At 55.5% G+C, this 57,671-nt stretch carries 43 protein-coding genes and 3 pseudogenes (1 of these 46 running past the window's edge); 23 read left to right on the top strand and 23 right to left on the bottom strand.

Going from position 1 to position 57,671, the window contains the following annotated elements:
* Positions 1-477 carry the 5' portion of an FABP family protein gene (locus tag ACEYDX_RS11640; RefSeq protein WP_373742179.1) on the bottom strand. Its footprint begins 165 nt before the window's first position, so 477 of the gene's 642 nt are visible here — the first part of the coding sequence; it begins with the start codon at positions 475-477; its stop codon lies off the left edge, out of view.
* Positions 478-643: 166 nt separating this feature from the next.
* Here ACEYDX_RS11640 and ACEYDX_RS11635 point away from each other — a divergent pair, with 166 nt between their 5' ends.
* From ACEYDX_RS11635 to ACEYDX_RS11625, 3 genes are all read left to right on the top strand, one after another.
* Positions 644-1,252 (top strand): phospholipid-binding protein MlaC, encoded by a 609-nt coding sequence (locus ACEYDX_RS11635; RefSeq protein WP_373742178.1) that lies wholly within the window; start codon positions 644-646, stop codon positions 1,250-1,252.
* 164 nt (positions 1,253-1,416) lie between these two features.
* Positions 1,417-2,712: an adenosylmethionine--8-amino-7-oxononanoate transaminase gene (gene bioA / locus ACEYDX_RS11630; RefSeq protein WP_373742191.1), complete on the top strand. Its 1,296-nt coding sequence runs from the start codon at positions 1,417-1,419 to the stop codon at positions 2,710-2,712.
* Between the two features lie 224 nt (positions 2,713-2,936).
* Positions 2,937-4,085 carry an 8-amino-7-oxononanoate synthase gene (locus ACEYDX_RS11625; RefSeq protein WP_373742177.1) on the top strand — a complete coding sequence of 383 codons (1,149 nt, stop codon included), beginning with the start codon at positions 2,937-2,939 and terminating at the stop codon, positions 4,083-4,085.
* Positions 4,086-4,131: 46 nt separating this feature from the next.
* Here ACEYDX_RS11625 and ACEYDX_RS11620 read toward each other — a convergent pair.
* The 13 genes and pseudogenes from ACEYDX_RS11620 to gatC all read right to left on the bottom strand — a co-directional run.
* A pseudogene (locus ACEYDX_RS11620) lies at positions 4,132-4,326 on the bottom strand (IS110 family transposase); the annotation flags it as partial.
* A 721-nt stretch (positions 4,327-5,047) separates the two neighbouring features.
* A complete protein-coding gene (gene clpP, locus ACEYDX_RS11615) occupies positions 5,048-5,668 on the bottom strand; it encodes an ATP-dependent Clp endopeptidase proteolytic subunit ClpP (RefSeq protein ID WP_373742176.1) in 621 nt (206 codons plus the stop codon).
* 112 nt (positions 5,669-5,780) lie between these two features.
* A complete protein-coding gene (gene tig / locus ACEYDX_RS11610) occupies positions 5,781-7,088 on the bottom strand; it encodes a trigger factor (protein WP_373742175.1) in 1,308 nt (435 codons plus the stop codon).
* A 220-nt stretch (positions 7,089-7,308) separates the two neighbouring features.
* Positions 7,309-8,442: a class Ia ribonucleoside-diphosphate reductase subunit beta gene (gene nrdB, locus ACEYDX_RS11605; protein ID WP_373742190.1), complete on the bottom strand. Its 1,134-nt coding sequence runs from the start codon at positions 8,440-8,442 to the stop codon at positions 7,309-7,311.
* 165 nt (positions 8,443-8,607) lie between these two features.
* Positions 8,608-9,216 (bottom strand): hypothetical protein, encoded by a 609-nt coding sequence (locus tag ACEYDX_RS11600; protein WP_373742174.1) that lies wholly within the window; start codon positions 9,214-9,216, stop codon positions 8,608-8,610.
* Between the two features lie 179 nt (positions 9,217-9,395).
* On the bottom strand, positions 9,396-11,675 hold the full coding sequence (nrdA, locus tag ACEYDX_RS11595) for a class 1a ribonucleoside-diphosphate reductase subunit alpha (protein WP_373742173.1): 2,280 nt from the start codon (positions 11,673-11,675) through the stop codon (positions 9,396-9,398).
* Positions 11,676-12,198: 523 nt separating this feature from the next.
* The gene (locus ACEYDX_RS11590; protein WP_373742172.1) at positions 12,199-12,834 is read right to left on the bottom strand and encodes a DUF1294 domain-containing protein; all 636 of its coding nucleotides are present in this window, start codon (positions 12,832-12,834) and stop codon (positions 12,199-12,201) included.
* A 71-nt stretch (positions 12,835-12,905) separates the two neighbouring features.
* Positions 12,906-13,508: a peptidoglycan-binding protein gene (locus ACEYDX_RS11585; RefSeq protein WP_373742171.1), complete on the bottom strand. Its 603-nt coding sequence runs from the start codon at positions 13,506-13,508 to the stop codon at positions 12,906-12,908.
* A gap of 87 nt (positions 13,509-13,595) precedes the next feature.
* A complete protein-coding gene (gene gatB / locus ACEYDX_RS11580) occupies positions 13,596-15,029 on the bottom strand; it encodes an Asp-tRNA(Asn)/Glu-tRNA(Gln) amidotransferase subunit GatB (protein ID WP_373742170.1) in 1,434 nt (477 codons plus the stop codon).
* An 81-nt stretch (positions 15,030-15,110) separates the two neighbouring features.
* Positions 15,111-15,689 (bottom strand): hypothetical protein, encoded by a 579-nt coding sequence (locus ACEYDX_RS11575; protein ID WP_373742169.1) that lies wholly within the window; start codon positions 15,687-15,689, stop codon positions 15,111-15,113.
* 90 nt (positions 15,690-15,779) lie between these two features.
* A complete protein-coding gene (gatA, locus tag ACEYDX_RS11570; protein WP_373742168.1) occupies positions 15,780-17,228 on the bottom strand; it encodes an Asp-tRNA(Asn)/Glu-tRNA(Gln) amidotransferase subunit GatA in 1,449 nt (482 codons plus the stop codon).
* Between the two features lie 146 nt (positions 17,229-17,374).
* Complete coding sequence (locus tag ACEYDX_RS11565) at positions 17,375-17,884, bottom strand: hypothetical protein (RefSeq protein WP_373742167.1); 510 nt, start codon at positions 17,882-17,884, stop codon at positions 17,375-17,377.
* Positions 17,885-17,990: 106 nt separating this feature from the next.
* Complete coding sequence (gene gatC / locus ACEYDX_RS11560; RefSeq protein ID WP_373742166.1) at positions 17,991-18,281, bottom strand: Asp-tRNA(Asn)/Glu-tRNA(Gln) amidotransferase subunit GatC; 291 nt, start codon at positions 18,279-18,281, stop codon at positions 17,991-17,993.
* 347 nt (positions 18,282-18,628) lie between these two features.
* Between gatC and ACEYDX_RS11555 the strand changes: the two genes are divergently transcribed.
* On the top strand, positions 18,629-20,035 hold the full coding sequence (locus tag ACEYDX_RS11555; RefSeq protein WP_373742165.1) for a PepSY-associated TM helix domain-containing protein: 1,407 nt from the start codon (positions 18,629-18,631) through the stop codon (positions 20,033-20,035).
* Between the two features lie 83 nt (positions 20,036-20,118).
* Here ACEYDX_RS11555 and ACEYDX_RS11550 read toward each other — a convergent pair.
* The 4 genes and pseudogenes from ACEYDX_RS11550 to ACEYDX_RS11535 all read right to left on the bottom strand — a co-directional run.
* Positions 20,119-20,223: pseudogene (locus ACEYDX_RS11550) on the bottom strand (IS3 family transposase); the annotation flags it as partial.
* 69 nt (positions 20,224-20,292) lie between these two features.
* Positions 20,293-20,906, bottom strand: a pseudogene (locus ACEYDX_RS11545) (IS1595 family transposase).
* Positions 20,907-21,200: 294 nt separating this feature from the next.
* Complete coding sequence (locus ACEYDX_RS11540; protein WP_373742164.1) at positions 21,201-21,884, bottom strand: 16S rRNA pseudouridine(516) synthase; 684 nt, start codon at positions 21,882-21,884, stop codon at positions 21,201-21,203.
* A 77-nt stretch (positions 21,885-21,961) separates the two neighbouring features.
* Positions 21,962-22,852, bottom strand: a complete 891-nt coding sequence (locus ACEYDX_RS11535; RefSeq protein WP_373742163.1) for an outer membrane beta-barrel protein — start codon at positions 22,850-22,852, stop codon at positions 21,962-21,964.
* 634 nt (positions 22,853-23,486) lie between these two features.
* On the opposite strand from ACEYDX_RS11535, the gene glgB reads away from it, so the two are divergent.
* From glgB to ACEYDX_RS11510, 5 genes are all read left to right on the top strand, one after another.
* Positions 23,487-27,758: a 1,4-alpha-glucan branching protein GlgB gene (gene glgB, locus ACEYDX_RS11530; RefSeq protein ID WP_373742162.1), complete on the top strand. Its 4,272-nt coding sequence runs from the start codon at positions 23,487-23,489 to the stop codon at positions 27,756-27,758.
* Between the two features lie 451 nt (positions 27,759-28,209).
* Positions 28,210-30,216, top strand: a complete 2,007-nt coding sequence (gene glgX, locus ACEYDX_RS11525) for a glycogen debranching protein GlgX (RefSeq protein ID WP_373742161.1) — start codon at positions 28,210-28,212, stop codon at positions 30,214-30,216.
* A gap of 379 nt (positions 30,217-30,595) precedes the next feature.
* Complete coding sequence (gene glgC, locus ACEYDX_RS11520) at positions 30,596-31,933, top strand: glucose-1-phosphate adenylyltransferase (RefSeq protein WP_373742160.1); 1,338 nt, start codon at positions 30,596-30,598, stop codon at positions 31,931-31,933.
* Positions 31,934-32,285: 352 nt separating this feature from the next.
* Positions 32,286-33,722: a glycogen synthase GlgA gene (glgA, locus tag ACEYDX_RS11515; RefSeq protein ID WP_373742159.1), complete on the top strand. Its 1,437-nt coding sequence runs from the start codon at positions 32,286-32,288 to the stop codon at positions 33,720-33,722.
* 202 nt (positions 33,723-33,924) lie between these two features.
* Complete coding sequence (locus ACEYDX_RS11510; RefSeq protein ID WP_373742158.1) at positions 33,925-36,411, top strand: glycogen/starch/alpha-glucan phosphorylase; 2,487 nt, start codon at positions 33,925-33,927, stop codon at positions 36,409-36,411.
* 472 nt (positions 36,412-36,883) lie between these two features.
* Here ACEYDX_RS11510 and ACEYDX_RS11505 read toward each other — a convergent pair whose 3' ends face one another.
* The 3 genes from ACEYDX_RS11505 to dnaA form a co-directional block, all read right to left on the bottom strand.
* Positions 36,884-37,360, bottom strand: coding sequence for a copper chaperone PCu(A)C (locus tag ACEYDX_RS11505; protein ID WP_373742157.1), 477 nt, complete (start codon positions 37,358-37,360; stop codon positions 36,884-36,886).
* Between the two features lie 278 nt (positions 37,361-37,638).
* Entirely contained in the window at positions 37,639-38,742 is a 1,104-nt protein-coding gene (gene dnaN / locus ACEYDX_RS11500) for a DNA polymerase III subunit beta (protein ID WP_373742156.1), read from the bottom strand.
* 220 nt (positions 38,743-38,962) lie between these two features.
* On the bottom strand, positions 38,963-40,513 hold the full coding sequence (gene dnaA, locus ACEYDX_RS11495; RefSeq protein ID WP_373742155.1) for a chromosomal replication initiator protein DnaA: 1,551 nt from the start codon (positions 40,511-40,513) through the stop codon (positions 38,963-38,965).
* Positions 40,514-40,911: 398 nt separating this feature from the next.
* Here dnaA and rpmH point away from each other — a divergent pair, with 398 nt between their 5' ends.
* The 4 genes from rpmH to yidC all read left to right on the top strand — a co-directional run bounded on the left by rpmH (position 40,912) and on the right by yidC (position 43,435).
* Complete coding sequence (gene rpmH, locus ACEYDX_RS11490; RefSeq protein ID WP_002214728.1) at positions 40,912-41,046, top strand: 50S ribosomal protein L34; 135 nt, start codon at positions 40,912-40,914, stop codon at positions 41,044-41,046.
* A 5-nt stretch (positions 41,047-41,051) separates the two neighbouring features.
* Positions 41,052-41,387, top strand: coding sequence for a ribonuclease P protein component (gene rnpA, locus ACEYDX_RS11485; protein ID WP_373742154.1), 336 nt, complete (start codon positions 41,052-41,054; stop codon positions 41,385-41,387).
* 4 nt (positions 41,388-41,391) lie between these two features.
* Complete coding sequence (yidD, locus tag ACEYDX_RS11480; protein ID WP_373742153.1) at positions 41,392-41,604, top strand: membrane protein insertion efficiency factor YidD; 213 nt, start codon at positions 41,392-41,394, stop codon at positions 41,602-41,604.
* A 193-nt stretch (positions 41,605-41,797) separates the two neighbouring features.
* The gene (gene yidC / locus ACEYDX_RS11475) at positions 41,798-43,435 is read left to right on the top strand and encodes a membrane protein insertase YidC (RefSeq protein WP_373742152.1); all 1,638 of its coding nucleotides are present in this window, start codon (positions 41,798-41,800) and stop codon (positions 43,433-43,435) included.
* A 144-nt stretch (positions 43,436-43,579) separates the two neighbouring features.
* On the opposite strand, the gene edd is transcribed toward yidC, so the two are convergent.
* A complete protein-coding gene (gene edd, locus ACEYDX_RS11470) occupies positions 43,580-45,415 on the bottom strand; it encodes a phosphogluconate dehydratase (protein ID WP_373742151.1) in 1,836 nt (611 codons plus the stop codon).
* A gap of 389 nt (positions 45,416-45,804) precedes the next feature.
* Between edd and zwf the strand changes: the two genes are divergently transcribed.
* The 5 genes from zwf (at position 45,805) to pgi (ending at position 51,917) form a co-directional block, all read left to right on the top strand.
* On the top strand, positions 45,805-47,250 hold the full coding sequence (zwf, locus tag ACEYDX_RS11465) for a glucose-6-phosphate dehydrogenase (RefSeq protein ID WP_373742150.1): 1,446 nt from the start codon (positions 45,805-45,807) through the stop codon (positions 47,248-47,250).
* 205 nt (positions 47,251-47,455) lie between these two features.
* Positions 47,456-48,151: a 6-phosphogluconolactonase gene (gene pgl / locus ACEYDX_RS11460; protein ID WP_373742149.1), complete on the top strand. Its 696-nt coding sequence runs from the start codon at positions 47,456-47,458 to the stop codon at positions 48,149-48,151.
* Positions 48,132-49,187, top strand: coding sequence for a glucokinase (locus ACEYDX_RS11455; RefSeq protein ID WP_373742148.1), 1,056 nt, complete (start codon positions 48,132-48,134; stop codon positions 49,185-49,187). The genes pgl and ACEYDX_RS11455 overlap by 20 nt, the downstream gene beginning before the upstream one ends.
* 196 nt (positions 49,188-49,383) lie before the next feature.
* Positions 49,384-50,277: a MurR/RpiR family transcriptional regulator gene (locus ACEYDX_RS11450; RefSeq protein WP_373742147.1), complete on the top strand. Its 894-nt coding sequence runs from the start codon at positions 49,384-49,386 to the stop codon at positions 50,275-50,277.
* A complete protein-coding gene (gene pgi, locus ACEYDX_RS11445; RefSeq protein WP_373742146.1) occupies positions 50,274-51,917 on the top strand; it encodes a glucose-6-phosphate isomerase in 1,644 nt (547 codons plus the stop codon). Before ACEYDX_RS11450 ends, pgi begins: the two co-directional genes overlap by 4 nt.
* Before the next feature lie 577 nt (positions 51,918-52,494).
* On the opposite strand, the gene ACEYDX_RS11440 is transcribed toward pgi, so the two are convergent.
* Positions 52,495-52,713 (bottom strand): hypothetical protein, encoded by a 219-nt coding sequence (locus tag ACEYDX_RS11440; protein WP_373742145.1) that lies wholly within the window; start codon positions 52,711-52,713, stop codon positions 52,495-52,497.
* Between the two features lie 28 nt (positions 52,714-52,741).
* Between ACEYDX_RS11440 and ACEYDX_RS11435 the strand changes: the two genes are divergently transcribed.
* The 5 genes from ACEYDX_RS11435 to ACEYDX_RS11415 all read left to right on the top strand — a co-directional run bounded on the left by ACEYDX_RS11435 (position 52,742) and on the right by ACEYDX_RS11415 (position 57,170).
* Entirely contained in the window at positions 52,742-53,392 is a 651-nt protein-coding gene (locus ACEYDX_RS11435; protein ID WP_373742144.1) for a DUF452 family protein, read from the top strand.
* The gene (gene bioC, locus ACEYDX_RS11430; protein WP_373742143.1) at positions 53,383-54,141 is read left to right on the top strand and encodes a malonyl-ACP O-methyltransferase BioC; all 759 of its coding nucleotides are present in this window, start codon (positions 53,383-53,385) and stop codon (positions 54,139-54,141) included. Before ACEYDX_RS11435 ends, bioC begins: the two co-directional genes overlap by 10 nt.
* Positions 54,142-54,186: 45 nt before the next feature.
* The gene (gene bioD, locus ACEYDX_RS11425) at positions 54,187-54,831 is read left to right on the top strand and encodes a dethiobiotin synthase (RefSeq protein ID WP_373742142.1); all 645 of its coding nucleotides are present in this window, start codon (positions 54,187-54,189) and stop codon (positions 54,829-54,831) included.
* A 924-nt stretch (positions 54,832-55,755) separates the two neighbouring features.
* The gene (dusB, locus tag ACEYDX_RS11420) at positions 55,756-56,763 is read left to right on the top strand and encodes a tRNA dihydrouridine synthase DusB (RefSeq protein WP_373742141.1); all 1,008 of its coding nucleotides are present in this window, start codon (positions 55,756-55,758) and stop codon (positions 56,761-56,763) included.
* Between the two features lie 152 nt (positions 56,764-56,915).
* Positions 56,916-57,170, top strand: coding sequence for a Fis family transcriptional regulator (locus tag ACEYDX_RS11415; RefSeq protein WP_373742140.1), 255 nt, complete (start codon positions 56,916-56,918; stop codon positions 57,168-57,170).
* The last annotated feature ends 501 nt before the right edge of the window (positions 57,171-57,671 follow it).

Below are 57,671 nucleotides of genomic sequence, written 5' to 3'. Positions count from 1 at the left end.
GGTGTAGCTTTCTGTGGTAAACGACTGTTCCAAAAAGGGGTTGGACGAGATGCCGTTGGTGGTCGAACCGCGGCGGGCCTGCAGGGTAAACGTTTTGGCGTCGGGCGCGGCATTGCCCGTGGCCATGGCGGTTTGGCCGCGCGGGATGGCGAGGGTGTAGATGATGTTGCCGGTGGCCGGTTCCCACAGCCAGTAGCCGACTTGGTCGTGGAAGGTTTCCACTTCGTCGGGCTGGACGATGCGGGTGTGGTAGCGCAGGCCGTAGAAAAGTTGCGGGCCGTTGGTTTGCGCGTCGATGGGGTGCAGCTCGATGTGTTCGATGTAGGGGTCACGGCCGGTGCCTTCGGCGGTGGGGTTGGTGTCCATGCCTTTTTCGCCGCGCCAGATGCCGGCGAGCGGCGCGAGCGGGCCGAGATTGGCGAGGGTGTCGCTGTCGGGTTCGGCTTCGGTGTAGATGTCTTCGGGATAGTTGAGCATGGTTCGGTTCTCTATGGGTTTGTGCAGACGGGGGAATTTTACAGGCCGTCTGAAAGCTTGGCAAAACGGTTTTTCAGACGGCCTTTTACATTCCGTTAAAAAATGCGGACGGGAATGCGTTTAAAATATGCGGGTTTTCCCATTTGTTTATTTTAAAGGACATTCCATGAAATCCGTTTTAACCGCAATGTGGCTGGTGCCTGCGATTGCCGTGCCGTATGCCGCCGCCGCGCCTGCGGCTTCCCATCCTGCGCAGGCGCAGATGCAGCAGAACATCGATACCGTGTTGCAGATTGCCCGCGACAAGTCTTTGGGCGAGCAGCAGAAAATCCGTAAAATCGAAAGCTATGCCGACCGCTATCTCGACTACCAGCGTATTTCCGCGATGGCCGTCGGTGCGCCGTGGAAACAGTTTTCCCCGCAGCAGAAAACCGAGTTTATCGAGGCGTTTAAGGACATGATGATTGCCATGTATTCGCGCTCGGCGCTGATGGGGGCGCAGGATGCGAAGGTGAGCGTGTTGCCGAAAACCGTTACGCCCGGCAGCGGCAAGGTGGATGTGTTCACCGAGCTGCGCACGGCGAGCGGCAAGCGTTATGAGGTGGCCTACCAGCTTTACCAGAGCGGTTCGGTTTACAAGGTGTACAACATCCGTGTGGACGGTACGAGCTTGGTAACGGTGTACCGCAGCCAGTTCGGCGAGCTGATTAAGCAGAAAGGCGTTGACGGTGTGATTGCGACGCTGAAGGCCAAGGGTTTGAAAAAAGTGCATTGATGCGCCGTTGGCTTTTAAAGGCCGTCTGAAAAAGTTTTCAGACGGCCTTTGGTGTATCTGAACGGTGTATCCGATGCCGAATTCTGTTTGAAAACCTGTGTACAATACCGTTTCCCGAATAAATTGGAACAAGGCCGTCTGAAATGTCCCGCAGCCCCGCCCCGATGACTTGCGAACAGCTCGTGCAGTTCGACCGCGAACACCTTTGGCACCCCTATGCTTCGGTGTCGGAACCGCAGCCCGTGTACCCTGTGGAGCGGGCCGACGGTGTCATGATTACGCTGGCCGACGGGCGGCGGCTGGTGGACGGGATGTCGTCGTGGTGGGCGGCGCTGCACGGCTACAACCATCCGCGCCTGAACGCGGCGGCGGAGCGGCAGCTCGCCAAAATGAGCCACATCATGTTCGGCGGGTTCACCCACGAGCCTGCGGTCAGGCTGGCGCAGAAGCTGTTGGAAATCGTGCCGTCTGAATTGGACAAGGTGTTTTTTGCCGATAGCGGTTCGGTGGCGGTGGAAGTGGCGATGAAGATGGCCCTGCAATACCATCAGGCGCGCGGGGAAGGGCGGCGGGCGCGGTTTGCGGCGGTACGCTCGGGTTATCACGGCGACACTTGGCACGCGATGTCGGTGTGCGATCCGGTAACGGGCATGCACGGCCTGTTCCGCAGTAGCCTGCCCGTGCAGTATTTTCTGCCGCAGCCTGCGGTAAAGTTCGGCGAAACATGGCGCGACGAAGCCGTGGCACCGCTGAAGGATTTACTGGAACGGCACGGCGGGGAAATCGCCGCGCTGGTTTTGGAACCCGTGGTGCAGGGCGCGGGCGGGATGTATTTCTATTCGCCCGTTTACCTGCAGAAAGCCCGAGCTTTGTGCGACGAATACGGCGTGCTGCTGATATTCGACGAAATCGCCACGGGCTTCGGGCGCACGGGTAAACTGTTTGCGCTGGAACACGCTGGGGTAGTGCCCGATATTCTGTGTTTGGGCAAGGCGCTGACGGGCGGCTACATGACGCTTTCGGCCACGCTGACCACCGGCCGAATCGCCCGAACCGTCTGCTCGGGCGAAGCCAAATGCTTTATGCACGGCCCCACGTTTATGGCCAACCCGCTGGCTTGTGCGGTGGCGTATGAATCGGTATGCCTGCTGCTGGAAAGCGGCTGGCGGGACAACGTGGCGCGGATTGAAGCGCAGTTGCACCGCGAACTCGCCCCCGCCCGGCACTTGGACGGCGTGGCCGATGTGCGCGTACTCGGCGCAATCGGCGTGGTGGAAATGAACACGCCCGTCGATATGGTGTCTTTGCAGCGGCGGTTTGTGGACAAAGGTATTTGGCTGAGACCCTTCGGCAAGCTGGTGTACCTGATGCCGCCGTTCATCATCACGCCCGAAGAATTGACCGTGCTGACAGGCGGGCTGTTGGCGGCGTTGGCCGAAGAATACGGGTGGGCAGGGTAAACCAAAGGCGGGCATTGCACCTGCCGAGAAGCAGGCATTGGATGATGAAAGAAAATGTTTGTGCGGCGCGGTCGCTGTCAGTGGCGCACAGCCGCCAAACCCCGTATTACCTAGCCGTCAAACGAGACGGCCGAGCTGGAGAAAAAAGACATTCCGGCCAAATTCGGCCCAAACGATTAGCGGGCAGGGTGGCCATTTCCGCCATATCTTGAAACCTGAACGACATGACCGACAAATTTACCCGACATCTCGACGCATTGCGTGAACAAGGCCGTCTGCGTTCTCTGCCGCAGATTGAACACGACGGCCGTTACATCATTTCAGACGGCCTCAGGATGCTGAACTGTTCGTCCAACGATTATCTCGGTTTGGCAAACGATGCCGAGTTGGCCGACGCGTTCCGGCAGCGGTTTGCCGGTTGTCCGCTGCCGTTGGCATCGTCTTCTTCGCGCCTGCTGACGGGCGGTTTCCCTGTTTATACCGAGCTGGAAAACCTGCTCGCGGCACGGTTTCGGCGCGAAGCCGCGCTGCTGTTCAACAGCGGCTGGCACGCCAACAGCGGCATCCTGCCCGCGCTGGCCGGCAAAGATACGCTGATATTGGCCGACAAACTGGTGCACGCCAGCATCATCGACGGTATCCGCCTGTCGGGGGCGGCTTATCTGCGTTACCGCCACAACGATTACGCACAACTTGAAACCCTGTTGGCAAGTAAATTCGAACAATATCAAAGTGTTATTGTTGTTACCGAGAGCCTGTTCAGCATGGACGGCGATGCGGCGGATTTGCCGCGCCTGGTTGCGCTCAAACGCCGTTTCGAGAACGTGATGCTGTACGTCGACGAAGCCCACGCCGTCGGCGCATACGGCGCAACCGGATTGGGGTTGGCGGAAGAGGGCGGCTGTATCGGCGACATCGATATTTTGGTCGGCACGTTCGGCAAGGCGCTGGCATCCGTCGGGGCATATGCCGTATGCAGTCGGGCAATGAAAGACTATCTCGTCAACACCGCCCGTCCGCTGATATTTTCCACCGCCCTGCCGCCGCTGAATGTGGCATGGAGTCTGTTTCTGTTTGAAAAACTGCCCGAATTTCAGGCGCAGCGCGAACGGCTCGCCCGTTTGAGTCGGAAATTGCGGCAGGCGGTGGCGGAAAAAAGCGGTGCTGAAGTGGCAGGCGCGCATTGCATCATTCCCTACATACTCGGCGAAAACCGCCTTGCCGTCGAAAAAGCCCTTGCCCTGCGGCAGCAGGGTTTCTACTGCCTGCCCATCCGCCCGCCCACCGTTCCCGAAGGCAGTGCGCGCATACGGTTTTCGGTAACGGCGGATATGGAAGACGAAGAGTTGGACAGACTGGCGGCGTGTTTGTAGCAACTGTGTTACCGACTCGTCAGTCAGCAACATCAAACACGGTTAATCAAGCGCATTGCAGGCCGTCTGAACACAGACAGTCGCGTACCCGTGCGTTCAGTATTCTCAGCAGTTTGTGCATACACGCATTGATGGCTACTTTAAACGGTTTTCCTTTGCCGATAAGCCGTTCGTAAAATGCTTTGATTTTCGGCTCAAAACGGCTGGCGGTCAGGGCGGCCATATACAGCGCATTGCGCACTTCCATATCGATGCCGCCATAGTTTTGAATACTCATCATGAACCTTCCTTGCATTCGGTGGTGTTGTCGTGCAACTGTTCGGTTGTGGTGATGGGTGGTTATCTGCTCGTTTGGCTAAAACACGGATGTTAAAAAATCCCAGGGTGCGTACAGAGGCAGATAACCTGTTTGATTGCTATGGTACATTGGTTTCAACATACAAGGGTGGGTGCTGTTTGGGGCGGCATGCGGTTATGCTTGCCGGTGTTTGCTGTGTCCGTTTGCGGGGCAATGATTGGTGCGGACGTCGGGTAGGAACGGATGCCGTCTGAAACGGTCTGCCTCTTTTACAATCCATACGGAAATATTGGGTTGATGCATCAAGAAGGCCGTCTGAAAAATTTTCAGACGGCCTGTTGTTCGGACAGCGGTGTCCGTTGCGGTTGTGCTTGCGGCAAACCGGCAGATGTTGCGGATAGCGGAACGTTGCGTATGGTGGCGGGATACCGTCCAGCCGTTCCCGCAGATTTGGGTCATTTTCCGTAGGGACGAAATATCGCAGGTACGGTTAGCGTCCTTAAAGGCGCGTAACCGTACGGCTGGCAGACACAGGCCGTCTGAATCTGCTTGCGCTTTGCGCTTTTATCCGTCAAGACCGAAACCGCTGGTCGATAAGATTACACCACAGGCCGTCTGAAACTTTTCAGACGGCCTGTGTGCAGTCGGCGGCATCAGCCGCGTGTTACAGTTTTACCGCATCGCGGCTGGCGATGACTTGGTCGATTAAACCGTATGCCTGCGCTTCTTCTGCCGACATGAAATTGTCGCGGTCGGTGTCGCGCTCGATGTCGGCGATGTTGCGGCCGCTGTGTTCGGCCAGCAGGCGGTTGAGTTTTTCTTTCAGTTTCAGCAGCTCGCGGGCGTGGATTTCGATGTCGGATGCCTGGCCGCCCAAGCCGCCGCTGATGAGCGGCTGGTGAATCATGATGCGGCTGTTGGGCAGGGCGAAACGTTTGCCTTTGGTACCTGCGGACAGCAGGAATGCCCCCATGCTGGCGGCTTGGCCGAGACAGAGCGTGGAAACGTCGGGCTTGATGAAGTTCATGGTGTCGTAAATCGACATGCCCGCGCTGACGGAACCGCCGGGGCTGTTGATGTAGAAAAAGATGTCTTTGTCGGGGTTTTCGCTTTCGAGAAACAGCAGTTGCGCCACGACAAGATTGGCGGACTGGTCGTCAACGGGGCCGACGAGAAAGATGATGCGCTCTTTGAGCAGGCGCGAGTAGATGTCGAAGGCGCGCTCGCCGCGGCCGCTCTGCTCGATAACGGTGGGGACTAAATAGTTTTGGATGTCTGGGGTCATTTCGGTTTCCTTGGTGTGGGCAGGCCGTCTGAAAATGTTTTGTCCGGATGACGGCGAAAAGCACCAAAGCGGGCTTCGGTGCTTTTCAGACGGCCTGTGTGCTGTTGCCCGGTTAGGCTTGGGCGGCCATGATTTCGTCGAAAGACAGGGCTTTTTCGCTGACTTTGGCTTTGCCCAACACGAATTCGACCACGTTGTTTTCAACGGCCAGATTGGTGGGGCCTTGCAGGCGTTGGTCGTCGGCGAAATACCAGTCGATGACTTCCTGCGGGTCTTCGTAGCTTTCGGCAAAATCGGCAACCACGGCTTTGATTTGTTCCTGGGTCGGCTCGAGTTTGTTTTCTTCAACCAGTTTCGACAGAATCAAGCCCAGAGCCACGCGGCGTTCGGCCTGTTCTTTGAACATATCGGCGGGCAGTTGCAGGTTGGCGGCGTCAGCCATGCCTTGGTTGATGAAGTTCTGCTTCATTTCATCGGCCAAACGGGCGGATTCTTCGTTGACCAGAACCTTGGGCAGCTGCACTTCGACCGCTTTGATCAAAGCGTCCATAACGGAAGCTTTGGTTTGCTCCTGAGTGCGGCGGGCCACTTCGCGGGCTACGTTTTTGCGCACTTCTTCGCGCATTTTCGCTACGTCGCCGTCGGCAATGCCCAGCGCTTTGGCAAAATCGGCATCCACTTCGGGCAATACCGCTTCGGAAACGTTGTGCAGCTTGATGGTAAACACGGCGGTTTTGCCGGCCACGTCTTTACCGTGGTAATCGGCGGGGAAATTCACTTCCACGTCTTTGCTTTCGCCTTCTTTCAGGCCGCGTACGCCGGCTTCGAATTCGGGCAGCATCTGACCCGCACCCAATACGAATGCGTAGTTTTGGGAAGAACCGCCGTCAAACGGTACGCCGTCGATTTTGCCTTCGAAATCGACAATCACGCGGTCGGTGTCTTGGGCTTCACGCTCGACATGGTTGAAACGGGTACGCTGTTTGCGCAGGATGTCGATGGTTTTTTCCACTTCCGCGTCGCCCACTTCGGCGGTTACTTTTTCCACTTCCTGTGCGGACAAATCGCCGATGGCCACTTCGGGGAACACTTCGAAAACCGCCGCCACTTTCAGCGTGTTCTCGTCGCCGCCTTCGGCAGCTTCGAAACGGGGGAAACCGGCTACGCGCAGGTTTTGCTCCACGGCGATTTCGTAGAATGCCTGCGGCAGCATTTCGTTGATAACGTCGTTTTGCGCGCTCGCACCGTACATCTGCGCCACCATTTTCAGCGGCGCTTTGCCGGGACGGAAGCCGTCGATTTTCACGCGGCGCTGGGTTTGTTTCAAACGTTTGTCGGTTTCGGCATTGATTTCGCTCCAAGCCAGAGACAACTCTACTTTGCGTTCCAGATTTTCTAAAGTTTCAACAGTTACGCTCATCGTAAGCCCTTAAAAATGGTTTGTCGGGTGCAAAAATTCTGTGTGTAAAAACGGAATTTTTGAAAAAATAATACAAACGCCGCTGAATGCGCCGAATGCGGATGAAAAGATGAAAATAAGATTTTCGATTATACCACAATGTTTCCGCGCGACACCCGCTCATATTTTCAGACGGCCTATGGGCGGTTGTGCGGTGGAACGAAAGCGGCCGGCAGGTTTTTTAAAGCTCGAAATCGCCCAAATCGTCGGCACTCACTTCCGCGTCAATCTGGCCGATCAGGTAGGACGAAATTTCCACTTCCTGCGGGGCGACCTGAACATTGTCGGACGAGAGCCATGCGTTAATCCACGGAATCGGGTTTTGCGAAGCGTTGGCAAAGGCCGGTTGCAGGCCCACGGCGGCCATGCGCAGATTGGTGATGTATTCGACGTATTGGCTCAAAATCTCTTTGTTCAAACCGATCATCGAGCCGTCTTTAAACAGATATTCGGCCCATTCTTTTTCCTGCATCGCGGCTTTTTTGAACAGCTCGAAGCATTCCTGTTCCAATTCGGCGGCGATTTCGGCCATTTCGGGGTCGTCCGCACCGCTGCGCATCAGGTTGAGCATGTGCTGGGTACTGGTCAGGTGAAGCGCTTCGTCGCGGGCGATGAGTTTGATGATTTTGGCGTTGCCTTCCATCAGTTCGCGTTCGGCAAAGGCAAACGAGCAGGCGAAGGAAACGTAGAAGCGGATGGCTTCGAGCACGTTCACGCACATCAGGCAGAGATACAGTTTTTTCTTCAACTCGCGCTTGTTCACCACCACGGTTTTGCCGTTTACACGGTGCTCGCCTTCGCCCAGCAGGTTGTAATACTGGGTGTATTCGATTAAATCGTCGTAGTAACAGGCGATGTCTTCGGCGCGGGCGATGATGTATTCGTTTTGCACGATGTCGTCGAACACAACCGAGGGGTCGTTTACGATGTTGCGGATGATGTGGGTATAGCTGCGCGAGTGGATGGTTTCGCTGAAGCTCCACGTTTCAATCCACGTTTCCAGCTCGGGAATCGACACCAAGGGCAGCAGTGCCACGTTCGGGCTGCGTCCCTGAATGGAATCGAGCAGGGTTTGGTATTTCAGGTTGCTGATGAAAATGTGCTTTTCATGCTCGGGCAGGTTTTGGTAATCGATGCGGTCGCGCGACACGTCGATTTCTTCCGGCCGCCAAAAAAACGACAACTGTTTTTCAATCAGCTTTTCGAAAATCTCGTATTTCTGTTGGTCGTAACGCGCCACGTTTACCGGTTGGCCGAAAAACATCGGCTCTTGCAGGGCGTTGTTTTTTTCTTTGCTGAACGTGCTGTAGGACATGACTAGGTGTTCGCAGGACATGGTTTTTTTCTCTAAGATAAAACGGTTGATTTGTTTGATATTCGGATTTTCAGACGGCATCAATGTAATTGGGATGCCGTCTGAAACATTGTTATCAATATGGTCGCACTCCGAGATCGGATTTATTGATGCGTTGATTGTTTTTTATTGTTTCTGAAGCAGTAAGCCTATTTTGCTGTTGGGTGTATTGGCTACTGTGGGAACGATGTCGTCAGCGGTAAATGGCTGTCCGTCGGCTCCCAGTTCGCGCAGATAATAATGATTCTGTCCGACCCGTTCATAATAAAACTCGCGTACATGGGCGGCATCTTTTATTGAGAGCGGACTGTGATTCTGCTGTTGGGTCCAAGACTCCTGTAATACTTTTAGAGATTCGGGATAAGTGCCGTGTTGTAATTTATAAAACTCAATCAGTGGCGGTAAGTCGTTTAACAGAATCTGTGTGAGTTGATTTGTGAGTTGATTTCTTGAATCGGCAAAAATACCGTCTTGTTTAGAGGCGATATGAAACAAAGAGCCATATATGGAGACGGTCAACACAATGCCGATAATCCCTAAAGCCAAAACGGGTTTGCCGCCGTTTTTCCATTCAAACGCACCCCAAATAACCGCAATGATGGCGAACGGCCAGCCAACAAAGGGAAACCACGAAAAGATAAGCGACAAGCCACCGATGATGTAGGCAAAAATGCTGATTTTTTTGCGGAGTGGTGCAGGGGTATTTGGGGAAGTGTTTGCGGAGTTCTCGGTCATGGTTTGAAACTTTCGCCTGACATTCAACGGATTAATATATTGTGCTTATGGAAAGCATGATTAAAGTCCCCATTCTTGGTGTTCTGCTTTGGGTTTTCAGACGGCCTTTCCCTAATCAGGCCGTCTGAAAATTTCAAGTACGCGTTAAATGCTGGGTTAAAACTCAGCCTACGCTCCTCTTAAATCTTACACGCTCCGCCCGCGCAGCCGTCGTCTTGGATATCGGTTTGGGTGTCGTCGGCACCGTCGCGGGTGTTGTGGTAATACAGGGTTTTCAGGCCGAATTTGTAGGCGGTGAGCAGGTCTTTCAGCAGCTGCTTCATCGGCACGCGGCCGCCTTCGAAGCGCTGCGGGTCGTAGCTAGTGTTGGCGGAAATAGCCTGATCGACAAACTTCTGCATCACGCCCACGAGTTTCAGGTAGCCGTCGTTGGAAGGCATCTGCCACAACAGTTCGTATTGGTTTTTCAGGCGCTCGAATTCGGGCACTACCTGTTTCAAAATGCCGTCTTTCGAGGCTTTTACCGAAACCAGTCCGCGCGGCGGTTCGATGCCGTTAGTGGCGTTGGCGATTTGCGAGCTGGTTTCAGACGGCATCAGTGCGGTTAGGGTGGAATTGCGCAGACCGTGTTTGACGATGTCGGCACGCAAACCCTCCCAATCAAGATGCAGCGGCTCTTGGCAGATGGTGTCCAAATCCTTTTTATAGGTGTCGACGGGCAGTTTGCCTTGTGCATAGGTGGTTTCGTTAAACGCCGGGCAGGCGCCGAATTCTTGGGCGAGCTGCACCGAGGCTTTGAGCAGGTAATATTGAATCGCTTCAAAAGTGCGGTGGGTTAAGCCGATGGCGGAATCGTCGCTGTATTTCACGCCGTTTTTGGCCAAATAATAGGCATAGTTGATCACGCCGATACCGAGGGTGCGGCGGTTCATGGTGGCGTGACGTGCGGCTTTAACGGGATAGTCTTGGTAATCGAGCAAGGCATCGAGCGCGCGCACGGCCAAATCGGCCAAGCCTTCGAGTTCGTCCAAACTTTCCAGCGCGCCGAGGTTGAAGGCCGACAAGGTGCACAGGGCAATTTCGCCGTTTTCGTCGTTGATGTCGTTTAACGGCTTGGTCGGCAGCGCGATTTCCAAACACAGGTTGGACTGGCGCACCGGCGCCACTTTCGGGTCGAACGGGCTGTGGGTGTTGCAGTGGTCGACGTTTTGGATGTAGATGCGGCCGGTGCCGGCGCGCTCCTGCATCAGCAGCGAAAACAGCTCGGTGGCGGGCACCACGCGCTTGCGGACGGCGAGGTCTTGCTCGTATTGGGTATAGAGGCGCTCGAATTCGTCTTGGTCGGCGAAGAAGGCGTCATACAGGCCGGGCACTTCGTGCGGCGAAAACAAGGCGATGTCGCCGCCTTTAATCAGGCGGGCGTAGAGCAGGCGGTTAATCTGCACGCCGTAATCGAGGTGGCGCACGCGGTTGTCTTCCACGCCGCGGTTGTTTTTCAGCACCAGCAGGCTTTCCACTTCGATGTGCCACAAGGGGTAGAACAAAGTGGCCGCACCGCCGCGCACGCCGCCTTGCGAACAGGATTTAACGGCGGCCTGGAACATTTTGAAGAACGGAATACAGCCGGTGTGCTGCGCTTCGCCGCCGCGGATTTCGCTGCCCAAACCGCGGATGCGGCCGGCGTTGATGCCGATGCCGGCGCGTTGGGAAACGTATTTCACAATCGCGCTGGTGGTGGCGTTGATACTGTCCAGGCTGTCGTCGCACTCAATCAGCACGCAGCTCGAAAACTGGCGCGTGGGCGTGCGCACGCCCGACATAATCGGCGTGGGCAGGGAGATTTTGAAGGTGGAAACCGCATCGTAGAAGCGTTTCACATAATTCAGACGGCCTTCCTTCGGGTATTTGGCAAACAGGCACATCGCCACCAAAACGTAGAGGAACTGCGGCGTTTCGTAAATTTGGCGGGTTACGCGGTTCTGCACCAGATATTTGCCTTCGAGCTGTTTGACCGCGCCGTAGGAAAAGCGCATGTCGCGCTCGTGGTCGATGTAGGCGTTCAGTTCGTCGAATTCTTCACGGCTGTAATCGGCCAGCAGATGCTTGTCGTATTTGCCTGCTTCGACGAGTTTTGATACATGCTCGTACAGGTGCGGCGGTTCGAAGCGGCCGTAGGCGATTTTGCGCAGGTGGAAAATCGCCAAACGTGCGGCCAGGTATTGGTAGTCGGGCGTTTCCTGAGAAATCAGGTCGGCCGCGGCCTTGATGATGGTTTCGTGGATGTCGTCGGTGCGGATGCCGTTGTAAAACTGGATGTGCGATTTGAGCTCGACCTGCGACACGGAAACGTTGTCCAAGCCTTCCGCCGCCCAAGTGATGACGCGGTGGATTTTATCGAGGTTGATTTCTTCCAAACGCCCGTCGCGTTTGGTGACTTTCAGGTCGGTCGGTGCATTCATCTCTTTATTTTCCTAGATATAATTTTTCAGAGTCTGCGTACAGACCCCTAAAATACAAGATACGGTAGTATCCGGCTGGTTGGGACACAATATACTGTATTTTTTCGAGACCAGCCAGTCTTGACAAGCCGTCTGAAACGCGTTTGTTTTGCCGAAAAACAACCGTCCGTTCCGCAAAAAGGTACGCCCGTCGTTCTGCAAAAACCGCCGCAAAACCGCACCGTAGAAACGGGTTTCCCGTTTCGTGTGCATCGGTGCGGTTTCCGCATCCGTTTCGGGTAGAAAAACGGCGGGAGTCGGAAATCAGGCCGTCTGAAAATGTAAAATCCCATTGTCGTTTGATTTCGCTGGAATCTTTCGGCTTGACGGACGTGATTCGGGTAGGGCCGGTTTTTCTGACTGTGATTTGGTTAAAATGTGTAAAACAGGCTGGTGGTTGTGTCATATCCAACCCTGTCCGGCAACAAACGGACAGGCCGTCTGAATATGTTTTTAGACGGCCTGCAGCGTGGTGTGTATCGATTTAAAGCCAACCGTAAAAACCGTGTTGCGAAAGATAGACCAGCAGTACGATGTTCAGCGCAACCGTGATGGAAAATACCGTGCGGAACGGCTGTTTCTGCGATTTGTGGCGCAGATAATCCTGAGCGAGCAGCGCGCCCGGCCAGCCGCCGGCAAGCGCGGCCAGATGCAGCGTGTTTTCGGGCGTGCGCCAACGGCCGTTGCGCGCAGCGGTTTTGTCGTGCCAATAAAGGAAGAATGCAAGGGTGCTGGCGATGCCGTACCAAATGAAAACGTCGAAAGGCAGCATATCAACCCAAACCGCCGCCGGCAGCAGTACAACCCACAGGCCGACAGCCAAAAGGCTGCTGCGGATGCCGTCTGAACCTTTTCCTGTATTGCGGTGCTGCTTTGTCGCGATACGCGCGGCTTGCGGGTTTTGCACCTGCACGGCCATCAGTCTGCCTTTTTGTCCGTGCTGCGATACAAATACCACCGTTTCGCCTTCAGACGGCCTTTTGCCCTGCACGTGGTAGTCGCTGATGTGGAAGTAAACGTCTTCAGCGTGCGTACCGCTGCGGATAAAGCCGTAGCCTTTGGCATCGAACCAGCGGACGATGGTGCCGGTTTGCGGTTTGTTTGTGATGTGTTTTTTCATGGATTCCCTTGGCGTTATGTGAAAAGGCCGTCTGAAAAACGGTTTTTCAGACGGCCTGATTCAGGTGTGGATTACTGCGGATAGCGGCAACCGATATAGCCTTTGTCTAAAATTTCCGTTGTGAAATCTCCTTTAGACATGGCAGAAAAGCCGAAATATTTATTTACTTTGATTGTTTTGCTGGGATCGTCTATATGTTGTTCTTTGGCAGGAATGTCATAACCTAAAGTTTGCAGGTCTTTTGTGGCTACGTTTTTTCTTTCCAACATGCGGGTTAATCCTTGGACGGCTTCTATTTGTTTCTGTTGGTAAAGTTTGTGTAGTTTGGGATATTTCGACCAATCGATTTCCAAGTAGATTTCTTTGCTGGTGCGGAATACAACATACCGTCCTTCTACTTCCGTTTTGTCCAAGGGGTTGGTAAGGCGCACGTTGAACGGTAGACGGTAGCGGTAAGTAAGGGAGTTGAGTTCGTTGACAAAGCGCCCTTTGTTTTTTTCGGCTTTTTCATTGGGGCCTGTGAAATTTGTCCCCCAGTATAGGAAATCCAGCGATGATGATTTGCAACTCAATACGGCCTGTACGGCTTGCGGGGTAAAGGGTTTACCGGCGAAATCTTCGGCCATGGCGGGCATCGCAGCAATCAGCAGTGCGACGGAAAGTATTTTTTTCATAAGTTACCTTTCAATTATCTAAATATTTAACATAGGGATTTGGTTGGAGGCCGTCTGAAACTGTTTTAGACGGCTTGCCAACAGTGGTTAACCGGTTAACTTCGCCTTTACCAACTCCTGCACCTGCCCCGGATTGGCCTTGCCTTTGCTGGCTTTCATCACCTGGCCGACAATCGCGTTCAGGGCTTTTTCGTTGCCGGCTTTAAACTGCTCTACGGCTTTGGCGTTGTTGGCCAACACTTCGTCCACCATCGCTTCAATCGCACCGGTATCGGTAATCTGCACCAGACCGTGTTTCTCGATAATCTCAGCGATGCCCGCTTCGGGTTCGGCCCACATGGCTTCGAAGGCTTTTTTCGCCAGCTTGCTGCTTAGGGTGCCGTCTGAAATTTTGCCCACCAGTTCGGCCAGGCGCGGTGCGGTAATCGGGCTTTCAGACAGGCCTAAGCCTTCTTTGTTCAGCGTGGCGGCCAGTTCGCCGTTCATCCAGTTCGCCACCAGTTTGCCTTGTCCGCTGGCTTTGGCAGCGTCTTCAAAGAAAGCGGCCTGACCGCGGCTGGCGGTCAGCAGGCGCGCGTCGTAGTCGCTCACGCCGTAGTCGGCCACGAAACGCTGCGCCATTTCAGACGGCAGTTCGGGCATTTCGTCTTTGGCTTTCTGCAACTGGCCGTCTGAAATAATCACGGGCAGCAGGTCGGGGTCGGGGAAGTAGCGGTAGTCGTGCGCGTCTTCCTTCAGGCGCATCACGCGGGTTTCGCCCTTGTCGGGGTCAAACAGCATGGTCGCCTGCTGCACCTTGCCGCCGTCTTCCAGAATTTCAATCTGGCTTTCCACTTCGTAGTTAACCGCCTGCTCCAAAAAGCGGAACGAATTCAGGTTCTTAATCTCGCGGCGCGTGCCGAATTCAGACTGGCCTTTGGGGCGCACCGACACGTTCGCATCGATGCGGAACGAACCCTCGGCCATATTGCCGTCGCAAATGTCCAGCCAAGTTACCAGCCCGTGCAGGGCTTTGGCATAGGCCACGGCTTCGGCGGCGGAACGCAATTCCGGCTCGGACACCACTTCCAACAGCGGCGTACCCGCGCGGTTCAGATCGATGCCCGTCGCGCCGTCCAATCCCTCGTGCACCGATTTGCCCGCATCCTCTTCCATGTGCGCGCGGGTAACGTTGATGGTTTTCACCTCGTCGCCCACCACGATTTCCAGCTTGCCGTGTTCCACAATCGGCAGAGCCAACTGGCTGATTTGATAGCCTTTCGGCAGGTCGGGGTAAAAATAGTTTTTGCGGTCGAACACGTTTTTCTGATTGATTTTGGCATTCATCGCCAAACCGAGTTTCACCGCTTTTTCAACCACTTCGCGGTTCATCACAGGCAACACGCCCGGCAAGGCACACTCCACCACGCTGGCATGTGCGTTCGGCTCGGCACCGAAAGCGGTGGACGCACCGCTGAAAATTTTGGATTTGGTGTTCAGTTGGACGTGGATTTCCAGTCCGATTACGGTTTCCCAGGTCATAGGAGGGGGCTTTCTTTTTTAACTAAAAATAAATGATTGGGTCGATTGATGAATAAAAATTCATTCAGACTGCCTGAAACATCAGCCATAAGTCATTACACATTCCAAAACGGTTTGCTGTTTGCCGTTGCTGTTTGCGGGCAATAATTCGGCTTGCAGGATTTCGGTTTCGCCTTCTAATACAGGATTGGCAAAACGGCGTTTTTTGTATTTGCCTGCCAGCACGCGCCGCGCTTGGGCTGTCGGGGTATCAAGCAGCAAACGGTAATGGACTATGCCTGCGGTTTCTATATGGAATGTGTGGCTGTAATGGACAACGGGCAAGCCGTAGTATGTGCCTTTGAGTGCGAGCCGTACTTGGTCTATGGTGTAGGCGGTGTCGTTATGCTCGCTCTTGCCAATGGTAACGCGGTGAAAAGTAGGCCGGCTTGCGGCTTGTACGCGATAGGCGGCAGGCAGTTTGATGCTCGGGCGGACATCGGCTTGCGGTGCGGTTTTTTGGTCTATGAACTCTTGCAGGCTGCTTTCCAATTCGCTAAACGGCGGGCTTTCTAATCGGCAGCCTTGTTCCCATGATTTGAAAACGCCCGACCAGTCGGCACTTTTGGCATAGGTAAACGGGGTAATGAGCAGGCATAGTGCGGCAAATAGGGTTTTCATGTTTTTCCCTAATGGTTTTAGTGTGGGATTTTTCAGGCTGCCTGAAATTTTTCAGACGGCCTTTTAAGTTTTCAGGCAGTCTTGCCGCAATCACGCCGGCGATTGGGTATGCCAATCACTATTCTGCTGCATCTGATGCGCCGCGCCCAAAATCCTGGCTTCGCTGAAATAGTTGCCGATGAGCTGCACGCCGATGGGCAGGCCGTCTGAACTGAAGCCTGCGGGCAGGGTCAGGGCGGGGAGGCCGGCGAGGTTGACGGCGATGGTGTAGATGTCGGACAGGTAGGCCTGCACGGGGTCGTGGTTCAGCTCGCCGAGTTTCGGTGCGGCGGTGGGGGCGGTGGGGGCGAGTATCAGGTCGCATCGGGCGAAGGTCGTCTGAAAATCGTTGGCGACGAGGCGGCGCAGTTTTTGGGCTTTCAGGTAATAAGCGTCGTAATATCCGTGGCTGAGTACATAGGTGCCGATCATGATGCGGCGTTTGACTTCGCTGCCGAAGCCTTCGGCGCGGGTGTTGGCATACATTTCGTCCAAGTCGCCGAATTTTTCCGCGCGGTGGCCGTAGCGCACGCCGTCGTAGCGGGAGAGGTTGGTGCTGGCTTCGGCTGAGGCGAGAACGTAGTAGGCGGGGATGGACAGTTCGGTTTGTGGCAGGGAAACTTCCACCAGTTCGGCACCTTGTGCCTGCAACAGGGATTTGGCGTTTTCCAAGGCCGTCTGAACGTCGGCGCTGTTGCTGGCGGTGAAGTATTCTTTGGGCAGGCCGATTTTGAGACCTTTGAGCGGGGCGTTCAGGTCGCGCGTGTAGTCTTCTTTTTCGCGCTCGAGGCTGGTGGAGTCGCGTTCGTCGAAACCGGCCATGGCGTTCAACAAAATCGCACAGTCTTCGGCGGTTTGCGCCATCGGGCCGGCTTGGTCGAAGCTGGAAGCGTAGGCGACCATGCCGAAGCGGGACACAATGCCGTAGGTGGGTTTGATGCCGGTGATGCCGCAATGCGAGGCGGGCTGGCGGATGGAGCCGCCGGTGTCGGAACCGAGCGCGGCGGGGGCAAGGCGTGCGGCGACGACAGCTGCGGAACCGCCCGACGAGCCGCCGGGTACGCGTTCAAGGTTCCACGGGTTTTTGGTTGCGCCGTAGAACGAGGTTTCGTTGGTGGAACCCATAGCGAATTCGTCCATATTGGTGCGGCCGAGGGTGACCATGCCTGCGTCGAGCAGGTTTTGCACGACGGTGGCGGTGTAGGGCGCGACGAAGTTGTCGAGCATTTTGCTGGAACAGGCGGTGCGCCAGCCGGTTTGGCAGAAAATGTCTTTGTAGGCGACGGGGACACCGGTAAGCAGGCCGCCTTTGCCCTGCGCGATGCGCTCGTCGGCGGTGCGGGCTTCGGCCAGGGTCAGGTCTTTGTCCAAGGTGATGTAACCGTTGAGGGCAGGGTTTCGGGCGTCGATGGCAGCGAGGTATTCCTGCGCGAGTTCGACGGCGGAGATTTGCTTGGTTTGCAGCAGTTCGGCTGTTTGTTTGAGGGTGTAGGCGGGCATGTCAGTCTTTCTTGTCAGGCCGTCTGAACAGGTTTTCAGACGGCGTTTCATTCGGTTTTCGGCAAGCCGGCTCGAGAGATGGTTGCATTTCAGACCGGCTGCTTGGGCATGGAGGCAAATGGGTTCGGAGGGTTTTCAGACGGCCTTTATCTGCTGGTCCTCAGTTTGTCCATCCGGTCGCAAACCGCCTGAACCACAGGGTCTGTGCGCTGCATGGCGGCGCGTTCTTCGCGTTCGGCATCGCTCCATTTGCCGTATTCGATGGGCAGGGGATTGTCGTTGAGCAACAGGGGGGAGCCGTCGGCAGCGAAATGGGCGGTGGCGAGAATGTCGTTGTAACGCAGTTTGCCGCAATGTACGGTGGCCAGCTCACGGGTGGCATTGACACCTTCGTAGGGCTGGTGGTAGTCGAAGCCGTTGACGACGAGAAAAAAGCCGGGGCGTTTGGCATCGGGCTGGATGCTGTCGGCGTAGAAATAACCTTTGCCGAATCTGTCCATGCCTTCGGCTGTGGCTTCCGCTTTTTCTTTATACGGGAGTTTGATCAGGCCGGCGGCCAAAGGGTTGGAGGTTTTTTCTTTGGCGGTAACGGCAGCGCCTGCACTCATTGAAGCCAGCAGTGCGGCCAATGCGGTAATGGTGGTAACGGTTTTCATGGCATTTTCTCGCAGGCCGTCTGAAAAACATTTTCAGACGGCATCAATGTTTTAATCGGCAGCTTCAGAACGTTGGTGAGTTTTCATCGGATGTTTGCAGATGTCCTTATTCTTCAATGACTTGCGGCACGATATACAGGCGGTTGCGCACGTCGGGGGCGACGGCCTGATATTCGGCGGCGCGGTCGGTTTCGGTAACTTTGTCTTCGCGCAGGCGCAGGGAGGCTTCGTGCGGGTGCGCCATCGGTTCGATGCCGTCGGTATCGACGGCGCGCATTTTCTCGACCAAGGCGAAGATGTTGTTCAGTTCCTGCAGGGTTTGCGTTTTTTCGGCTTCATCCAGATGCAGGCGTGAGAGACGGGCGATTTTTTCCACGTCGTCGAGTGTGAGGGACATAAAAAATCCTTGGAAATAAACGGGCGGACAGCCATCCGCACAAGTGTCGGAAAGTGCCTGCGATTATAACTGAAAACGGACATCGGGGGCATGGTGGTTAGGGTGGGGCGGCGAGAGGGGCGGGCCGTCGGCGGGATATGCGAATGGGGATGTGCTTGAGCGGTCAACAGGCTGTCTGAAAATAATGCTTTCAGACGGCCTGTCGGCATATTGTAGTCATAAGGTGGTAGTTATGAAGTATAAAAAGCACGAAAATGCTTGGATTTGCTGTTTAAACGGATTATCTTGCATGTGCGGCAGTAGGCAGGCCGTCTGAAAAAACGATAAACGGCAACACAGGGAATATCATGAATCCGAATACCGAAAAACAGAAAGCAACCGCAGGCAGTCGTTATTTTGCGGTGTGGCGTTGGCATTTTTATGCGGGTTTGTTTGTGGTGCCTTTTTTAATGTTTCTTGCGGCAACGGGGCTGATGATGGTTTTGTCGGCTAACATCGAAGGCAGGGAAGGGGAGCGGATGCAGGTGCGGCCGCAAGCGGCGGTCAGGCCGTTGTCGGTGCAGGCGGAAGCGGCACGCAGGGCGGTTCACCCCGACCGTGCTTCAGTAGTGCAGTATATCGCGCCGCGCGCGGCCGACAAGGTGGCGGTGTTCCGTGTTGACGCGGAAGGTAAGGCGATGATGGTATTGGTAAATCCCTACACTGCAAAAGTGCTGAAAATTTTCCCGCGCCACGGCAATATTTATCATTTGATGGACGAACTGCACAGTGATCTGATGATGGGGAAAGTGGGCGATTATCTGTTGGAAACAGCCGCTTCGCTGACGATTCTGATGGTGTTGACCGGCCTGTATCTGTGGTGGGCAAAACATAAAAGCCTGCGTAGGATGCTGTTGCCGCTGTTCGGCAAAGGACGTTCATGGTGGCGGAACATACACGGTGCGCTCGGAATATGGGTATCGGTGTTGCTGCTGCTATTTTGTGTGTCGGGCATTGCATGGGCGGGCATTTGGGGCGGAAAAGCCGTGCAGGCGTGGAGCCGGTTTCCGGCGGGAAAGTGGGGCGTCGAACCGATACCGCGGTCTGATGTGGTTACCCACGGGCAGCTTTTAAACGACGGCAAGACAAAGGAAGTGCCGTGGGTGCTGGAACTGACGCCGATGCCGGTTTCCGGTTTGGTCAAAGGTTCAGACGGCATCAAAGCAGGAGAGCCGCTGACTTTGGAAACGCTTGACCGCTATGCGCGGGAAACGGGGTTCGAAGGCCGCTACCAGCTTAATTTTCCGAAAGGCGAAACTGGTGTGTGGACGCTGAGTCAGGATTCGATGAGTTATGACCATCCCAGCCCGACCATCGACCGTACGGTGCATATCGACCGTTACAGCGGCAAAGTGCTGGCCGACATCCGTTACGGTAATTACAACTGGTTTGGCAAATTCATGGCCGTCAGCATAGCGCTGCATATGGGAACGATGGGTTGGTGGAGTGTGGCGGCCAATGTGGCGTTCTGCTTGGCGGTTATCTTTATCTGCATTGCGGGTTTTGTGATGTGGTGGAAGCGCCGACCTGCGGATTCCGTCGGGTTGGTACCGCCTGCACACAAAACGGGTGTGCAGGTATGGTGGGGAATGGCTGTGCCGCTGCTGCTTGTCGCAGTGGTGTTTCCGACGGCAATTATCGCCATTTTAACCATGCTGTTGTTGGACTGGCTGTTGGTGTCGCGGTTTGAAGGATTGAGAAAAAGGTTAAAATAACGGCTCGGCTCAATAGTAGGGCAACAGGCCGTCTGAAAAATATGAACTGTCCCCCCAATACTTAGACAAGTTAAGAATCTTTCTCAAACAGCCTTTTCAAGCTGGGTTCTGTAGCCGACAGGACTCAGCTTTTTTAAGTTTAAACCAATCCGTTCATGATTGTAGTAATGTATGTAATCATCTAGGCTCTAGACTAGCAGCTTTATATAAATTTACTTTAAAAGCCCCCAAAGTTCGTGACTCAGTTCATCAGAGTTTCAGTTCCATCGCCATTCGCATTCCTTCAGGTGCAAATCAAAATTTTTGGTTACGCCGTTGAATTTGGTGAGCCTTCGTTTGGTAAAACTCCAAAAGCTTTCAATACCATTGATGTGCCTGATACCATCTGCAAACTCATTTTGTCCGTGATTAACGCGCAAATGTTTAGAGTAGCCGACATCGACCAAGCCGCTATAACCGCGCCGGCTATCAGAATAAATAACACTCTCCGGAGAGACCTTTCCCAATATAACAGCTTGAAGTGTCTGCTTTTTGCAATCAGGAACGATTTCGGTATAAACCCTGCCGTCTCTTTCGAAAATACCAAACACGGGTTGTTTAAGTGTTCCTCTGCCACGCTTTAACTTGCCATGGAAACCGCGCTGCCGTTTGGCACCAAAATAGCTTTCATCAACCTCTATGCTGCCGTATAGCAGGTCTTTTTGCTCGCTTTGGCAGCGGTATATTTCGTGCCTGAAAATGCCATACCAGCGGTTGATGGTATTACGATTGAAGCCTGTCAGCAAAGCGGTTTTTGAGGCTTCTATATCGACACAAAAATGCTTGATAATTTTTTGAGCTGGTAGTCACTTAACTTGGTGTTATATTTCATTTTTCTAGTCTAACAGAGCTATTCTGCTAGTCTAGAGCCAATATAATTAAAAATCAGAGATAAAAAAAACCATCTATACTAAGGGGAAAAGTATAGATGGCCAAACACATTACGGGGAAAACGTCTTACTCACTTACTCACTCCTTTCGGAGCAAGTGTTACTCAGACAGGCGAATTATATATTAGTTCACGCATTTGAGTGATAAATCTTGTTAAGATGGAAATTGTAAAATTAGTCTTTTGATTTTAAATGATAAAAAATATACCGTCTTTTTAAAAATTTTCTGAAATACGCTACACTTCGATGAATTTCCACTCGCCGGAGGCCATATCTTGCGTATCCCAGATTCCGAATTTTTCGCGGTGGAGCCGTTCGACCCGGTTGCCTGCGGCTGCAACCATGCGTTTGACTTGGTGGTATTTGCCTTCGGTAATGGTCATGATAAGTGTGGTTGGGCTTTCCAAAACGGCTTCGGTTGCGGATACGGTTTCATTGTCGTCATGCAGTAAAACACCCTGTTTCAATGTGCGGCAAAGCGTTTCGTCGGCAGGATGCTTGAGTGTTACGCGGTAGATTTTGGGCAGTTTGTGTTTAGGAGAAGTGGCGCGGTGGTTAAACTGGCCGTCATTGGTAATCAGCAAAACACCGGTGGTATCGGCATCGAGTCTGCCGACGGCCTGCATTTCGATATTGCGCATATGGGCGGGAAATAAACTGAACACGCTCGGATAATCGCGCGGTTTGTGCGATGTTTCGTAATTGGCGGGCTTGTTGAGCAAAATATAGAAATAGGGCAGGGGAATAACGGTAAGTTCTTCTCCGTCGATTTTTAGAGAGCGGATTTCAGATGGCGTAAGCGTATCTTTTGCATTGTCGCAGATTTTACCGTTGAGGGTGATGCAGCCGTTGTCAATCAGCCATTGGCACTGCTTACGGCTGCCGATTCCTTGGGCTTGGAGGTATTTGAGCAGTTGCATTTGAATATGCGGAAAAGGTTTCAGACGGCCTTATTGTACTGCAAGGCCGTCTGAAATGCTTGAAGCGTTTGGTTGGGTTAGAACGAATATTGCAATTTCATACCTGCTTCGTGGGTATAGTTTTTGGGTTCGTATGAAGCCAAATAAGCATTATAAATAGAAGAATAATGAATTGCATCATCTGATCTCTTCACTCTCCAGCCACGATAGAATGGAGTGACACTAACTTTAGACCGGTTGGCAAGTTTTTTCGAAACAGGTACTTCGATTTCGATACCTTGTCCACCAGATTGTTTCATTTCTACTGATTGGCCTGATGGATAAGAGTATTGGCGGCCGCGCAGCATATGGTTATAGGAAATACGCGGTGTAATTTCGAATTGTGCAGGCAGGGCAATATTCATGCCGGTGCTGATTTGTGCATATGTAGTTTGTTGTTTTCTATCGCGGTGGCCTTCTGTAGCCTCTGAAGCACGGGTATTCAAATCTCGTAATACGCGATGTCCGAGGCCGGCTCCTGCCGTAATACTGAGACGTTCATTAATGGGATGGGTATATTCGTATGATGCCCGTAAGTCATACACTCGGCGCGGAGAATTGGTAAATTTATATTCGCCAAAAGAGCCAATGGTGCCGGTAGTGGGATCCATTAACCTGCCCGTGTAATCTGATTTGCCTCGTGAATAACGACCTTCGAATTTGGCAGAGTGCCGATTGTTAAAATGGTACTTGACTCCACCAGTCAGCGACCAAAGATTACTTTTCTGTTGCATCAGACGCTCACCGTTGCTGAGGCCGCGAAATGAATTATCATCGCTTGAATATTCACGATAGTTCTCGTTATAAAACTCGGTTCCGACAGTGAATTCCACTGGGCGCACGGGTTGGGTGCCGGTATCGGAGGCATAGACGCTGGTTACGGTAACAAGTGTTAAAGCAGCCAAGCTTGACTTGATGTTATTTGTCATAAGTTTAATTCCTTCTTTTGATTGTCAAAATTATAAATGGCTTACGATATAATGCAGAAACATTTTAATAAATTAGCCAAGCCAAGTAAACATCCGTTTGGCTTGAAAAATAACCGTTTATTTTTGTTGTTCTGTGTTGTAGAAAAGGATTAGACATATTGTTTTTTTATAATTCCCATTTCATTTGAATTATTTTTGTATGGTGCTTTGTAGCGATGTTAATTGGTTTTGTTTTGATAAACAATTAATGGAAGTTACCATTATTTTTGTATAGGAGGGAGCTCAGAGTTACGATAATTGAGAAGCTGATATGTTAAAAGGGTATGGGAAAATAGGTGTTTTATTTTTTAAAGGTACAGGGATGTGTAAAAGGTAATCGGTGGTTTCAGGCGACCTGTGTCTGTGCTGAGAATCTCCAACACTATCATAGGTTTTATAGGATAATAACTCCAAAACCCATCGTTCCCCCGTCGGAAAATACGTTCAAACGAGACAGTTGGTGTGGATGATGCAGGGCCGTCTGAAACGGGTTTGCGCTGTTTCTTTTGCGCTGGGTCAGAGAGTACGGAACTACATTCAAACTGCTGCTGTTTCTGTATTAAGATGTACAGCAGACTTCACTTCAAGGCTTACCATGAATCAGGAATTTAACGCGGAAACTTATGCTGCGTACGGTATCGATGCGGGTTATCACGATATTTACGGGCATTATCACGAAACGAAACCGGAAGTTGCGGCTGCTTTGGCGGCTGCGTTGGATGCGGTGCCGGATACGGAGGACGGTTTCGATGGTGCGGCGGCGTTGCGTGCAGGGGAAGGGCTGCGTGTGGCGCTGCCGCACGGTTTTTCTGCGGGTTGCGGTTTGGTGTTGGAAGATGAGGAGGGTGTGGAACATGCTGTGGAGGCGGTGTTTTCAGACGGCCTTGTGTATGCGGCGGCCGACGGTTTGGCGCAGGGTTATTATACGTTGTGTGCTTCGGAAGGCGGCCGGTCGTTTAAAAGCTTGATTGTGGTGGCGCCTGATGCGGTTTACCGTCCGCAGCCGCTTTCAGACGGCCTGCGCATGAACGGGCTGACGCTGCATCTGTACAGTCTGCGTTCGAAGCAGAACTGGGGCATCGGCGATTTTTCCGATTTGGCGCGGCTGTCTGCGTTTGCGGGGGAGCGGGGGATTGACTTTGTCGGCATCAATCCGCTGCATGCGCTGTTTACGCGCCATCCGGAGTTTGCCAGTCCGTACAGCCCGTCATCGCGCGAGTGGCTGAATCCGGTTTATCTGGACGTAGGCAAGCTGGGTGCGTTCTGGTATTCGGAAGAGGCGGGAAGCTGGCTGAAACAGCAAAAGGTGAAACGCCGCATTACTGCGCTGCGCAAGGCGGAAACGGTGGATTATGCGGCGGTATGGAAGCTGAAGTACGAAGCGCTTCAGACGGCCTTCGCCGCATTCGACAAAGATACGGGCAAACCTGCGCGCGACGAGCGGCGGCTGTTTAAGGCGTTTGTGAAAGAGAAGGGCGCGGCTTTGGAGGGTTTTGCGCTTTTCGAGGCGCTGAACGAAGTGTTCGGCGTGAGCGCGGAAGCGGGCTGGACGGCTTGGCCTGAAGCCTATCGGAATCCGAACAGTAAGGAAGTGAAGGCGTTTGCCAAGGCCAATAAGGATGCGGTGCGTTTTTATATGTGGCTGCAATGGCTGTGCGCCTGCCAGTGGGACGAAGTGCGCGAGGCGGCGGAAAAACACGGCGTGCAGGCGGGCATTTACGGCGATTTGGCGGTGGGCGCGGCTAGGGGCGGGGCGGCGACCTGGCTCAACCGCGCGGATTACTGCATGGATGTGTCGGTGGGTGCGCCGCCCGACCCGCTGGGGCCGTCGGGACAAAACTGGAACCTGCCGCCGCTCAACCCCGTGATGCTGCGTAAAACGGGTTTTGCCGCCTTTATCCGCCTGCTGCGCGAAAACATGAAACTGTACGGCGTGTTGCGCATCGACCATGTGATGTCGCTGTGCCGCCTGTGGTGGGTGGTGGGCAGTCAAACCGCCGACAACGGTGCGTATGTGCATTACGACAAGGAAATCCTGTTTGCCGTGCTGGCGTTGGAAAGCTGCCGCAACCGCTGCATCGTTATCGGCGAAGACTTGGGCACGGTGCCCGACGAGGCGCGCGAGCTGCTCAACCGTTATCAGGTGTTTTCGTATAAAGTGGTGTACTTCAGCCGCCACGCGGGCGGTTTCGAGCTGCCGCAGCATTATCCGGCCCAGGCCGTTACCGTCACCAGCACCCACGACGTTGCGCCGCTGGCGGGCTGGTGGACGGGACGCGATTTGGAAACCATGCGCCGTTTGGGTTCGCTTGCCGACGGCGGGGCTTTTCAGACGGCCTTAACACAGCGCGGACGCGACAAAGCCGATTTGTTCCGCGTGTTGAAAGAAACGCACTGCCTGCCGCACGATGCGGAAATGCCGTCTGAAATGGACGGTGCGCTGCTGGCAGCGGTACACCGTTTCGGCGCCGAGTGCAACAGCAGGCTTTACGCCGTGCAGATTGAAAACCTGCTGGGTATGTCTGACAACCTGAACGTGCCCGGTGTGGCGGCGGGTTATCCGAATTGGGCGGTGAAACTGCCTGTTTTACTGGAAGATTTTCCGCAACACCGGCTGATGTCGGAACAACTGTCTATGATTGAAGAGGTCAGAATGAGAAAAAACCATCCCCCCAAAGCCTATCACGAACTCGACCGCCAAGAACGCGATACGGTCGACAGCTTCTTTTTGGCAACCCACGGCGACCCGTTCGCCTATCTCGGCCGCCACACCCTGCCCGAAGGCGGGGAAGTGGTACGGGTGCTGCGCCCTGATGCGCTGCGCGTGGACGTGGTTGACCGGGAAAGCGGCAAGGTGGTTGCGGAAGGCCAGAAAATCGACGAACGCGGTTTCTTCGTGGCCATGCTGCCCGACAACGCGCCCAATTACGCCCTGAGCGTGCAATATTCGGCCGGTGAGGATGCCGTAACGGAAGAAGACCCTTACCGCTTTTGGTCGCACTTGGGCGAAATCGACCAATGGCTGCTGGCCGAAGGCCGCCATCTGAGGCCGTATGAAACTTTCGGAGCGCACCCTGTCGAAATCGACGGCGTAAAAGGCGTGAACTTCGCAGTATGGGCGCCGAACGCGCAGCGCGTTTCCGTGATTGGCGAGTTCAACCATTGGGACGGCCGCCGCCATGCGATGCGCCGCCACCAAAGCACGGGCATTTGGGAAATCTTTATTCCCGCCGTTCCTTTCAACGCGCTCTATAAATTCGAAATCCGCGATGCCAACGGCAACGTGCGCGCCAAGTCCGACCCGTATGCGTTTGCGGCGGAACTGCGCCCGACCACCGCGTCCGTGGTGCGCGGTTTGCCCGAAAAAGTCGAAGCCCCCGCTTTCCGTGCCAAAGCCAACGCCATCGACAGCCCCGTCAGCATTTACGAAGTGCATTTGGGTTCGTGGAAGCGCAATCCCGAAAACAATTTCTGGCTGACCTACGAACAGCTTGCCGAAGAATTGGTGGGCTATGTGAAAGACATGGGCTTCACCCACATCGAGCTGCTACCCGTGTCGGAATACCCGTTCGACGGCTCGTGGGGCTATCAGGCCACCGGCCTCTACGCGCCGACCAGCCGTTTCGGTTCGCCGCAGGAATTACAGGCATTGATTAAAGCCGCGCACGATGCGGGTATCTGCGTGATTCTCGACTGGGTGGTCGGCCATTTCCCGACCGACGACCACGGCCTCAACCATTTCGACGGTACGCCGCTTTACGAACACGCCGACCCGCGCGAAGGCTACCATCAAGACTGGAACACCCTCATTTACAACTTCGGCCGCAACGAAGTGAAAAACTTCCTGCAAGGCAACGCCCTGTATTGGATTGAGCGTTTCGGTTTCGACGGCCTGCGCGTCGATGCCGTCGCCTCGATGGTGTACCGCGACTATTCGCGCAAAGAAGGCGAATGGATTCCCAACCGATACGGCGGACGCGAAAACCTCGAAGCCATCAACTTTCTGCGTGACACCAACACCATGCTGCAACAGGAAGTACCCGATGCCGCCGCGATTGCCGAAGAATCCACCTCGTTTGCCAACGTCACCCGCGCCGAGGGCTTGAATTTCCATTACAAATGGAACATGGGCTGGATGAACGACACCCTGAGCTACATGAAAGAAGACCCCATCAACCGCAAATACCACCACAACAAAATGACCTTCGGCATGATGTACCAGTACAGCGAAAACTTCATCCTGCCCCTGTCGCATGACGAAGTGGTGCACGGCAAAGGTTCGCTGTTGGGCAAAATGCCCGGCGACTGCTGGCAGCAGTTTGCCAACCTGCGCGCCTACTACGGTTTCATGTACGGCTTCCCCGGCAAAAAACTCCTGTTTATGGGCGACGAATTCGCACAAGGCCGCGAATGGAACTATCAGGAAGGGCTGGACTGGTTCCTGCTCGACGAAGAAGGCGGCTGGCACAAAGGCATGCAGGATTACGTGCGCGAACTGAACCACGTCTATAAAGACCACGCTCCGCTGTACCAGCTCGACCAGTGGCCTGAAGGCTTCGAATGGCTGGTGGCCGACGACGGCGAAAACTCCGTCTATGTTTTCGAACGCCGCGACCGCGACGGCAATTCCGTCATCGTCATCAGCAACTTTACCCCCGTCGTGCGCGAGAACTACCGTTTCGGTGTGAATCAGGCGGGCGGATACCGCGAAATCCTGAATTCGGATAACACGGAATACAAAGGCGGCGGCGTCAGCCCGGGCAAACTGGTCGAAACCGAAGCCGTCGAATCGCACGGCAAAGCGCAGTCGCTGTCGGTTACCGTTCCGCCGTTGGCGACGGTTTGGCTGTATCGGGAAAAGCAGTAACAACGCAGTGAGTTTCAGACGGCCTGCCGCAGCTTAAGGCCGGCCGTCTGAAAACCTTATCCAACCAAAGCCGCGCACAATATCAAACCGATAAGAAAGCCTGAAACAGCGTCGGAAAAGCAGTAAAAGTGTTTCAGACGGCCTGCGCAGCTTAAGGCCGTCTGAAAACCTTATCCGACCAAAGCCGTGCACAATATCAAACCGATAAGAAAGCCCGAAGCAGCGTCGGAAAAGCAGTAAAAGTGTTTCAGACGGCCTGCGCAGCTTAAGGCCATCTGAAAACCTTATCCGACCAAAGCCGCGCACAATATCAAACCGATAAGAAAGCCCGAAGCAGCGTCGGAAAAGCAGTAAAGCATTTCAGACGGCCTATCGGCAGTTTAAGGCCGTCTGAAAAAACCATGTCCGACCAACACACAATCAAACCGGAAAGAAAGCCCGAAGCATCCTCATGACCCGAAGCAGAAAACATTCTCCGAAACCGAAAATCCAGCCCGGCAAACCTTATCCCGTCGGCGCGACCGTCTGCCCGAACGGGGTCAATTTCGCGCTGGCATCGGGCAGTGCAGAAAAAGTCGAGCTTTGCCTGTTTGATTCAGACGGCCTGGAAACGCGGCTGGATCTGCCTGCGAAAACGGGTGCGGTGTTCCACGGTTTTGTGGCGGGTATCGGCGCAGGGCAGCGTTATGGCTACCGCGTACACGGAGAAAGCAATCCCGCGGACGGGCGGTTGTTCAATCCGCAGAAACTGCTGGCCGACCCGTATTCGCGCCGGATCGACGGCAAGCCCGTTTACGGAACCGCCGAAGAAATGGCGTGGTACCGGCCCGAAGACATGCGTGACAATGCCGCCGTCGCTCCGAAAAGCGTGGTGACGGACGACGGTGCGTTCGACTGGGGCGGCGACAAAGCCCCCGACACGCCGTGGGCGCAAACCGTGATTTACGAAGTCCATGTGAAAGGCTTCACCAAACAGTTTCCCGACCTGAAAAACGCGGGCACTTACCTTGCCTTGGCCGACAAGCGCGTGATTGCCTACCTGAAATCTTTGGGCGTAACCGCCGTGGAGCTGCTGCCCGTGCAGCAGCATCTCGACGAATACCATTTGCAGCGCATGGGCTTGCGCAATTATTGGGGCTACAACACTTATTCCCATTTCGCCGCCGAGCCTGCCTATGCCGCCGATGCGGAAAATGCCGCCGACGAACTGCGCCGCGCCGTAAAAGCCTTGCACAAAGCGGGCATCGAAGTGATTTTGGACGTGGTGTACAACCACACCGCCGAACAGGATTCAGACGGCCCTATGCTCTGCCAGCGCGGCATCGACAATCCCGCGTGGTATTGGATGGACGGGCAGGGCGGTTATGAAAACTGGTCGGGCTGCGGCAACACGCTCAACCTGGCCCGCCGCGACGTTGCCCGCTGGGCGGCCGACAGCCTGCGCTATTGGGTGGAAGCATTCCACATCGACGGCTTCCGTTTCGATTTGGGCACCATTTTGGCGCGCGAACCCGATTTCCGGGCCGACGGACGGTTTTTCCAAATGCTCTACCAAGATCCCGTGCTCGCGCGTGTGAAACTCATCGCCGAAGCGTGGGATCTCGGCCCCGACGGTTACCGCGTCGGCGGTTTCCCCCATCCTTTCGCCGAGTGGAACGGCCTGTTCCGCGACGACATGCGCGCGTTTTGGGTGTGGGAAAGCGGCAATCTGGGCAAATTCGCCGAACGGCTGGCCGGTTCGTCCGACATCTTCCGCCACAGCGGCAGAAGCCCGTCGGCCGGCCTGAACTTCATCACCGCCCACGACGGTTTCACGCTGAACGATTTGGTCAGCTACAACGAAAAACACAACGAAGCCAACGGCGAAAACAACCGCGACGGCCACAACGAAAACATCAGCTTCAACCACGGCGCGGAAGGCGCAACCGACGATGCGCACATCCTTGCCGAGCGCGAATACACCGCCAAAGCGCTGCTGGCTTCGCTGCTGCTGTCCAACGGCACGCCCATGCTGCTGGGCGGCGACGAATTCGGCAACAGTCAGCAGGGCAACAACAACGGCTACTGCCAAGACAACGAAACCGCATGGCTGACCTGGCCGTCTGAAAACCATCCCCTTCAGGAATATGTGCGCCAACTGACCACCGTGCGCAGGCAAATCGCCCTGCTGTCGCAGCAGGACGCATGGTGGGACGGCGGCAGCGTAACATGGCTCAACACCGACGGCCTACCCATGAGCGAGCAATGCTGGCACAACCACGGCATCAAAGCCATGCAGGTATTGATGGAGGGCGGCTGGCTGCTGCTGGTCAATGCCAAAAAAAGCCGCCAAACCTTTACCCTGCCCGAAGGAAAATGGCAGGAAGCATGCGCCCCGTCGCCCCGCTACACCTGTTCAGACGGCCTGTGCACGGTGGAGCATATGGGGCTGTGGGTGTTTAAAGATCAGGCCGTCTGATAAACGCCGTCTGAACGAATCCGTAGCGTAAACCTGCCAAAACGGCGCTATTTAGGCCGTCTGAACAGGACAGGGTTGTACGGGCAAACAACTCCGAACAACATGGTAGGTACGGTTAGCCGCCGAATGCGGCGTAATCGTACAAACCGGCGGCAGGCGTTGCAAGGCCGTCTGAAAATACCGTATTTGAATGATATGCTGTGTATGGATGTGTTGGGCAGTCGATACCGTCATTCCCGCGCAAGCGTGAATGACGAAAGTAAGCATAAACTTCCTATCCGAACGCAGCCAAAAACAACGACACACACAATAAAAATTCCGACGGCACGCGCATTTCATCTAGGCACGTCCGTTCCACCCAAAAGCAAAGGAGAAACTCATGAATCAAATCCACCAGGACAACCCCGCTTATGCGGTCGACCGCGTATTCAGCGCCGCCGACATTGCAGCCGACACGCTCGTGCTGATTTTGGCGGGCGGGCGCGGTTCGCGCCTGCACGAAATGACCGACCGCCGCTCCAAACCGGCCGTCTATTTCGGCGGCAACTGGCGCATCATCGACTTCACCCTGTCCAACTGCCTGAATTCCAACCTGCTCAAAATCGGCGTGATTACCCAATACGAAGCCCATTCGCTGCTGCGCCATCTGCAGCACGCATGGTCGTTTATGCCGCGCGACCGTGGCCAGTTCGTCGATATGTTGCCCGCGCGCCAGCAGGTGGACGAAGAAATGTGGTACCGCGGCACCGCCGATGCGGTTTGGCAGAACGTCAGCATCATGAAAGAACACTACAAGCCGAAATATGTGCTGATTCTGGCGGGAGACCACATCTACAAGATGGACTATATGCAGATGATCCGCGACCACATCGCGCGCGGGGCGAAGTGCACGGTGGGCTGCATTGAAGTCAAACGCAGCGAAGCCAAAGAGTTCGGTGTGATGGCGGTCAACGAAAACCTGAAAGTGCAGGACTTCGTCGAAAAACCGGCCGACCCGCCCGCCATGCGAGAAAAACCCGATTCGTCGCTCGCATCGATGGGGATTTATGTGTTCGATGCCGACTATCTCTACCAAACGCTCGAGGCCGAAGTCGCCCGCCCCGACACCCACCACGATTTCGGCAAAGACGTGATTCCGCGCGCTTTGCGCGAAGGCGTGCTGTATGCCCACCCGTTTGAGCGTTCCTGCATGGGGCGCAACGCCGAGGGCAGCATCTACTGGCGCGATGTCGGCACGCTCGACAGCTACTGGCGCGCGCACATGGATTTGGTCACCGAATACCCGCAGCTCAACCTGTTCGACCGCTCGTGGCCGGTGCGCGGCCTGCCGTCGCAGCCGATGCCGAGCAAGTTTTTCTATAAAAACCAGCACAGCCGCACCATCGACAATTCGATGATCAGCGGCGGCTGCCTGATTACCGATGCCGAAATCAGCTCGTCGGTGCTGTTTGAGCGCGTTACCGTGGACGAAGGCTCGGTCATCGACCGTTCCGTTGTCCTGCCGCAGGCGAAAATCGGCAAAAACTGTACCGTGCGCAACTGCATCATCGAACGCGCCTGCGTGATTCCCGACGGCATGCAGATCGGTGTCGATCCGGACGAAGACGCGAAATATTTCCGCATCAGTTCCGGCGGCAGCGTGGTGCTCGTTACCCCCGCCATGCTGGAAAAACGTGCGCGCGATCAGGACAAGTTTTCAGACGGCATGGGCATCTGACCGGCAGGTACGGCCGGACGGTATGCTGTAACCGTATCAAACGGTTGCCGCAAAGGCCGTCTGAAACAGCCGCACCGCTTGTCCGCATAAACGCCGTCTCTGCCTGAAATTCAGGCAGAGACGGCGGCAAACGGAAAAGGTGCGGCCAAGTCGCAGCCGTAAGTGTATAGGCCGCCGCAGTATTAGGCCGTCTGAAAATCCGCCTGTCCGTCGTTACGGCGGACAGTGTCCGATAAGGGACGGTCTTGCCTGTCCGAACCGAAACCGTCTGCAAACCGAAACATTGCTTTCAGACGGCCTGAAACGCAAAGGCCGTCTGAAAAAACCGAAACAACCCAACGGTAAAGAAACCATGAACATCTTGCACGCAGCTTCCGAGCTTTATCCCCTGATTAAAACCGGCGGACTGGCCGACGTATTGGGCGCGCTGCCGTTTGCCCAGCGGCAAAGCGGCGACGATGTACGCGTCATCCTGCCGTATTACCGCACCATCCGCCACCAGATTCCCTACACCGCCGAAGTCGCCCGTTGCGATACCCCGGGCGGTTATGCCGTTATCCGTTATGCCGAATACCGCGGTTTGGGGCTGTACCTGATTGACGCGCCCCATCTGTACGACCGCGAAGGCAATCCTTATTACGGCGCGGACTACCGCGATTACGCCGACAACGTCGTCCGCTTCGGCCTGTTGGGTTGGGCAGCGGCGGCGGTGGCGGCAGGTGCCGACCCGTTTTGGAACAGGGTGGACGTGCTGCACGCGCACGACTGGCAGGCGGGTTTGGCGGCAGCTTACCTGAAGGCATGGGATGTACCGGTGAAAAGCGTATTTACCATCCACAACATCGCCTATCAGGGTCTGTTCAACGCCAAACACCTGTCCGAGCTTTGGCTGCCGCAGCATATGTATCAGATAGAAGGTTTGGAATTCCGCGGCGAAATTTCGTTTCTCAAAGCAGGGCTTTACTATTCCGACCACATCACCACCGTCAGCCCTACTTATGCGCAGGAAATCGCCGTCAGCGGCTACGGCATGGAAGGGCTGTTGAAGTTGCGCCGTTCGCAAGGCCGTCTGAGCGGGATGCTCAACGGCGTGGACGAAGCGGTTTGGAATCCCGCCGCCGATGCGGAGCTGGCCGTTGCTTATGACGCGGAACACGCCTCCGAAGGCAAAGCCGCCAATAAAACCGCTTTGCAGCGGCATTTCGGCCTGCATCAGGATGCGGATGCAATGCTGTGCGTGATGGTGTCGCGGCTGACCGAACAGAAAGGCGCGGATTTTCTGCTCGAAGCCCTGCAAACCAAGCTGGCCGAAGATCCGAAAATGCAGTTCGCCCTGTTGGGCAGCGGTTCGCCCGAACTCGAGCAGGCTTTCCTGCAACTGGCCGCCGCCTATCCGGAACGTGTGGGCGTGCACATCGGCTACGACGAAAAACTGGCGCACCGCCTAATCGGCGGCGGCGACGTGATTCTGGTGCCGAGCCGTTTCGAGCCGTGCGGCCTGACCCAGCTTTACGGTTTGAAATACGGCACGTTGCCGCTGGTGCGGCGCACGGGCGGTCTGGCCGATACCGTGGCCGGATGGGACGGCGTTTCAGACGGCCTTGATGCCACGGGCTTCGTGTTCGACAAAGCCGATGCCGCCGCACTCGAAAGCGCGTTCAACACCGCATTGGCGGCGTGGGCGGACAAAGCCCTGTGGGACAGGCTGCGCCGCTGTGCGATGGCGCAGGATTTCGGCTGGCTCCGGGCGGCAGACAGCTACCGTATCTGTTACGAATCTTTGATTTAACGTGTTTTTTCGTATGTATGTCGTATGAAAGAGGGTTTAAAGGTTTGCTACTTTCCGCTACACGGTTAATATAGTGCCGGCCTGAGAATATTGCAGGCCGTCTGGAACCTGTTTTCAGACGGCATACTTGAAAACCTCCTTAATTACACCTCCCGCCGTTTCCGGACGGCATCACTTTGTTTATCATAGAAAGGCTTGTTTCATGGCTTCCAAAAAAACCCCGATTACCGGCTACGAATATGTGATGCCGAAACCCGATGCGGAAACCATCCGCAAATCCATCGTCTACAAACTCATCTTCATTCTCGGCGTCGATCCCAACGATGCCGACGAACACCAATGGCTCAATGCCGCCATGCTCGCCGCGCGCGACCTGATTGCGGAAGACTTCCTGAAAACCCGCCGCGCCCACATCGACCACAGCAAGCGCATGGTTTACTACCTTTCCATGGAATTCCTGCTCGGTCGCGCTTTTGTGAACGCGCTGATTAACGAAGGCGTCTATGCCGAATTCGAAGAAGCGTTCCGCCAGCTCGGCAAAGAGTTCGCCAACGTGTGCGAACAGGAAGAAGACCCGGGCTTGGGCAATGGCGGCTTGGGCCGTTTGGCCGCGTGTTTCCTCGATTCGCTCGCCACTTTGCGCATCCCGGCCATGGGCTACGGCATCCGCTACCAATACGGTATGTTCAAGCAGGAAATCGTCGACGGCCAGCAGGTTGAGAAACCTGATTTGTGGCTCGACCAAGACATGGCTTGGCAGTTCGGCCGTCCCGACAAAAAATATGCCGTCAACTTCGGCGGTACGGTAGTCAACACCGGCAGCAAAAAAGAATGGATGCCGTCTGAACAGGTGTCCGCACTGGCCTACGACGAAATCATCCCCGGTTACGGCGGCGAAGTGGCCAACCCGCTGCGCCTGTGGACGGCACACGCCGGAAACCAGTTCAATCTGGCCGACTTCAACCGCGGCGACTATACCGCCGCCGTCAGCGCGCAGAACAGCGACGAAAACATTTCGCGCGTACTCTATCCCAACGATTCCACCGACAGCGGCCGCGAACTGCGCCTGAAACAGGAATATTTTCTGGTTTCCGCCTCCGTGCAGGACATCGTTGCCCGCCACAAATGCCGTTTCCCCAGCGTGAAAACGCTGGCCGACAAAGTGGCCATCCACCTCAACGACACCCACCCCGTTCTGGCCATTCCCGAGCTGATGCGCATCCTGATCGACGAAGAAGGCATCGCCTTTGCCGAAGCATGGCAGATGTGCTGCAAAATCTTCTCCTACACCAACCACACGCTGATGAGCGAAGCGCTGGAAACCTGGCCGATTGATTTGATGGCACGCCTGCTGCCGCGCCATCTCGACATCATTTTCGAGATTAACGCCCAATTCCTCAACGGCCTGCGCGCAATGGGCTACGACGACGCTTTCCTGCGCCGCGTCTCCATCATCGACGAAGACGGCGGCCGCCGCATCCGCATGGCTTGGCTGGCGGTAATCGGTTCGCACAAAGTCAACGGCGTGGCGAAAATCCACTCCGATTTGATGGTGCGTTCGCTCTTTGCCGACTTCGCCAAAGTGTTCCCCGACCGCTTTACCAATGTTACCAACGGCGTAACCCCGCGCCGCTGGATTCACATCGCCAACCCCGCGCTGACCGCATTCCTCGACAAGCACATCGGCGGCAAAAAAGACTGGCGCGTGCATCTGGACGAGCTGGCCAAACTCAACAAACTCGCTGACAAGCCCGAAATACAGGCCGAATTCGGCGCGGTGAAAAAAGCCGCCAAAGAGCGTTTGGCCGCCTACATCGAGAAAGAACTGGGCATCAAAGTGAACACCGATGCGCTGTTCGACGTACAAATCAAGCGCATCCACGAATACAAACGCCAAGCGCTGAATGTGATGCACATCATCGACCGCTACGCTAGAATTCTGGAAAACCCCGATGCCGACTGGCAGCCGCGCGTGTTCATCATTTCCGGCAAAGCCGCATCCGCCTACTACATGGCGAAGAAAATCATCCGTCTGATTAACGATGTGGCCAAAACCATCAACAATGACGAGCGCATCCGCGACCTGATTAAAGTGGTCTATATCCCCAATTACAGCGTCAGCCTCGCCCAAATCATCATTCCCGCCGCCGACCTGCACGAGCAGATTTCACTGGCCGGTACCGAAGCATCAGGTACCAGCAACATGAAATTCGCCCTCAACGGCGCACTCTGCATCGGCACGATGGACGGAGCCAACGTCGAAATCCACGAACGCGTGGGCGACGAACACTGCTTCATCTTCGGCAATACCGTCGAGCAGGTAGAAGAGCTGCGCCTGCGCGGTTACGATGCCCTGAGCTACATCGAGCAGGACAGCGGTCTGCGCCGTGTGGTCAACATGGTGCACCAAGGCGTATTCTCGCCCGAAGAAATCCACCGCTACCACGACGTATTGCAGCCGCACAGCGATTATTACCAACTGATGGCCGATTTCCGCAGCTACGTCGAAGCCCAATACCGCGCCGACAAGCATTACGCCGACCGCGCCGCATGGGAAAAGAGCGCGCTGACCAACATCGCCAACATGGGCTTCTTCTCGTCCGACCGTTCGATTGAAGACTACTGCCGCGACATTTGGTTTATCAAACCGCTGACCAAACGCGAACTGCCGAGCACGAAAGAAGAATAAGGCGGAAGCGGGCAAAACCCCTGCCTGTCTGGTTAGTTTGGATGTTTTAATAATGAAAGGCCGTCTGAAAACATTTTCAGACGGCCTTATCTTTCTTGCGCGGTTTGCTGAAAAAGTATCGACGTGCGTACGGGTTGCGTGTCTCGGGACGCTAACCGTACCGACGGTTGCGGTGTAGGTACGGTTAGCCCGCTCCGTCGGGCGTAACCGTACGCACGAAGGGAAAACGGATGCCGTCTGAAAAAATCTGCGGCGGTACAAAACATCTGCATCCGTACGGTTACGCGTCTTAGGATGCTGACCATACCTACGGTTGCGGTTGTAGGTACGGTCAGCCCGCTCCGTCGAGCGTAACCGTACAACATGGCGGTGTGCCGTATGTTCCGCAAATCCCCCGATAGAAGAAGGCCGTCTGAAAAACTTTTCAGACGCCCTTCTGTGTCCCAACGATAGAGAGACAAGGGAATGGGTTTTAATGTCCCGAATGGTTTGCACCGTTGCCGTGGTTGTGGCCGACGGGCGCTTTGGGCGCGGTATTGACGTCTACTTGGACGGTTTGCGGTTTGGCGTTTTTGAATTTGAGCGTTACGGGAATTTTCTCGCCGATTTTCAGGGGACGTTTCAAGCCCATGAACATGATGTGGTAGCTGCCCGGTTTGAGTTCGGTAGTTTTGCCTTTGGGCAGCGGGATGCCGCCTTTGACTTCGCGCATCCGCATCACGCCGTTATCGTTAATGTGGGTGTGCACTTCCACACGTTCGGCGACGGCGGTGCTGCCGCCCAGCAGAAAATCGTCGCTTGCGGTGTCGTTGCGGACATTCATGAACGCGCCGCCCATTTTCATGCCTTCGACGGTGGCGCGTGCCCAAGGTTTGTCGATGCCGATGCCGGCGGCAAAAGCGGTTTGGCACAGGCCTGCGGCCAGCAATACGGTCAGTATTTTTTTCATGTCAGTCTCCTGAATGGATGAACGGGTAATCTGATTTTAAGCCGCCACAGCGGGTTTGGTTATCGTACAAAGGGATTAGGGCGGGTGCAATACCGAACGTTGCCGCCGCTGTTCCGCTGACGGCGGTAAGGTGGAAACTGCGGATACGCGGGAAAAGAAACCGTAGGGTCGGATGCCGTCGGAAACTGAGGATATTGCCGAAACTTGCGAGACAAAGGCCGTCTGAAACAGTCCTGGTTCGGTGTTTTCAGACGGCCTGTTTTCGGATTATTCGTTTCTTAAATCCGCATCGGCATCACGATGTATTTGAAATTCGGATTGTCCGGCACGGTAAACAGGGTGGAACGGTTGGCGTCGCCGAAAGCGAGCTGCATGTCTTCGGCGTGGACGTTGCGCAAAACGTCCATCAGGTAGCCGATGTTGAAGCCGACTTCGAGTTCGCCGCCCTGATAGGCGATTTCGAGTTCTTCGCGGGCTTCTTCCTGTTCGTTGTTGGAACAGACCACGCTCAATACGCCCGGCTGCAGCAGGAGGCGCGCGCCGCGGAATTTTTCGTTGGCCAGGATGGAAACGCGTTCGAGCGCACCCAGCAGTTCGGTGCGCGGGAGCAGGAAGATTTTGTCGTTGTCCAACGGAATCACGCGGTTGAAGTCGGGGAATTTGCCGTCGATGACTTTGCTGACGATTACGGTGTCGTTGCAGCGGAAACGAACCTGGTTGTTCAGCAGTTCGATTTCCAGCGCATCGTGCGGGTGGTTGAGCAGTTTGAACAGCTCGAGCACGGTTTTGCGCGGCAGGATGACTTCTGTTTTGGGCAGGTCGGCATTGATGGTGCTGGCGGAATAGGCCAAACGGTGGCCGTCGGTGGCGACGAGGCGGATTTGGTCGCCTTCGACCTGCATCAACAGGCCGTTGAGGTAGTAGCGGATGTCCTGCACGGCCATGCTGTACTGAACCTGCGAGAGCATGTTTTTGAACACTTCCTGCTCGAGCGAGAAGCTGGCGCTGATTTCTTCGCCGACGCTCATCTGCGGGAAGTCTTCTGCAGGCAGGGTTTGCAGGGCGAAGCGCGATTTACCTGCTTTGAGGGTCAGGCGGTTGTCCGCCCAGTCGAGCAGCACGACGGCGCTTTCGGGCAGGGCACGCAGGATGTCTTGGAGTTTTTTGGCGTTGGTGGTGATGCGGAAATCGCCCGCGCTGCTTTCGGGGCCGTGGGTGTTGATTTGGATTTCCAGGTCGGTGGCCAGGATATTGGTTTTCCCGCCGCTGTTTTCGAGCAGGACGTTGGAGAGGATCGGTAATGTGTGGCGGCGTTCCACAATGCCGGTGACGGCTTGCAGCGGTTTGAGCAGGGAGTCGCGGTCGGCTTGTAAAATCTGCATGGTTATTCCTTTGGTTGAAGGGATAATGTTTTGGTAAAAGCGGGTTTTTCGGCAGGCCGTCTGAAATGTGTTTTCAGACGGCCTGAAGTTTTTTCGGTTGCCTGTGCCATCCGTTGCAACGGAAAACCGTATTTTCGACAGGAAGCCGTCCGCATCGGGTTTTCGGTTGGCTTGATAAAGGATGCCTGTCGGTTCTCGGTACGGTTTTCAGACGGCCTGTTCAGTTCTGAATCATAATCAGCAGTTTTTCATAATCCTGCGCCAGTTCGGGGTCTTCCGCGCGGAATTTGGCAACGGCTTTTACCCCGTGCATCACGGTGGTGTGGTCGCGGCCGCCGAAAGCATCGCCGATGGAGGGCAGGCTCAGGTTGGTGAGTTCTTTTGTCAGGCTCATGGCGACCTGGCGCGGGCGGGCGATGTTGCGGGTACGCTTTTTGCCCAAGATTTCGTTGGCCTTGATGCGGTAGTATTTGGCGGTGGTGTCGATAATCAGATCGACGGTAATGGCTTTGTGTTTGACCGCGATGATGTCTTGCAGCGCATCCCGCGCCAAATCCACGTCAATCGGCTTTTTCATAAAGCGGCTGCTTGCGCTCACACGGTTGAACGCGCCTTCAAGCTCGCGCACGTTGGAACGGATGAGGTTGGCGATGAAAAAAGCGGCTTCGTCGGACAAGTCCATGCCCACGGATTCGGCTTTTTTCTGAAGAATCGCCACACGCATTTCCAGTTCGGGCGGTTCGAGTTCGAGCGTCAACCCCCATGAAAACCGCGATTTCAGGCGGTCGTCCATGTCTTCGATTTTGGCGGGCAAAACGTCGCAGGTCAAGATTAACTGTTTCTTTTCATTGTGGAAATGGTTGTACAGATAGAAAAACTCTTCCATCGTACGGTCTTTGCCCTTGATAAACTGGATGTCGTCGATAATCAAGAGGTCGTATTGCTTGTATTGCTGTTTGAATACGTCGTAATTGCCGGTACGCACCGCGCCCATAAAGCTGCGGATGTAGTCGTCGGCGTGCATGTAGCGCACTTTGGCGTCGGGGTTGTTTTTCAGCAGTTCGTTACCGATGGCCTGTACCAAATGGGTTTTGCCCAAACCGGTGCTGCCGTACAGGAAAAATGGGTTCACGGTTTGCTGGCCGGGCTTTTCGGCGATACTCTGCGCGGCGGCGGCGGCGATGCGGTTGCCTTTGCCTTCCACCAGCGTTTCAAAGGTATAGTCGCGCGAAAGATTGGTTTGTTCGTAGCGGGAAGCTGCCTGCTGTGCTTGGGTGTCTGCGGTTTTTGCAGCGGTTTTGGCGGGTTTCTTTTCCGCTTCGGGTGCGGATGGCGGCGTATCGGATTTCGGTTTTTCCGACAGGTTTTTCATGCGCTCGGCCACTAAGTCGCGTGCGGATTTCGCGCTACTGCGCTTGGGGGCGGTTTGTTCTACCGGTTCGGTTTTCGGGGTGTCGGAAAAACTTGAGGCCGTCTGAATGTCAGTTTCCGCAACATCTGCCGTGTCCGCCGCCATTTCGTAACGTTTTCCCGCTCCTGTTTTGAATACCAATGCCGGCCGCTCGGGAGCGAGTTCGGCGCGTACGGCATCCAGTGAGGCGGAAAAACGGTTTTTCAGCATATTGCAGGCAAACTGGGTGGGGGCGAACACAACCCATGCGCCGTCTTCTTCGTCTACCGTCAACGGCGCAAGCCACTGTCCGAACTGCTGTTCGGAAAGCGTGCCGTGAAGTCTGCGCAGGCACAGCGGCCAAAATTCAGCTAAAGTCATGATGTGCTGTCCGAACGGAAGAGGTTTGCAGAAAAATTGTTAAGGCCGTCTGAAAAAATGCGGCAGGCGTTTTCAGACGGCCTGTGGAATGTGATGTTAAGGCTTGTACACATAAACATGTATATGCCCAACAGGAAAGCGATTATACCGAATTTTATCCACAGGCGCACCGTGGCAGGGAAATATTTGCCGGAGCAGAAACGGAGGCCGCCTGAAAACGGCGGGAAGGCTGCTTCGCCGTGCCAAACCGCTTGTTCTGTAACGGCAAAAGCGGATGTTCCGGGCCGAACCCGACGGGTATCGCAGGTGCGTATCGGTTTGATAATACGGATTGACAAAACCGTAAAAATAGAGTGTAATCCACAGTTTGATTTTAGACCCGATTTTTAGGAAGCAAGATGAAACGCACTTACCAACCCTCCGTCACCAAACGCAAACGCACCCACGGTTTCCTGGTCCGTTCCAAAACCCGCGGCGGCCGTGCCGTATTGGCCGCACGCCGTGCCAAAGGCCGCAAACGTTTGGCCGTGTAATCAAATTGGACAACGGTTTCGGCAGGCAGTACCGCCTATTAAAAACGGATGATTTTTCATCCGTTTTTGCGTTAAAAAACAGGCGCAGCAGCGCATTGCTCCAAGTGATGCAGTCGGGTGCGAACGGTTTGGGACATGCGCGGCTGGGTTTGGTGGTCGGCAAAAAAGCCGCCAAACGGGCCAATGCGCGCAATTATATGAAGCGCGTGATACGCGACTGGTTCAGGCTCAACAAACATACGCTGCCTCCGCATGACTTCGTGGTGCGCGTGAAAATGTCTTTTACCCGTACAAACGCAGCGGAAGCCCGTGCACAACTTGCTCGGCTGATGAAACGGTGAACCGATGGCTGCCAGGCTTTTGCTCGTATTGATACGTTTTTACCAGTATGCCGTCAGTCCGCTGATTCCGCCGCGCTGCCGTTATACGCCCACCTGTTCGCAATATGCGGTGGAGGCGGTAAAAAAATACGGCGCATTCAAGGGCGGCTGGCTTGCTGCAAAACGCATCGCCCGCTGTCATCCTTGGGGCGGTCACGGACATGATCCGCTGCCTTGAATCTGCCTGCAAAGGAACAATCTGCCGTTGTGCCGCCAAGTGCGTGCGGTATTTTCAGCGTATTTTCAGACGGCACATTGAGCCGTTCAGGCCGTCTGAAAAGCCTGTAACATCCTGTCTTTATTTTCCCTTTTCATTCCGACGGTTTTCTATATAATGCCGTCTGAAAACAAAACCACCCCTAGGATTCGATATGGAAACCAAACGACTGTTGGCCTTTTTCGCCATAGCCGCCGCGATTTTGTTCGGTTGGGAACAACTGTTCCCCAGGCCGAAACCTACCCCGCAGCAGCAGGCCGCGCAACAGCAGCAGGCGGCGAAACCCGTTGAGGCCGCAGCTTTGACCTCCGCTGTGCCGATTACCGTAACCACAGATACGGTCAAAGCCGTCATCGATGAAAAAAGCGGCGATCTGCGTCAGCTTACGCTCCTGAAATATCAGGCCAGCGGCGACGAAAAGAAAAACTTCGTTTTGTTTAACGACAGCAAAACATACACTTATGTTGCACAGTCCGAACTGCTGGATGCGGCGGGCAACAACATTCTCAAGGGTGTCAGCTTTACTTCCGCGCAGAAAAACTACACGCTCAACGGCGACAAAACCGAAGTGCGCCTGACTGCTTCCGCCGCCAACGGCCTGACTGTCGAAAAAATCTATACCTTCAGTAAGAACAGTTACCTTGTGAACGTGCGTTTCGACGTTGCCAACAGCAGCGGACAACCCGTACAGCTTACCGCCAACTACCGTGTCGTGCGCGACAACACGACTCCGGAAGGACAGGGCTACTTTACCCAGTCCTATACCGGCCCCGTTGTCTACACACCGGCAGGCGAGTTTCAGAAAATCGACTTTTCCGATCTTGACGACGATTACACTTCGGGCAAAAGCGAAGCCGAATACGAGCGCCGTACCCAAACCGGCTGGCTGGGCATGATTGAACACCACTTCATGTCGACCTGGATTCTCCAGCCCAAAGGCGGTCAAACCGTGTGTGCCTCAGGCGATTGCCAAATCGACATCAAACGCCGCAACGACAACCTTTACAGCGCAGGCGTAAGCGTACCGCTGAAACCGTTGGCCAACGGCAGCAAAGAAACTTTCGCCATGAACCTCTATGCAGGCCCGCAGGTTACCGACACCATCAGTGCGGTTGCCGACAATCTCGAATTGGCCAAAGACTACGGCAAAGTCCACTGGTTCGCCGCGCCGCTCTTTTGGCTGCTCAACTGGCTGCACGGCTTTATCGGCAATTGGGGCTGGGCGATTGTCGTGTTGACCTGCATCGTTAAAGCCGTACTGTATCCGCTGACCAATGCATCTTACCGCTCCATGGCCAAAATGCGTGCCGTTGCGCCCAAGCTCGAGGCCCTGAAAGCCAAATACGGCGACGACCGCATGGCACTCCAGCAAGCCATGATGCAGATGTACAAAGACGAAAAAATCAACCCGCTCGGCGGATGTCTGCCCATGTTGCTGCAAATCCCCGTGTTCATCGGCCTTTATTGGGCACTGTTCGCGTCCGCCGAACTGCGTCAGGCGCCGTGGCTGGGTTGGATTACCGACTTGAGCCGCATCGACCCCTACTACATCCTGCCCCTGATCATGGCCGCGACAATGTTTATCCAAACATTCCTCAATCCGCCGCCCACCGATCCGGTGCAGGCGAAAATGATGAAAATCATGCCGATGGTGTTTTCCGTGATGTTCTTCTTCTTCCCCGCCGGTTTGGTACTGTATTGGGTGGTCAACAACCTGCTTACCATCGCCCAACAGTGGTACATCAACCGCAGCATCGAAAAACAGCGCACACAAGGCGAAGTCGTTTCGTAATGTGATGGATAAAGTTGAAAGGCCGTCTGAAAACCTGAATTCAGGTTTTCAGACGGCCTTTCGTTTCCAGCTTTTGTACGTTTTGTTTGCTGGTGTACAAACTGCCATGAATCCGATGTTATCGGATTCTCAAGGGAGTAGATGTTATGAAAAATCTCCGCCGAAGCTCATTGCGCCTTTCTCCGCGCTGCATGCCAAGCTGCGGAAGCCTGCGAAGAGTTCGCGGCCGATGCCGTGGTTGTTTTTGCTCAGGTCGGGCTGCGGGGTTTCGCGGGCGGCCCATTCTTTTTCGTCAACCAAGGCAGTGAGTTCGCCGGTCACGGAATCGAAGCGGATGAGATCGCCGGTGCGGATTTTGCCGATGCCGCCGCCGAGCAGGGCTTCGGGGCTCATGTGGATGGAGGCGGGCACTTTGCCGGATGCGCCGGACATGCGGCCGTCGGTAACGAGGGCGACTTTGAAGCCGCGGTCGAGCAGGATGGCCAGCGGAGGGGTGAGTTTGTGCAGTTCGGGCATGCCGTTGGCGCGGGGGCCTTGGAAGCGGACGACGGCTACGAAGTCGCGTTCGAGTTCGCCGCGTTCGAATGCGGCCAATACTTCTTTTTGGTCGTCGAACACGATGGCGGGGGCTTCGATGATGCGGTGGCTGTCTTTGACGGCGGATACTTTAATTACGCCGCGTCCGATGTTGCCTTTCATCAGGCGCAGTCCGCCGTCGGGGGAGAAGGGGGCGGCAACAGTGCGCAGGATTTCCGTATCGCGGCTTTCGGCCACGGCATCGCGCCATTGGAGTTTACCGTCTATCAGGAAGGGTTCTTTAGTGTAGATTTCCATGCCGTGTCCCATTACGGTGTCGACATCGTCGTGCAGCAGGCCGTTGTTGCGCAGTTCGCGGATGACGAAAGGCAGGCCGCCGACTGCGGCAAAGTGGTTGACGTCGGCGGGGCCGTTGGGATAAACGCGGATCAGCAGGGGGATAATCGAGGAGATTTCGTCGAAGTCGTCCCAAGTCAGAATCACGCCGGCGGCGCGCGCCATGGCGACAAGATGCATGGTGTGGTTGGTGGAGCCGCCCGTGGCCATCAGGCCGATCATGGCGTTAATAAACGATTTTTCGCTCAGCATTTCGCCCAGCGGTTTGGCCGTGCCGTTTTTGATGCCTTCGACCAAGTGGGCGGCGGCGTAACGGGTAAGGGCTTCGCGCATGGGGGTGTAGGGGTGGAAGAATGCGGCTGCGGGCAGGTGTGCGCCCATCAGCTCCATCATCATTTGGTTGGAATTGGCCGTGCCGTAGAAGGTGCAGGTGCCGGGGCTGTGGTAGGAACCCATTTCGCTTTCGAGCAGGGCGTCGCGGCCGACTTTGCCTTCGGCGAAAAGTTGGCGGGTGCGGGCTTTTTCTTTGTTGCCGATGCCGCTTTCCATCGGGCCTGCGGGTGCGAAAATGCCGGGGATGTGGCCGCAGGAAAGCGCGCCTATCATCAGGCCGGGAACGATTTTGTCGCACACGCCGAAATACAGTGCGCCGTCGAACATTTGGTGCGACAGGCCGACAGCGGTGCTCATGGCAATCACGTCGCGCGAGAACAGGGAAAGCTCCATGCCTTCGTAACCTTGGGTGATGCCGTCGCACATGGCGGGCGTGCCGCCGGCGACTTGGGCGGTGGCACCGTGTTTGCCTGCTTCGTCTTTAATCCAATCCGGGAAATCTTTGAACGGCTGGTGTGCGGAAACCATGTCGTTATAGGCGGTAATCATGCCTAAATTCGGCACGGTGTGCTTGAGCATTTCGATTTTGATGGTTTTGGGCATGGCGGCGTAGCCGTGCGCCAGATTGGAACAGCCGAGACGGTCGCGCTCGACGCGGCCCTGCTGTTTCAAGGCGCGGATGCGGGCGAGATAGGTTTCGCGGGTGGGGCGGCTGCGTTCGATGATGCGCTCGGTAATGGCGGCGAGTTTGGGGTGGATGGCGGGGGTGGTCATGGTTCGGCCTTTCTAAAGTGCGGATGTCTGCGTACCGCTCGGATAAGGTGTTCGGTTTGGATTTTGTTTTGAAAAGTCAAAGGCTTGATGCCGTCTGAAAAGTTTTTCAATGTAGTCATTATTATAATATAGTTTTGTAGTTTAGTTACAGAAATTACAAAATAACTGACCGAAGTTTGATTTAAATCCGAATCTTTCCGCAGAGAACGGAAAAAATGGCGGTTGGTTTGGATTAGGTCAAAAAAATAGGCGAAAACGCAATAGACAAACCCTGTAGCGGTGTGTAGGATTACTACCGAATTCCGGCAGCCGCACGGCTTTTTCAGACGGCATACGCCGCACGATGTTCCGATAATACGTCCTGAATCCTTGACTTGAAAGATAACACGATGAATAAGCAGACGAATTTTGATTTGGTGTTGTTCGGTGCCACAGGCGACCTGGCCATGCGCAAACTCCTGCCCTGCCTGTATCAGGCACACGTTGCGGGGCTGCTGCATCCCGAAGGCCGTATTCTGGGGGTAAGCCGCAGCGAGTTGGATACCGGCGGCTTTTTGGAAAAAGTCGAAACCCATTCCAAAATCCACATCAAACAAAACTTTTCCGACGAGCAGTGGGCATCGTTTACCAAACGCATCCAATACCTTACCGTCGACGTTACCCGCCCCGAGCAGTTTGACGCGCTGGCCGAAACCGTCAAAGCGCGCAAGGAAACCGACAACGTCGTCATCTACCTTTCCACCGCGCCCAAATTTTTCGCGCCTGCCTGCGAAGCGTTGGCCAAAGTCGGCCTGAATGCGCCGAACGTACGCATCGTGCTGGAAAAACCGCTGGGCACCGACCTGAAATCTTCCCAAGAAATCAACACCGACGTTGCCCGCTATTTCAAAGAAGAGCAGATTTACCGCATCGACCACTATCTCGGCAAGGAAAGCCTGCAAAACCTGCTCGCGTTGCGTTTTGCCAATGTGGTGTTCGAACCGCTGTGGAACAACAAATATGTGAAAAGCGTGCAGCTGACCATTGCCGAGCAGCTCGGCGTGGAAGAGCGCGGCGAGTTTTACGACATCACCGGCGCGCTGCGCGACATGGTGCAGAACCACCTGATGCAGATGCTGTGCATGACCGCGATGGAAGCGCCGAAAAGTCTGGATGCCGACGATGTGCGCGACGAAAAAATGAAAGTGATCAAGTCGCTCAAACCGCTGACTTCCGCCGATGTCGATGCAAATGTGGTGCGCGGCCAATATACCGCCGACAAAGGCATGAACGGCTATCTTCAGGAGCTGAACGTGCCGTCTGAAAGCCGCACCGAAACCTATGTGGCCGCGAAAGCCGAAATCGACAACGAACGCTGGAAAGGCGTGCCGTTCTACCTGCGTACCGGCAAACGCATGGCGGGCAAGGTGGCGGAAATCGTGTTGAACTTCAAAGATTTGGACAACCATATCTACGAAAACAGCGCGGCCGCGCCCAACCGTTTGGTTATCGAATTGCAGCCCACTGAATCCGTGCGTCTGTACACACAGGTCAAAACTCCGGGCGCGGGCAATAAAGTAGAACCGACCGCGCTGGCTGTGGACATGGGGCAGGCCATCGAAGGCCGCCGCGCCGAAGCCTATGAACGCCTGTTGTTGGATGTGATCAACGGCAAGCTCGCCCTGTTCAACCGCCGCGACGAACTTGAAGCCGCTTGGGAATGGGTGATGCCGATTATGGAAAACTGGGAAAACAGCCCCGTTCCGCCGCACGGCTATGCCGCCCATTCTTGGGGTCCCGAAGCCGCCCGCGAACTTTTGGCGCGCAACGGCGACAAATGGCACGAAGAGCAGTAGTCTGATTTCAGACGGCATCCCCGGTGCGGAAGGCCGTCTGAAAAAACATTTGCAGCAGGATAACCGTATTCGGCCTGCCTGTACTATGCCGCAAGGCGGCAGGCGGACGGCGCATCCGACAACCGTTTACCGTTTTCAGACGGCCTGAAGCCGCAGGCATACAGGCCGTCTGAAACCCGAACTAACCATATCCGAAGGAATCCGAATGGCTTACGAATGGCACGAATTTGAAAACAACGCCGCCGCCGCTCAAGGCTTGGCCGATGCGGTGGCCGCCGCGCTGCAAACCGCGCTCGACAAAAAAGGCAGTGCGGTGCTGGCGGTATCCGGCGGACGTTCGCCGATTGCGTTTTTCGAAGCGCTGTCGAAAAAAGATTTGGACTGGCAGAACACCGGCATCACGCTGGTGGACGAGCGCATCGTGCCCACCACCCACGACGACAGCAACACCAAGCTCGTGCGCGAATACCTGCTGCAAAACAAAGCCGCCGCCGCCAAATGGATTCCGGTGGTGGAAGACGGTCAAACCGAAGCCGGTTTGCAGCCCGAAGCCGTGGTTCAGACGGCCTTGCAACATTACGTGCAGCCCGATGCGCTGGTGCTCGGTATGGGCGGCGACGGACACACCGCCTCGCTGTTTCCGCAGGCACCGCAACTGCAACAGGGTTTGACCGACACCGAAACCCCGCTGCTGCACACCACGCCCGTTACCGCGCCGCACGAGCGCGTGAGCATGACGCTGGACGCGGTGGCGAAAACGCCCGCCGTGTTTCTCGCCATCGGCGGCGCGGAGAAAAAGGCCGTGTTCGACCAAGCCGTACAAAGGCCGTCTGAAACCCATCCCGTCAGCTTCGTTTTGAACCATCAAGGAATCAACTGCCATGTCTTCTACGCAAACTAAAAAAACGGCGGCAGACGCAGTGCTGCACTGGCCGCGTCTCGTTGCCGACATCGGCGGCACCAACGCCCGTTTCGCGCTCGAAACCGAACCGCACCAGCTCGACAAAATCGAAGTGCTGCCCTGCAACGATTACGACACCATCGTCGATGCGGCCCGCGAATATCTCAAACGCGCGGGCAACCCGAAAATCAGCCATGCCGCCATCGCGATTGCCAACCCGATTTTGGGCGACTGGGTGCAGATGACCAACCACCATTGGGCGTTTTCCATCGAAACCACGCGCCAATCCCTCGGCTTGGAAACCCTGATTCTGCTCAACGACTTTACCGCGCAGGCATTGGCGATTACCCGCGTGCCGTCTGAAGAACTGGTGCAGGTGGGCGGCTACAAACCCGTTGAAAATGCGCCGAAAGCCGTTATCGGCCCGGGCACAGGTTTGGGTGTGAGCGGCCTGATTCCCAGCAATGCGGGCTGGACGCCGCTGGCGGGCGAAGGCGGCCATGTCAGCTTCCCGCCGTTCGACGATGCCGAAGTGATGATTTGGCAGTATGCCAAGAAAAAATTCGGCCACGTTTCCGCCGAACGCTTCCTGAGCGGTGCAGGCCTGACCCTGATTTACGAAGCGTTGGCCGTGAAAGAAGGCGTGAAGCCGCAGAAACTTACCCCCGCCGAAATCAGCGAAAACGCCTTGAGCGGCTCGTCGCCGCTGTGCCGCCTCACGCTCGACATTTTCTGCGCCATGCTCGGCACCGTCGCCTCCAACCTTGCGCTCACGCTCGGCGCAAGCGGCGGCGTGTATCTGTGCGGCGGCATCATCCCGCGCTTTATCGACTATTTCAAATACTCGCCCTTCCGCAGCCGTTTTGAAAACAAGGGCCGCTTCGATGCTTATCTGGCTGCGATTCCGGTGTATATCGTGTTGAGCAAATACCCCGGCATCACCGGTGCGGCGGTGGCTTTGGAAAACCACCTGCACGGCGAATGCAACAATACCTCGGCTTTGGGCGGAGCAGGTAAAGGGCAGGGCGCGAAATAAAGGCCGTCTGAAAACGGCGGCGGAACAGGCAAATAGGGTTCGGCCGCTGTGGAAACGGTTTTGGCGGGGCGGTTGCCGGATTCGGTGCGGCAGCCTGTCCGGGTCGAAGCAGGGGTCGTCTGAAAGCCCGCCGCCTTTTCAGACGGCCTGTATGGAAGGTTGTACGGGCAATATAAAAAGTGATAGGGAAAATAATATGTTAAGCAAAATCAGTGAATCCTTGCCTTCTCTTTCGGGTGCGGAACGCAAAGTCGCCGAATCGGCATTGGCCGAACCCAAATGGTTCGTCCATGCCGCCGTTGCCGAAATCGCAGAGCGTGCGTCGGTCAGCCAGCCTACGGTCATCCGTTTCTGCCGCAGCCTGGGTTACAAAGGCCTGCCCGAATTCAAACTCGCGCTTTCCGCCAGCATCGGCCACGAAGGGATGCCGTATGTACACGAAGAACTCAACGCCGACGACGACATGAGCGTGGTGGTGGAGAAAGTGTTGGGCAATGCCGCCGCATCGATTTTGGGCGAGCGCCGCTACCTGAAGGAAGCCGACCTGGAAAACGCCACCGCCATGCTGATGCACGCCCGCCGCGTGGAGTTTTACGGTGTCGGCAATTCGGGCATCGTGGCGCAGGACGCACAGCATAAATTTTTCCGCTTCGGCATTTCCACCGTGGCCTACGTCGATACCCACACCCAGTTGATGGCCGCCGCCGTGTTGTCCGACAAAGACGTTTTGGTGGCGATTTCGACTTCAGGCTCGTCGATCGAGCTGCTCGACGCCGTGAGCACGGCCAAAGAAAACGGCGCGTCCGTGATTGCCGTTACCCGCGCCGATTCCCCGCTCAGCCAGCTTGCCGACTGCGTGCTGACCGTTGCCGCGCAGGAGGACATTGCCGTTTACACGCCCATGATTTCGCGCCTGCTCCAACTGGCCGTTATCGACATCCTGGCCATCAGCCTCGCCCTGCGCTTGGGCGAACCGGCCAGCCTGCAATTGGCGAAGAGCAAACGCAGCATCCACAGCAAACACCTCAATACGCCGGAACACAACAAAGAGCAAACCGGCAAAACCAACCATAAGGAATCAGAGACATGAAACACCTTCACGACCTGCCGACCTGGAAAAAACTCTGGCAGCATTTCGACGAGACCAAGTCTGACCATATGCGCGACATGTTCGCCAGCGACCCCGGCCGTGCCGAACGCTATTGGCTCGAAGTGGGCGGCCTCACACTCGACTACTCGAAAAACCGCATCAGCGACGAAACCTTGGGATTGCTGTTCGATTTGGCGCGCGAAGCGGGATTGCCCGAAAAAATGCGGCAGATGTTCAACGGCGAAAAAATCAACACCACGGAAAACCGCGCCGTTTTGCACGTTGCCCTGCGCAACCGCACCAATTCGCCGATTTATGTCGATGACGAAGACGTGATGCCCAAGGTCAACCGCGTGTTGCAGCAGATGGGCAAATTCGCCGACGACGTGCGCAGCGGCAAATGGTTGGGCTACACCAACCAAGTGATTACCGACGTGGTCAATATCGGCATCGGCGGTTCGGATTTGGGGCCGCTGATGATGTGCAGCGCGCTCAAGCCCCATGGCCATCCGCGCATGAAGATGCACTTCGTCTCCAATGTCGACGGTTCGCAGTTGCGCGACGTGCTCGAAAAAGTCCACCCCGAAACTACGCTCTTCATCATCGCTTCCAAAACCTTCACCACGCAGGAAACCCTGACCAACGCCAAAACCGCGCGCCAATGGTTCCTGCGCGAAGCCAGCGAAGAAGACATCGCCAAACATTTCGTTGCCGTTTCCACCAACAAAACCGCCGTCGCCGAATTCGGCATCGACACCGACCACATGTTTGAATTTTGGGACTGGGTCGGCGGACGATACAGCCTGTGGTCGGCCATCGGCCTGCCTATCATGCTCTATCTGGGCGAAGAAAACTTCATCGAAATGCTCAACGGCGCCCACCTGATGGACCAGCATTTCATCAACACCCCGCTCGAGCAGAACATGCCCGTCATCCTTGCACTTGTCGGCATCTGGTACATCAACTACTACGGCGGCGGCAGCCACGTCATCGCCCCTTACGACCAACACCTGCACCGCCTGCCTAAATTCATCCAACAGCTCGACATGGAAAGCAACGGCAAACAGGTTACGCTCGACGGACAGAAAGTCGAACACGAAACCGGCCCCATCATCTGGGGCGAAACCGGCATCAACGGCCAGCACGCCTTTTTCCAACTGCTGCACCAAGGCACCCACGTTACCCCCATCGACCTGATTGCCAGCCTTGAAAAACGCAGCAACCTGCCCGGCCACCACGAAATCCTGCTCTCCAACGTGTTTGCCCAAGCCGAAGCCTTTATGCGCGGCAAAACCGCCGACGAAGCGCGCGCCGAACTTCAGGCGCAGGGTATGGACGCGGAGCGCATCGAAGCCCTTGTCCCGCACAAAACCTTCAGCGGCAACCGTCCGAGCAACATCATCCTGATGCGCAAAATCAACCCCCGCAACATGGGCAGCCTGATTGCGCTCTACGAACACAAAACCTTCGTACAGGGCGTGATTTGGGGCATCAACAGCTTCGACCAATGGGGCGTGGAGCTGGGCAAACAGCTCGCCAAAACCATCTTGGCCGAACTTCAGGGCGAAACCGAACCGCAGCAGCACGACAGCTCCACGGAGCGTCTGATCAAACGCTATCTGGATGCCAACAAACGCTGATGGTTCAAACACATACCGTTTGCGGTAAAACATGAAAGGCCGTCTGAAAACCCGTTTTCAGACGGCCTTTGGTCTTTGGCGTACGTTACGGCGGATAAACTTTGCAGGCAGGTTGTATTTGCAGCGTGTGCCTGTTTATACGGCTGTATCGTCCGTCATGCCTGCGAAGGGGGAATCCAGACGTTAACCCTTAAGTAACCAATATTGTCCAACAACAGCCCAAGTAGGTACGGTTAGCCGCTTTAAGCGGCGTAACCGTACGCAAAGCCCAAGCCGTCTGAAACTGCCCCCCGTCATTCCCGCACAAGCGGGAATCCAGACGTTGAACCCGTAAGCAACGGATATTTTCAACGGCATCCGAATCCCCAAGTTTGCCCGGATTCCCGCCTGCGCGGGAATGACGGCATTGTTTTAACCGTCTCCAGCCCATGTAGGTACGGTTAGCCGCCTCAAGCGGCGTAACCGTACACACCATACAGGCCATCTGAACCCGTTCCCCAAATACTGCCGAACTTCCCAAGAAACAGCCCAAGCCGTCTGAAACCGCTTTCCCAAAACCGCAATACCGCAGAACTTCCTAAAAAACAACACAGGCCGTCTGAAAACATTTTTTCAGACGGCCTTGAATGCGGAAAGCATCCGAAAAACCGGCATCGGTTTGGACAACGGAACGCGCGCTCGGTATGATGGCAGGCATTTTTCCGCCGCCGTAAGGCCGTCTGAACATGCCGGACAAACGGTTGGACGGGGCGGCGGTTTTCGACCCGTTCCAACCGTCGGTTACGGTTTCGGGCAAACACGCCTTTCAACTCAAAAGGAATGCCATGCACACCCGTTTCATCCCCAACGGCACCCGAACCCTGCTGGTTTATTTCGCAGGCTGGGGCACGCCGTTTTCGGCGGTCGGCCATTTGAGGCCGCCTGAAAACGCCAGCCTGCTGCTGTGCGGCAGTTACCGCAGTTTGAAGTTGGATTTCGATTTCGGCGCATACCGCGAAATCCGCATGGTGGCTTGGTCGATGGGCGTGTGGGTGGCGGAGCGCGCGATGCAGGGCGTCCCGCTGGTGTCGGCCACGGCGGTCAACGGCACGCCGATGCCCAAGCACGACCGTTTCGGCATTCCCGCCGCCGTGTTTGAGGCCACATTGGAACATCTGGACGACGCAGGCCGTCTGAAATTCGAGCAGCGGATGTGCGGCGGCAAGGCCGGATGGGAACGTTACCGTGCGCTCGACGGCCATCGGACGCTGCCCGAAATCCGCGACGAACTGGCGTTTTTAAACGATGCCGTATCGCAGGACGAGCGCAGCGGCCTCATCCGCTGGACGCATGCGTTTACCGGCAGCCGCGACCGAATTTTCAGCGCGGAAAATCAAACCGCCTATTGGCAAAACCGTTGTCCGCAAACCGTGGTCGGCGGCGGCAGCCACAACCTGTTCCCGCATTGGGGTGCCTGGGCGGAGCTATGGCCGTGAACAAAGCGCGGATAGCACACCGTTTTGCCGCCGCCGCGGGCAGTTACGAGCAACACGCCGATGCGCAGAAACAGATCCACCAACACCTGCTGAGCCTGCTGCTCGAGCGCGGAACCGCATTCGGCAAGATACTCGAAATCGGCTGCGGCACCGGCCTGCTGACCCGTCTGCTGGCGGAGCATGTCCGTGCGGAACATTGGGTCGCCAACGATTTGAGTGCCGGCTGTCTTGAAACGCTTCGGCAGCGGATGCCGTCTGAAATCCGCTGCCGCTACCTTTGCGGTGATGCGGAAACACTCGATTTCGGCAGCGGCTACGATGTGGTCGTGTCGGCATCGGCGGTGCAGTGGTTTGAAGACAAAGAACGCTTTGTCCGCCGCTGCGCCCGAATGCTGGATTCAGACGGCCTGCTGCTGTTCAACACATTTTCCGAAAACAATCTTTGCGAAATCAAATCGTTGACGGGAGTCGGATTGGATTATCCCGACGCGGCGCAATGGCGGCGGTGGCTCGGTGCGGATTTTAATGTGCAGGAATTGTCCGAATACACCGTCTGCCTGAATTTTGCCGACCCGCTGGACGTATTGAAACATCTCAAGCTCACGGGCGTAACCGCTGCGGGCAGCATGGTGTGGACAAGGCAGCGGTTGGCCGCGTTTCGCGAAAACTATCGGGCGCGTTTCGCTGCGGCAGACGGCGGCGTCAGCCTGACTTACCGTCCGCTCTACATATCGGCGGTCAGAAAATAGGGCAGGGCGAACGGCCTTCGCTCCATCCTCTCAGGAAAGCAAACCATGACAGGCAAAATCCTTTTCATCTCGGGCATCGACACCGGCATCGGCAAAACCGTGGCCACAGGGCTGTACGCCAAATGGCTGATGCAGCAGGGTTTTTCGGTCATTACCCAAAAAATGGTGCAGACCGGCTGCACCGGATTTTCAGACGACATCCTCGTCCACCGAAAAATCCAAGGCATCGGCCTGACGGAAGACGATTCAGACGGCACCACCTGCCCCTATCTCTTTTCCTATCCCTGTTCCCCGCACATGGCCGCCGCGCTCGAAGGGCGGCGCATCGAGCCGGACACGATTGCCGCCGCCACACAGCGGCTGGCCGCCAAATACGATTACGTCCTGCTCGAAGGCGCAGGCGGCCTGGCTGTGCCGTACAACGAAACTGAAACGGTGCTCGACCATATCCACCGCCACGGTTATCCCGTGATGCTCGTTACCTCCGGCAGGCTCGGCAGCATCAACCACACCCTGCTGAGCCTGTCCGCCTGCCAAAGCCGAAATATCCCCGTACACACGCTGGCCTATAACCGCCACCGCGAAGAAGATGCGGAAATTGCCGAAAACACGAAAATATATCTGCAAAACCACTTGGCACGCCGTTTCCCCGAAACGGCGTTTTGGGAAATAGCGGAAACAGCGGTCTGAATGCGGTGTTGAGACAGAAGGTACGGTCGGCGTACAGGCCGTCTGAAACCTGCCGTTTAAACCGTGTGGCCGAATGTATAGGGGAAAAGCCGCCTGAAACCGATGTCTTAATGCCGCAGAATTTCCAAAATCCAAATAGGTACGGTTAGCCACCCCAAGCGGCGTAACCGTACGCGCAGCATGGGCCGTCTGAAACCGTTGTGCTAATTACCGTTGAATTTCTCGAAGTCCAAGTAGGTACGGTTAGCCGCCCCAGGCGGCGTAACCGTACGCACAGCATGGGCCGTCTGAACCCGTTCCCCAAATACCGCCGAACTTCCCAAGCAACAGCCCAGGCCGTCTGAAACTGTATCCCCGTCATTCCCGCGCAGGCGGGAATCCAGACGTTGAACGCCAAGCAACCGGTATTTTCAACGGTATCCGAATCCCAAAGTCTCCTAGATTCCCGCCTGCGCGGGAATGACGACATTGTTTTAACCGTCTCCAGTCCAAGTAGGTACGGTTAGCAGCCCTAAGCGGCGTAACCGTACGCGCAGCATGGGCCGTCTGAAATCTTTGCGCCAAATACCGCAGAACTTCCAAAGTCCAAGTAGGTACGGTTAGCCGCCCCAAGCGGCGTAACCGTACGCACAGCATGGGCCATCTGAACCCGTTCCCCAAATACCGTCGAACTTCCCAAGTAACAGCCTAGGCCGTCTGAAACTGCATCCTCGTAATTCCCGCGCAGGCGGGAATCCAGACATTGAACCCATAAGCAACGGATATTTTCAACGGCATCCGAATCCCAAATTTCTCCGGATTCCTGCCGACGCGGGCATAACGGTGTGACCCAACCATCGCCGCCCCGTTCCAAACGGTTGCCCACCCTAGCCAATCCCTGCTTAAAAAATGTACAATCACGCTTTTCCTTTGCGCACGCTCCCTATGAATATCGGTTCTTTCTCCGTCGGTACGCCCGTTGCGCTTGCGCCGATGGCGGGAATTACCGACAAACCTTTCCGCATCCTGTGCCGCAGTTTCGGTGCGGGTTGGGCGGTGGGCGAAATGCTGGCCAGCGACCCTTCGCTGCGGCATACGGCCAAAACGCTGCGGCGCAGCGATTTTTCAGGCGAGGACGGTGTGGCGGCGGTGCAGATTGTCGGCAGCAGTCCCGAAGTGATGGCCGAGGCGGCGCGTTACAACGTATCGCTCGGTGCGCAGGTTATCGACATCAACATGGGTTGTCCGGTCAAGAAAGTCAGCAATGTGCTGGCGGGCAGCGCGCTGCTGAAAGACGAGCCGCTGGTGGGCAGGATTTTGGAAGCGGTGGTCAAGGCCGTGGACGTGCCCGTTACCCTGAAAACGCGTTTGGGTTGGGACGGGGACAGCAAAAACCTGCCGACGGTGGCGAAAATGGCCGAAGACGCGGGCATCGCCGCCATCGCCGTCCACGGCCGCACGCGCGAGCAGATGTACCGAGGCGAGGCGGAATACGGCCTGATTGCCGAAGTCAAAGGCCGTCTGAATATTCCCTTGTGGGTAAACGGCGATATCGATTCGCCGCAGAAGGCCGCAGCCGTGTTGAAACAGACGGGTGCGGACGGCGTGATGATCGGGCGTGCCGCACAAGGGCAGCCGTGGCTGTTTGCCGATGTGGCGCACTACCTGCAATACGGCAGCCTGCCGCCGCCGCTGCCGTTTCAGACGGCCTCGGCAACCGTGTTGCGGCATTTGTCGGCGATGTATGAGTTCTACGGCGAAACCGCAGGCGTGCGCATCGCACGCAAACACATCGGCTGGTATGCCGCCGCGCTGCCACAGGGCGAAACCGTCCGCCAAACGGCCAACCGTGCCGGCAGCGCGGCGGAGCAGTACGGCGCGGTTGCCGCATTTTTGGCGAAACTGGCGGAAGATACCGTTTTTTGGCCGTGCCGCTACCGCGAGGCCGTCTGAAAATACCCGCAATGGCTTATCGCGGTAACAGCCCGTTCGGCAGACAATCCGTGAAAAAACGGGGCGGCAGGAGTAAACTGGTTGTGTTTTCAGACGGCGCAGCATCCGTTTGAACAGCGGTTTTGAACAGCGAAGATAAAGAGAGACAGAAAATGAAAAACAACAATACGCCCGATATTGCATCCTGCGTGGAGCAGAGCCTGAAACAGTATTTCAGGGATTTGGACGGAGAAACGCCCTGCGGCGTTTACGAAATGGTGTTGGGGCAGGTGGAGAAGCCGATGCTGCGCTGCGTGATGGACGAGTGCGGCGGCAACCAGAGCAGAGCCGCCGCCGTGCTGGGCATCAACCGCAATACGCTCAGGAAAAAGCTGGTGCAGTACGGACTGCTGCACGAAGAAGCGTAGGTATGGCAAGCGGAAAGGAAAGGCCGTCTGAACGTTCAGACGGCCTTGTTCTTCAGGCTGTGTTTGGTTATTCCGTTGATAATTTGTTTTCGTCATTTTCGTATAGCCTGCGTAGGTACGGTTAGCCCCGTGCTTTTTGGGGCGTAACCGTACGCGATGTTGTGTGAAGGATGCGATGCCCGCGGGTGTACGGTTCGCCGTTTCGACGGCTAACCTTACCTACGGTGCTGTGTAAAATTGATGCACAAGGAAATGTCAAACATTATCGATTGGATGATCAAGCCAATATTATTGGAGAATGTCCATAAGAAAGGGACTAAATATGAAAGTAAGAGATCAGTTGAATACATTGGAAAATTAGGCTTAATGGACATTTGGGTTGGTAAAAATCGCTGCAAGCATTACCATGCAAGGCTTTCAGCGATTTTTTACCAATGAACATAAAAAATGCCCGTTTTGTCACCAAAACACCCTAATCAAATACGGCCGCAAAAACGGTCG

Source organism: Neisseria sp. (genome assembly GCF_041804105.1).
Taxonomy (GTDB): Bacteria; Pseudomonadota; Gammaproteobacteria; order Burkholderiales; family Neisseriaceae; genus Neisseria.
The sequence above is the reverse complement of the archived record's forward strand: the minus strand, read 5'-3'. Positions and strand labels throughout refer to the sequence as shown.

Excerpts from the sequence above, each read along its gene's own strand:
- ACEYDX_RS11635 (WP_373742178.1), top strand. The coding sequence starts at position 644 with ATGAAATCCGTTTTAACCGCAATGTGGCTGGTGCCTGCGATTGCCGTG.
- bioA (WP_373742191.1), top strand. The coding sequence starts at position 1,417 with ATGACTTGCGAACAGCTCGTGCAGTTCGACCGCGAACACCTTTGGCAC.
- ACEYDX_RS11625 (WP_373742177.1), top strand. The coding sequence starts at position 2,937 with ATGACCGACAAATTTACCCGACATCTCGACGCATTGCGTGAACAAGGC.
- clpP (WP_373742176.1), bottom strand. The coding sequence starts at position 5,668 with ATGACCCCAGACATCCAAAACTATTTAGTCCCCACCGTTATCGAGCAG.
- tig (WP_373742175.1), bottom strand. The coding sequence starts at position 7,088 with ATGAGCGTAACTGTTGAAACTTTAGAAAATCTGGAACGCAAAGTAGAG.
- nrdB (WP_373742190.1), bottom strand. The coding sequence starts at position 8,442 with ATGTCCTACAGCACGTTCAGCAAAGAAAAAAACAACGCCCTGCAAGAG.
- ACEYDX_RS11600 (WP_373742174.1), bottom strand. The coding sequence starts at position 9,216 with ATGACCGAGAACTCCGCAAACACTTCCCCAAATACCCCTGCACCACTC.
- nrdA (WP_373742173.1), bottom strand. The coding sequence starts at position 11,675 with ATGAATGCACCGACCGACCTGAAAGTCACCAAACGCGACGGGCGTTTG.
- ACEYDX_RS11590 (WP_373742172.1), bottom strand. The coding sequence starts at position 12,834 with ATGAAAAAACACATCACAAACAAACCGCAAACCGGCACCATCGTCCGC.
- ACEYDX_RS11585 (WP_373742171.1), bottom strand. The coding sequence starts at position 13,508 with ATGAAAAAAATACTTTCCGTCGCACTGCTGATTGCTGCGATGCCCGCC.
- gatB (WP_373742170.1), bottom strand. The coding sequence starts at position 15,029 with ATGACCTGGGAAACCGTAATCGGACTGGAAATCCACGTCCAACTGAAC.
- ACEYDX_RS11575 (WP_373742169.1), bottom strand. The coding sequence starts at position 15,689 with ATGAAAACCCTATTTGCCGCACTATGCCTGCTCATTACCCCGTTTACC.
- gatA (WP_373742168.1), bottom strand. The coding sequence starts at position 17,228 with ATGCCCGCCTACACCCTCAAACAAACAGCCGAACTGCTGCAAACCAAG.
- ACEYDX_RS11565 (WP_373742167.1), bottom strand. The coding sequence starts at position 17,884 with ATGAAAACCGTTACCACCATTACCGCATTGGCCGCACTGCTGGCTTCA.
- gatC (WP_373742166.1), bottom strand. The coding sequence starts at position 18,281 with ATGTCCCTCACACTCGACGACGTGGAAAAAATCGCCCGTCTCTCACGC.
- ACEYDX_RS11555 (WP_373742165.1), top strand. The coding sequence starts at position 18,629 with ATGAATCCGAATACCGAAAAACAGAAAGCAACCGCAGGCAGTCGTTAT.
- ACEYDX_RS11540 (WP_373742164.1), bottom strand. The coding sequence starts at position 21,884 with ATGCAACTGCTCAAATACCTCCAAGCCCAAGGAATCGGCAGCCGTAAG.
- ACEYDX_RS11535 (WP_373742163.1), bottom strand. The coding sequence starts at position 22,852 with ATGACAAATAACATCAAGTCAAGCTTGGCTGCTTTAACACTTGTTACC.
- glgB (WP_373742162.1), top strand. The coding sequence starts at position 23,487 with ATGAATCAGGAATTTAACGCGGAAACTTATGCTGCGTACGGTATCGAT.
- glgX (WP_373742161.1), top strand. The coding sequence starts at position 28,210 with ATGACCCGAAGCAGAAAACATTCTCCGAAACCGAAAATCCAGCCCGGC.
- glgC (WP_373742160.1), top strand. The coding sequence starts at position 30,596 with ATGAATCAAATCCACCAGGACAACCCCGCTTATGCGGTCGACCGCGTA.
- glgA (WP_373742159.1), top strand. The coding sequence starts at position 32,286 with ATGAACATCTTGCACGCAGCTTCCGAGCTTTATCCCCTGATTAAAACC.
- ACEYDX_RS11510 (WP_373742158.1), top strand. The coding sequence starts at position 33,925 with ATGGCTTCCAAAAAAACCCCGATTACCGGCTACGAATATGTGATGCCG.
- ACEYDX_RS11505 (WP_373742157.1), bottom strand. The coding sequence starts at position 37,360 with ATGAAAAAAATACTGACCGTATTGCTGGCCGCAGGCCTGTGCCAAACC.
- dnaN (WP_373742156.1), bottom strand. The coding sequence starts at position 38,742 with ATGCAGATTTTACAAGCCGACCGCGACTCCCTGCTCAAACCGCTGCAA.
- dnaA (WP_373742155.1), bottom strand. The coding sequence starts at position 40,513 with ATGACTTTAGCTGAATTTTGGCCGCTGTGCCTGCGCAGACTTCACGGC.
- rpmH (WP_002214728.1), top strand. The coding sequence starts at position 40,912 with ATGAAACGCACTTACCAACCCTCCGTCACCAAACGCAAACGCACCCAC.
- yidD (WP_373742153.1), top strand. The coding sequence starts at position 41,392 with ATGGCTGCCAGGCTTTTGCTCGTATTGATACGTTTTTACCAGTATGCC.
- yidC (WP_373742152.1), top strand. The coding sequence starts at position 41,798 with ATGGAAACCAAACGACTGTTGGCCTTTTTCGCCATAGCCGCCGCGATT.
- edd (WP_373742151.1), bottom strand. The coding sequence starts at position 45,415 with ATGACCACCCCCGCCATCCACCCCAAACTCGCCGCCATTACCGAGCGC.
- zwf (WP_373742150.1), top strand. The coding sequence starts at position 45,805 with ATGAATAAGCAGACGAATTTTGATTTGGTGTTGTTCGGTGCCACAGGC.
- pgl (WP_373742149.1), top strand. The coding sequence starts at position 47,456 with ATGGCTTACGAATGGCACGAATTTGAAAACAACGCCGCCGCCGCTCAA.
- ACEYDX_RS11455 (WP_373742148.1), top strand. The coding sequence starts at position 48,132 with ATGTCTTCTACGCAAACTAAAAAAACGGCGGCAGACGCAGTGCTGCAC.
- ACEYDX_RS11450 (WP_373742147.1), top strand. The coding sequence starts at position 49,384 with ATGTTAAGCAAAATCAGTGAATCCTTGCCTTCTCTTTCGGGTGCGGAA.
- pgi (WP_373742146.1), top strand. The coding sequence starts at position 50,274 with ATGAAACACCTTCACGACCTGCCGACCTGGAAAAAACTCTGGCAGCAT.
- ACEYDX_RS11435 (WP_373742144.1), top strand. The coding sequence starts at position 52,742 with ATGCACACCCGTTTCATCCCCAACGGCACCCGAACCCTGCTGGTTTAT.
- bioC (WP_373742143.1), top strand. The coding sequence starts at position 53,383 with ATGGCCGTGAACAAAGCGCGGATAGCACACCGTTTTGCCGCCGCCGCG.
- bioD (WP_373742142.1), top strand. The coding sequence starts at position 54,187 with ATGACAGGCAAAATCCTTTTCATCTCGGGCATCGACACCGGCATCGGC.
- dusB (WP_373742141.1), top strand. The coding sequence starts at position 55,756 with ATGAATATCGGTTCTTTCTCCGTCGGTACGCCCGTTGCGCTTGCGCCG.
- ACEYDX_RS11415 (WP_373742140.1), top strand. The coding sequence starts at position 56,916 with ATGAAAAACAACAATACGCCCGATATTGCATCCTGCGTGGAGCAGAGC.